Raw genomic sequence first — 57,671 nt, 5'->3', positions numbered from 1 at the left:
GACCCGTCGCCGTCGGCGGCCTCGATCGTCGGCTTCACCGGCGGCAGCTCGGGCACACCCCCGGGCGACTTCTTCTTGGCGCGCGCCTTGCCGACCGGCTGCTGACGCTGGCCACCGACCGGGCGGGCCTCCTCGATCCCGGGGATCCCACCCTCGTCGGTCAGCACCTCGCCGCGGGCAGCGGCCTTCTTCGCCTTGCGGGCCTTGAGCGCGAGCTCGGCCTGCGAGCCGGGGGCCGGCAGCCGGCGGATCGTGTAGAACTGCTGGCCCATCGTCCAGAGGTTGGTGGTGGTCCAGTAGATCAGCACACCGATCGGGAAGTTCACGCCGGAGAAGGCGAAGATCAGCGGGAAGACGTACATCAGCATCTTCTGCTGCTGCGCCATCGGGCCCTCGAGGGCGGCCGGCGGCATGTTCTTCATGGTCAGCTGGCGCTGGGTGGTGAAGGTGGTGGCCGACATCGCGACGATCAGGATGACGGTGACGATCCGGATGTGCATCGCCTGCGAGCCGTCGCCGAAGTTCGCGGCCTGCATGAACGTGCCGGACAGCGGGGCACCGAAGATGGTGGCCTGCTCGGCCTGGCCGGCGACCTCGGCGGTGAGCGGGCCGACGGCGTCGCGGCCGTAGGTCCCGGCGGCGATCTGCGGCAGCGAGTTGAGCACCCGGAACAGGGCGAAGAAGATCGGGGACTGCGCCAGGATCGGCAGGCAGGACGCGAACGGGTTGGTGCCGTGCTTGCGGTACAGCTCCATCGTCTCGCGGCTCATCGCCTCACGGGACGCGGGGTCGGTCTTCCCCTTGTACTTCTTCTGGATCTTCTGCATCTCCGGCTGCACGAGCTGCAGCCCGCGCTGTGCCTTGATCTGCCGGAAGAACAGCGGGATCAGGATGATCCGCATCACGATCACGAGGCCGACGATCGACAGGCCCCACGCCGCGCCACCGGCCGGGTCCAGGCCCAGGAACTCGAGCGCCTTGTGGAAGGCGTACATGATCCAGGCGACCACCACCATGATCGGGTACAGCAGGCCGTCGAACCAGCTCATGACAGGGCTTCTCCAGGGATCAGTGCGCGGCCGCGGCCGCGTCGTGCGAGTGTCGTCGGTGACCGACAGGTGGAACGTCGTCGACGCCGCCGGGGTTCCAGGGGTTGCAACGCAGCAGCCGCCAGGCGGCCATCCCGCCGCCGCGGATCACACCGTGCCGCTCGATCGCGGTGACCGCGTAGGACGAGCAGGACGGGTAGAACCGGCAGGTCGGCGGGGTCATCGGGGAGATGTACCGCTGGTACCCGCGCACCAGCAGGACCAGCAGGCGCCGGGGAGCCCGGAGCACACCGCGCAGGACGCCGCTCATGCCGCACTCCGCTCGGCGAGCCGCTTGCGGGCGGTGCGGAGCGCTCCGTCCAGGTCGCGGCCGAGGTCGGCGTAACCGGCTGCGGCGGCGGGTGCGAGAGCCCGGACCACCAGGTCCTGCTCCGGCCCGACCGCGTCCAGCCGGCCGGCCATCAGCGCGCGCAGCCGGCGCTTGACCCGGTTGCGGACCACGGCGTTGCCCACGGCCTTGGACACGACGAAACCGACCGCCGGACCAGGTCCGGGGTCGGTTCGCGTCATGAGGTGCACCACGAGCGTGTTCCGCCCGGCGCGTGCACCGGAGCGGACCGTCCGCTCGAACCGGACGGACTCACGCATCCGGTGCTCGGCGGGCAGCACCGCGAGGTGGTGTCAGGCCGACAGCTCGGAGCGGCCCTTACGGCGGCGCGCCGCGAGGATCGCGCGACCCGCACGGGTGCGCATCCGCAGACGGAAGCCGTGGGTCTTCGCCCGGCGCCGGTTGTTCGGCTGGAAGGTGCGCTTGCTCACGATGGTCTCCAGTTACTTCGCTGCATCGGCCGCGATCACGGCCAAAGTTCGGGTGCCTGTGCTCGACTGCTCCGTCCCCGCGTCACGCGAATGCACCGGCGTATGGGCGCGCCAGCAGGAGCCATCAGAAGGCTGGTCAACGCTACGTCCTCCGCGCGCGAGGGTCAAACCGTGATATCCGCGCAGGCCGCGCGATCACGCGGGACCGGGGCCCTTCCGCCCGGCCGGTCGACGGGTCTAGCGTCGCCTCTCACACCACGAGTACGCATCCTCCCCACCCGTGGACAGAGTCATCCAGACCTGTGGACAACGCCGGATCCCGAGGCCACGACGGCGCGGAACCAGCGGTGAAGGCCGTCACACACAGGTGTGGACAACTCTGTGGACACTGTCCGGGCGTGCGACACTCGACCAGCGCGGTGCCAGCCAGGATCCGCTCCGCATTCACGACAGCAGCGAGGACTCAGGTGCCATCCCAGGACGACCAGCTTCATCAGGTGTGGGCCACCGCGGTGGCCCAGCTCGAGGTCAGCCCGGACATCACCCCCCGGCAGCTGGCGTTCGTGCGGCTGGCCACTCCGCTGGGTCTGCTGGACGGCACGATGCTCCTGGCGGTCGGCAACGATCTGACCAAGGACTACCTGGAGACCCGGGTCCGCTCCGAGGTCACCGAGGCACTGAGCGCCGCGCTGGGCCGTGAGGGCCGGTTCGCGATCACGGTCGACCCGGCGCTGGAGACCGGCAAGGGCGACCACCTCACCTCGTCCACCGGAGCCGGCCCCGCACCGGAGCAGGACGCCGAGCCGCCGGCCCACGAGCCGGACCCGGAGCCGGTCGAGACGATCCAGCAGCCGTACCGCCGCCAGCCCGCCGGCCCCACCCCCAGTGCCGAGCCGGCCCGGCTGAACCCCAAGTACCTGTTCGAGACGTTCGTGATCGGGTCGTCCAACCGGTTCGCGCACGCCGCGGCGGTCGCGGTGGCCGAGGCGCCGGCGAAGGCGTACAACCCGCTGTTCATCTACGGCGACTCCGGGCTGGGCAAGACCCACCTGCTGCACGCGATCGGGCACTACGCCCGGAACCTGTACCCGTCCATCCGGGTCCGGTACGTGAACTCGGAGGAGTTCACCAACGACTTCATCAACTCGATCTCCGAGGGCAAGGCCGGTGCGTTCCAGCGCCGCTACCGCGAGGTCGACGTGCTCCTGATCGACGACATCCAGTTCCTGCAGGGCAAGGAACAGACGATGGAGGAGTTCTTCCACACCTTCAACACGCTGCACAACGCGAACAAGCAGGTCGTGATCACCTCCGACCTGCCGCCCAAGCAGTTGAACGGCTTCGAGGACCGGATGCGGTCGCGGTTCGAGTGGGGCCTGATCACCGACGTGCAGCCGCCGGACCTCGAGACCCGGATCGCGATCCTGCGCAAGAAGTCGGCCAACGACAATCTGTCCGCGCCGGACGACGTGCTGGAGTACATCGCCTCCAAGATCTCCACCAACATCCGCGAACTGGAGGGTGCCCTGATCCGGGTGACCGCCTTCGCGAACCTCAACCGCCAGCTGGTCGACATGTCGCTGGCCGAGATCGTGCTCAAGGACCTGATCACCGACGACGACCAGGCCGACATCACCGCCACCGCCGTGATCGGCCAGACCGCCGCCTACTTCGGGCTGAGCATCGAGGACCTGTGCGGCTCGTCGCGATCCCGGGTGCTGGTGACCGCGCGACAGATCGCGATGTACCTGTGCCGCGAGCTCACCGACCTGTCGCTGCCGAAGATCGGGCAGGCATTCGGCGGCCGGGACCACACCACGGTGATGCACGCGAACCGCAAGATCCGCGAGCTGATGGCCGAGCGCCGGTCGATCTTCAACCAGGTCACCGAGCTGACCAACCGGATCAAACAGGAGTCCCGCTCCTGAACCAGGGCCGTCGACCACCCCGGTCGGCGGCCCTTCCTGCTCTCACCCTCAACCACAGCCCGAAAGAGCGATGGGACGATTGCCCACACCTGTGGACGAAGCTGTGGATACCGGTGGATGACCCCCAGCGTTCGTGTGGACGGATCCTGCCGTTCCGGTGGACGGAGATTCGCGCTCCCCGCACTGTCCACGTGCCCCGGCGTTGTCCACCACAGCGTCCCCAGCCTCGACGCACATCCGAAACTCCGGCCTGACCTGCGACGAGACCGGTTCTCCACAGGATCCACAGACGCGATGACCACGACGACAGATTCCTCTAGAAGAAGATCCACAGACCGTCCAAGCCCTGCCGGGCCGATCCGGTCACCCGAACCGGGCTCACGATCCCGCCAGGCGAAGGAAATCGAGCCTCCGACCTCGTCCACAGGCCTCGATCCGGTACCCCGGCCAGCACCACTCGCGTAGTCTTCGGCCAGGAATCACACGCCTGGGATCACTGCATCCCACGACTGAGAGGGTGGGGCATGAAGTTCCGCGTCGAACGTGACGTCCTCGCTGAAGCCGTCACGTGGATCGCTCGCAGCCTGCCCACCCGCCCGCCGGTGCCGGTCCTGGCCGGGGTCCGCATCGAGGCCGAGGCCGACGGCGTGCTCCGGCTGGCCTCCTTCGACTACGAGGTCTCCGCGCGCTCCGAGATCCCGGCCGAGGTGACCGAACCCGGCAGCGTCCTGGTCTCCGGCCGCCTGCTCGCCGAGATCTCCCGCGCCCTGCCCGCCAAGCCGGTCGACGTCGTGCTGGACGGCACCAAGGTCTCGGTCACCTGTGGCGCCAGCCGCTTCACCCTGCTCACCATGCCGGTGGAGGACTACCCGCAGCTGCCGGCGATGCCCGGGCTGTCCGGCACCGTCGACGGCGACGAGCTGACCAAGGCGGTCGCCCAGGTCACCGTGGCCGCCAGCCGCGACGACACCCTGCCGCTGCTCACCGGCGTGCGGGTCGAGATCGAGGGCGAGAAGGTCACCCTGCTGGCGACCGACCGCTACCGCCTCGCGCTGCGCGAGCTGGTCTGGAAGCCCGCCGACCCGTCGATCTCCGAGGTCGCGCTGGTCCGGGCCCGCACGCTGAACGACGCCGCGAAGTCGCTCGGCGCCTCCGGCTCGGTGAACGTCGGCCTGGCCACCGGTCAGGGCGTGGACCTGATCGGCTTCGAGGCCGGCGGCCGGCACACCACGTCCCTGCTGGTCGACGGCGACTACCCGCCGGTGCGCCGGCTGTTCCCGGACGAGTCGCCGATCCACGCCGTGGTCAACACCCAGCTGCTGACCGATGCCGCCAAGCGCGTCGCCCTGGTCGCCGAGCGGAACACCCCGATCCGGCTGACCTTCTCCGAGGGTCAGGTGGTGCTGGACGCCGGTCAGGGTGACGACGCCCAGGCCTCCGAGGCGCTGGAGGCCACCCTGGTCGGCGACGACATCGCGGTGGCCTTCAACCCGCAGTTCCTGCTGGACGGGCTCGGCGCGCTGAACACCCCGTTCGTCCGGCTGGCCTTCACCCACCCGAACAAGCCGGTGGAGTTCACCGGCCAGGAGTCGCTGGAGGGCGAGGACCTGAAGGAGTACCGGTACCTGCTGGTGCCGATCCGGTTCGCCTCCTGACGGTGTGACCGGTCAGACGGCCGTTCCGGTCGTCATCCCCGGTCCGCCCGCAGGACAATGGCGACCGGCGGTGTCACCACGGGGTCGGCCCGTGCGCTGTCGGGCGAGAAAGGTGGAGACATGCGGATCGGCTTGGTGGGACTGGGCAGGATGGGCGCGAACATGCGGGAGCGCCTGCGCCGCGCGGACATCGAGGTCACCGGCTACGACCGGAACCCCGAGGTGTCCGACGTCGCCTCCCTGACCGAGCTGGTGCAGTCGCTGCCCGCCGGTGAGCGGATCATCTGGGTGATGGTCCCGGCCGGCGCGGTCACCCACGCGGTGATCGAGGAGCTCTCCGGTCTGCTCTCGGCCGGTGACCTGGTGATCGACGGCGGGAACTCGTATTACGGCGACGACCGCACCCACGCCGACTCGCTGGCCGCCAAGGACGTGCACTACCTGGACGTCGGCGTCTCCGGTGGCGTCTGGGGCCTGGAGAACGGCTACGGCCTGATGGTCGGCGGCGACGCCGCGGACGTCGAGCGGGCGATGCCGGTCTTCGACGCGCTGCGGCCGGAGGGCCCCCGGGACGAGGGCTTCGTGCACGCCGGGAAGGTCGGCGCCGGGCACTACGCGAAGATGGTGCACAACGGCATCGAGTACGGCCTGATGCAGGCCTACGCCGAGGGCTACGAGCTGCTCGAGGCCAAGGACATCGTCGAGGACGTCGCCGGCACCGTGAAGGCCTGGCAGCGCGGCACCGTGGTCCGGTCCTGGCTGCTGGAACTGCTGGTCAAGGCGCTGGAGGAGGACCAGGACTTCCACGAGATCGAGGGCTGGGTCGCCGACTCCGGCGAGGGCCGCTGGACCGTGGACGAGGCGATCGACGCCGCCGTGCCGCTGCCGGTGATCACCGCGGCGCTGTTCGCCCGGTTCCAGTCCCGCCAGGACACCTCCCCCGCCATGAAGGCCGTCGCCGCGCTGCGCCAGCAGTTCGGGGGCCACGCCGTGAAGTCCGCCGGTGGCGAGGTCGCCGGTGGGACGCCCGCGGGCGTGCGCTCGGAGGGCTGAGCGCCCACCGGCATGTACGTCTCCCACCTGTCCCTGACGGATTTCCGGTCCTACCACCAGGTCGACCTGACCTTCGAACCGGGGATCACGGCCTTCGTCGGGCCGAACGGGCAGGGGAAGACGAATCTGGTCGAGGCGATCGGCTACGTGTCGACGTTCAGCAGCCATCGCGTGCCGTCCGACGCCCCCCTGGTCCGTGCGGGGGCGTCGGCGGCCGTGGTGCGGTCCCGGATCGTGCGGGCGCAGGACGACGGCTCCGAACGGGCGCTGGTGCTGGACATCCAGCTCGGGTCCGGGCGGCACAACCGGGTCAAGCTGAACGGGGCGCCGTCCCGGTCACGGGACGTGATCGGCGCGCTGCGGTCGGTGCTGTTCGCGCCGGAGGACCTGTCGCTGGTCAAGGGTGATCCGGACGGCCGACGGCGGTTCGTGGACGCGCTGTGCGTGCAGATCACGCCGCGGCTGGCCGGGGTGTTCTCCGAGTACGACCGGGTGGTGCGCCAGCGGACCGCGCTGCTGAAGTCGGCGGCCGGGTTCCGCGGCTCCCGGTCGAATCTGGACCTGAGCACGCTGGACATCTGGGACGCCAAGCTGGCCGAGCTGGCGGCGCGGGTGATCGTGGCCCGGCACGCGGTGGTGGCGGCGCTGACCCCGTATGTGGCCGAGTCCTACCGCGAGGTCAGTGACGGCCAGGGCGCGGCGGAGCTGACCTACCGGTCGTCGATGGACGCCACCGACCCGGACGAGCTGGCCCCGGACGCCGGCCCGCGGTCGTTCGAGACGGTGCAGGCGGACATGCTGCGCGCCCTGGAGCGGGTGCGGCGCAAGGAGCTGGAGCGCGGGTTGTGCCTGGTCGGGCCGCACCGGGACGACCTGGTGCTCACCCTGGGCGGGCTGCCGGCCAAGGGCTACGCCAGCCACGGTGAGTCGTGGTCCTTCGCCCTGGCGCTACGGCTGGCGTCCTACCAGCTGCTGACCCACGGGCCGGTCGAGGGCACGATCAACGGCGAGGCGGATCTGTGGGTGGCCGACTCGGGTCCGGACGGCGAGCCGGTGCTGATGCTGGACGACGTCTTCGCCGAGCTGGATGCCAAGCGCCGGCAGCGGCTGGCGTCGATGGTCGCCGGTGCCCGGCAGGTGTTCGTGACCGCCGCGGTGCCCGGGGACGTGCCGGAGCAGCTGGCCGGCGCCCGGTTCGACGTGATGTCCGCCGAGGTCACCCGTGTCCGGTGACGGGTCCTTCGACCCGACCGTCCCGGTGTGCGAGCAACTGGACGGCCTGACCTCCGGCGCGCAGATGGCCCGGCTCGCCCTCGGCCGGTTCAAGGCGGTCGCCCGGTCGAAGGGCTACCGGCCCGGCCAGGAGGCTACGCGGCGTTCACCACTGAGCGCCGCCGATCGTGGTGGTCCGGGTCTGCACCCGCGGGACCCACAGACGGTGTCGGCGACCATGTCGATGCTGTTCCGGGACCGCGGCTGGGTGCCGGAGATCTCGATCGGCGGGGTGATCGGACGCTGGCGGGACGTGGTCGGGGACCAGATCGCCGACCACTGCACCCCGGAGACCTTCACCGACGGCGTCCTGGTGGTCCGGACCGACTCGACCGCCTGGGCGCAGCAGCTGAAGTTGCTGGCTCCGCAGCTGGTCAGCCGGATGGCGGAGGATGTCGGGCAGGGCGTGGTCACCGAGGTCCGGGTGCTCGGACCGGCCGGGCCGGGCTTCGGCCGGGGTAAACGATCGGTCAAGGGACGCGGCCCGCGGGACACCTGGGGCTGAGCCGCCGCGACCCCCGGGTCAGGGGAGGGGTACGCGCGCCCACCCCTCAAGCCGTCAGCGGCCCGTCTCGCACCGTTTCCACGCGGGTCCACCACGAATCTCCGGCCGCGAGAGGGTAGAATCGTGCAGTCATGCCCGGCGTGGATCCGCACCGGGTCGCCGATGCGCCGTCCGAAGCGTCGTGGAACGCCCGCCCCGTGGTCACGGGAGCGTCGTGTCCGCATGCCGGGAGTGCGCAGGACTGAGGAGCACCACTGACTGTGGCCGATCAGACACCCAAGCCGAACGGCGGCGACTACGGCGCCTCCGCGATCACCGTCCTCGAGGGGCTGGAGGCGGTCCGCAAGCGCCCGGGCATGTACATCGGCTCCACCGGCGCCCGTGGCCTGCACCACCTGGTCTACGAGGTGGTGGACAACTCGGTCGACGAGGCGCTGGCCGGCTACTGCGACACCATCGAGGTCACCCTGCTGGCCGACGGCGGGGTCCGGGTCGCGGACAACGGCCGTGGCATCCCGGTCGAGATGCACCCGACCGAGGGCAAGCCGACGCTTGAGGTCGTCATGACCATCCTGCACGCCGGCGGCAAGTTCGGCGGCGGCGGCTACGCGGTCTCCGGTGGTCTGCACGGCGTGGGCATCTCCGTGGTGAACGCGCTGTCCACCCGGGTGCACAGCGAGGTGAAGCGGGACGGCTACGCCTGGTGGATGGACTTCGCCAACGGCGGTCACCCGCAGGGCGACATCCAGCGCGGCGAGGCCACCGAGGAGACCGGCACCACCCAGACGTTCTGGGCCGACCCGGAGATCTTCGAGACCACCGACTACGACTTCGAGACCCTGCGGTCGCGGTTCCAGCAGATGGCCTTCCTGAACAAGGGCCTGCGGATCACGCTGACCGACGAGCGCCCCCAGGCCCGGGACGTGGACGACGAGGTCACCGGCGCCGAGTCCGCCTCCGGGCAGGGCCCGCGAACGGTGAGCTACAAGTACGACGGCGGCCTGGTCGACTACGTCACGCACCTGAACTCCACCAAGAAGGTCGAGCTGATCCACCCGGAGGTCATCGACTTCGAGTCCGAGGACACCGAGCGCAAGATCTCGCTGGAGATCGCCCTGCAGTGGACCAGCGCCTACTCGGAGTCGGTGTTCACCTACGCGAACACGATCGCCACCACCGAGGGCGGCACCCACGAGGAGGGCTTCCGGGCGGCGATGACCTCGCTGATCAACCGGTACGCCCGGGACAAGGGCATCCTCAAGGAGAAGGACGACAACCTCACCGGCGACGACATCCGCGAGGGCCTGACCGCGGTGATCTCGGTCAAGCTCGGCGAGCCGCAGTTCGAGGGCCAGACCAAGACCAAGCTGGGCAACACCGAGGCCAAGACCTTTGTCCAGCGGGTGGTCAACGAGCAGCTCGGCGACTGGCTGGACTCGCACCCGAACGAGGCCCGGGACGTGATCCGCAAGGCGATCCAGGCGTCCCAGGCCCGGATGGCGGCCCGCAAGGCGCGCGAGGCGACCCGGCGCAAGGGCCTGCTGGAGTCCAACTCGATGCCCGGCAAGCTGAAGGACTGCCAGTCCAACAACGCCGCCGAGTGCGAGATCTTCATCGTCGAGGGTGACTCGGCCGGCGGTTCGGCGGTCCGGGGGCGCAACCCGCGGACCCAGGCGATCCTCCCGCTGCGCGGCAAGATCCTGAACGTCGAGCGGGCCCGGCTGGACAAGGCCCTGGGCAACGCGGAGGTGCAGGCGCTGATCACGGCCTTCGGCACCGGGATCGGCGAGGACTTCGACGTCAGCAAGCTGCGGTACCACAAGATCGTGCTGATGGCCGACGCCGATGTGGACGGCCAGCACATCCGGACCCTGCTGCTCACCCTGCTGTACCGGTACATGCCGGACCTGATCATCCAGGGCCACGTGTACATGGCCCAGCCGCCGCTGTACCGGATCAAGTGGTCGAACTCCCCGCACGACTACGTGTACTCCGACCGGGAGCGGGACGCGGTGCTGGCGGACGGCCAGGCGAACGGCAAGCGGATCCCCAAGGAGAACGGCATCCAGCGCTACAAGGGCCTGGGTGAGATGGACTACTCCGAGCTGTGGGACACCACGATGGACCCGGAGCACCGCACCCTGCTCCAGGTCACGCTCGAGGAGGCCGCGGCGGTCGACAGCGTCTTCTCCACCCTGATGGGTGAGGACGTCGAGTCCCGCCGCACCTTCATCCAGCAGAACGCGCGCGACGTGCGCTTCCTGGACATCTGAGCCTCCCCGCACCTGACGAAGGATTGAGTTCGTGACCGAACTGACCGGCGACAACATCCAGCACGGCAACATCGAACAGGTCGACCTGCAGCTCGAGATGCAGCAGTCGTACCTGGACTACGCGATGGCCGTGATCGTGGGCCGCGCCCTGCCCGAGGTCCGGGACGGCCTCAAGCCCGTGCACCGCCGCGTGCTGTACGCGATGTACGACGGCGGCTACCGCCCGGACCGCCAGTTCTCCAAGTGCTCGCGCGTGGTCGGCGACGTGATGGGCAAGTACCACCCGCACGGTGACACCGCGATCTACGACGCCCTGGTCCGCCTGGTCCAGGACTGGTCGCTTCGCTACCCGCTGGTGGCCGGGCAGGGGAACTTCGGCTCCCCCGGCGACGACCCGGCGGCCGCCCCGCGGTACACCGAGTGCAAGATGGCGCCGCTGGCGATGGAGATGGTCCGGGACATCGACGAGGACACCGTCGACTTCCAGGACAACTACGACGGCCGGACCCAGGAGCCGTCGGTGCTGCCGTCGCGCTTCCCGAACCTGCTGGTCAACGGCTCGGCCGGCATCGCGGTCGGGATGGCCACCAACATCCCGCCGCACAACCTGCGCGAGGTGGCCGAGGGTGTCCGCTGGCACCTGGACCACCCGGAGGCCAGCCACGAGGAGCTGCTCGCCGCGCTGCTGACCCGGATCAAGGGCCCGGACTTCCCCACCGGCGCGACCATCCTCGGGCACAAGGGCATTGAGGAGGCCTACCGCACCGGCCGCGGCTCGATCACGATGCGCGCGGTGGTCGAGGTCGAGGAGATCCAGGGCCGGATCTGCCTGGTGGTCACCGAGCTGCCGTACCAGGTCAATCCGGACACCCTGGCCAAGAAGATCGCCGACCTGGTCCGGGACAACCGGGTGCAGGGCATCGCCGACATCCGGGACGAGACCTCCGGCCGCACCGGCCAGCGCCTGGTGATCGTGCTCAAGCGCGACGCGGTCGCCAAGGTCGTGCTGAACAACCTGTACAAGCACACCCAGCTGCAGGAGACCTTCGGCGCGAACATGCTCGCCCTGGTCGACGGGGTGCCGCGCACGCTGAGCGTGGACGCCTTCATCCGGCACTGGACCTCGCACCAGATCGACGTGATCCAGCGCCGGACCAGCTTCCGGCTGCGGAAGGCCGAGGAGGCCATCCACATCTTCCGCGGCTACCTCAAGGCGCTGGACGCGCTGGACGAGGTGATCGCGCTGATCCGCCGCTCCCCCGACGTCGACGAGGCCCGGGCCGGCCTGATGGCGCTGCTGGAGATCGACGAGATCCAGGCCAACGCGATCCTCACCCTGCAGCTGCGCCGGCTGGCCGCGCTCGAGCGGCAGAAGATCCTGGACGACTACGCCAAGCTCGAGGCCGAGATCACCGAGTACCGGGCGATCCTGGAGTCCGCCGACCGGCAGCGGTCCATCGTCCGCGAGGAGCTGGACGAGATCGTCGACCGGTACGGCGACGAGCGGCGGACCACGATCCTGCCCTACGACGGCGAGGTGTCGGTCGAGGACCTGATCGCCGAGGAGGACATCGTCGTCACCATCACCCGCAGCGGGTACGCCAAGCGCACCCGCACCGACGCCTACCGTGCTCAGAAGCGCGGCGGCAAGGGGGTGCGTGGCGCCACGCTGCGTGAGGACGACATCGTCGACCACTTCTCGGTCACCACCACGCACAACTGGCTGCTGTTCTTCACCAACTTCGGCCGGGTGTACCGGGCCAAGGCCTACGAGCTGCCCGAGGGCGGCCGGGACGCCAAGGGCCAGCACGTGGCGAACCTGCTGGCCTTCCAGCCCGGGGAGAAGATCGCCCAGGTGCTGGACATCCGCACCTACGACGCCGCCGAGTACCTGGTGCTGGCCACCCGGTCCGGCCTGGTGAAGAAGACCCGGTTGACCGAGTACGACACCAACCGGACCGGCGGCGTGATCGCGATCAACCTGCGCGAGGACGCCGACGGCCGCCCGGACGAGCTGGTGTCCGCCCGGATCGTCGACTCCGGCCAGGACCTGATCCTGGTGTCCCGCAAGGGCCAGTCGGTCCGGTTCACCGCCTCCGACGACACCCTGCGGCCGATGGGCCGGGCGACCTCCGGCGTCACCGGGATGAAGTTCCGCGGCGACGACGACCTGCTGGCCATGGACGTGGTCCGGGAGGACGCCTTCCTGTTCACCGTTACCGAGGGCGGCATCGCCAAGCGCACCGCCCTGACCGTGGACAACTACCGCCAGCAGGGCCGTGGCGGACTCGGCATCAAGGTGGCCAACCTGCCCGAGTCCAACGGTGACCTGGTCGGCGCGCTGGTGGTCGACACCGACGACGAGGTGATGGTCATCATGGAGCGGGGCAAGATCGTCCGCTCGGCGGTCAGCGAGGTCAATGCGACCGGCCGCACCACCCAGGGCGTCATCTTCGCCAAGCCGGACAAGAACGACCGGATCATCGCCGTGGCGCGCAACAGCGAACGTCAGGTCGAGGAGGATGCCGGTACCGTGGACGACGAACTGGGAGCACCGGCCACGGACGGCACCGCCCCCGCCAGCACAGCGCCGGACTCCCCGGTCGCTGACGACACCACCGAGGAGGCCGACGAGTGAGCAGTCCGAAGCCGCCGTCGATCCCGCCGCGCAAGAAGTCGGGCAGCGACGCGAGCAAGTCCACCGGATCCGCCCCGCGTTCCGGCGCGGCCGCCCGGGGTGCCGCGGTGAAGTCCAGCGGTCCGTCCGCCACGACCGCCACCAAGGCACCCGAGGCCCCGAGCACCCCGGCGACTTCCGCCCCGGCGACCCCGGCCGCCCAGGAGTCCACCGGGACCCCCGCGGTCACCCTGACCCCGGTGGCGGAGCGCCCGGCCAAGGACCGGCCCAGCAAGCCCGCGACCTCGGCCGCCGGCGATGCCGGTCCGCGCCGGGTGCGGCTCGCGGTGTCCCGGATCGACCCGTGGTCCGTGATGAAGCTGTCGTTCCTGGTGTCCTTCGCGATCGGCATCATGCTGGTCGTCGCGGTGAGCGCGATCTGGCTCGCCCTGAACGGCATGCACGTGTTCAGCAGCATCAACGACCTGGTCACCGAGATCCTGGCCGACTCCGAGTTCGACCTGCTCGACTACGTCGCCTACGACCGGGTCATCTCCGCCACCGCGCTGATCTCGATCATCAACGTCTTCCTGATCACCGCGCTCAGCACGATCGGCGCCTTCATCTACAACATCTCCGCGGCCCTGGTCGGTGGCGTGCACCTGACCATGACCGACGACTGACATCCCCGTCGTGGCCGGTCCCGTGTCTGCGGGACCGGCCACGGTTTGGGTGCACGGGCTGTGATCGGGTAACCTCATCCGGTCCGCACCGCGTGACACGGGCCTATAGCTCAGACGGTTAGAGCGCTTCCCTGATAAGGAAGAGGTCAGAGGTTCAAGTCCTCTTAGGCCCACTCCCGAGCCCACCTGGGGGATCCCATGAAGAAGCTCCTGCTCCTCGCGGCCGTCGCCGCCGTCGGCTACGTGGCCTACACGCGCTACGCCGCCGAGCGGGACGACCGGGACCTGTGGGCCGAGGTCACCGACTCGGTCGACTGACCACCCAGGGCTGCATCACCGGCCCGCACGGGGCCATGGCGCAATTGGTAGCGCACCTGCTTTGCAAGCAGGGGGTTAGGGGTTCGAGTCCCCTTGGCTCCACCCACACGAGACTCCGGCTGCCGGTCGGGGTCTCGTTCCGTTATGGCCGTCCCTTCCCCCACCTGGCCGGTCACGCTTGGATGGGCCGATGGAGCCTCGCGAGCTGCACCTGACCGCCGACACCCTCGATCACGCCCGGGACGTGGTGGCCCGGCACGTCCCCCGGTCCGCCGCCTACCGCTGGCCGCTGATCGAGGCCGCCACCGGCACCACGACCTGGATCAAGCACGAGAACCACAATCCGACCGGGGCGTTCAAGGTCCGGGGCGGGCTGACCTTCATGGCCCACCACGCCGACGAGCGACCGGGTGCCGGCGTGATCTCGGCCAGCCGCGGGAACCACTCGCAGTCGCTGGCCTTCGCCGGCGCCGCCGCCGGGGTGCCGGTGACGATCGTGGTGCCGGAGGGCAACTCCCCGGACAAGAACGCCGCGACCGAGGCCTTCGGGGCCGAGCTGATCGTGCACGGCCGGGACTTCCAGGCGGCGGTCGACCACTCCCGGGTGCTGGCGGACCAGCGCGGCCTGGTGCCGGTGCCGCCGGTGCACCCGTGGCTGGTCGAGGGTGTCGCCACCTATGCCGCCGAGCTGCACGAGGACGTGCCCGGGCTGGATGTGGTCTATGTGCCGGTCGGGATGGGCTCGGGGATCTGCGCGAACATCGCGGTGCGGGACCTGATCGGCTCCGGCGCGGAGGTCGTCGGCGTGGTCGCGGACCGGGCACCGGCCTATGCACTGTCCTTCGACCGGGGTGAGCCGGTGGCCACCGACGCCGCGGACACCCTGATCGACGGCGTGGCCTGCCGGATCCCGGACCCCGGCGCGGTGGCTGTCGTCGTCGCCGGTGCGTCCCGGATCGAGCGGGCCGCCGACCAGGAGGCGCTGGACGCGATGGCACTGCTGTACCGGGCCACGCACAACCTCGCCGAACCGGCCGGCGCGATCGCACTGGCCGCGGCCGTGCGGGACCGGGAGCTGAACCGGGGTCGCCGGGTCGCCGTGGTGCTCACCGGCGGCAACTGCGACCACCAGGTGCTGGCCCGGGCGTTCGGCGGCTGAACACGGGGCGCACCGCGAGTAGCCTCGGCGCCATGAGCCGGATCTTCCGCCAGAGCGTCGCGTCGGTGTACCCGGCGTACGTCGCCAAGGCCGAGCGCAAGGGCCGGACCGCCGCGGAGGTGGACGAGGTCATCCTCTGGCTGACCGGGTTCACCGACGAGCAATTCCGGGCGCACCTGGCGGCGGAGACCACCTTCGAGGACTTCTTCGCGGCGGCGCCGATGAACCCGCACACCGACCTGATCACCGGCGTGGTGTGCGGGGTGCGGGTGGAGAACGTCGAGGACCCGCTGATGCAGCAGATCCGCTGGCTGGACAAGCTGGTCGACGAGCTGGCCAAGGGCAAGCCGATGGCGAAGGTGCTGCGGGCGTGACATGACGACGGCCCAGCCCCCGTGCGGGGACCGGGCCGTCGTGTTCGGGTGGGTCAGGCCTGGTCGGCCTCGCCCTCCGGCTTCTTGGCCGGGCTGCGGCGCGGGGCGGCCTTCTTGGCGGCGTCCTGCACCTTCTCGGTCGCCTCGGCGACCTTCTCCTGCACGTCCTGGGCACGCTCGGTGGCTGCCTCACGGACCTCGGCGGCCTTCTCCGCGACCTTCTTGCCGGCCTCACGGCTCTTGGCGACCGCCTCACCGGCGGCCTCGCCCACGGCCTCCGCGGCGTCGCCGAGCTGGTCGTTCAGGTCCTCGCGGACGGCCTGGGCGCGGGCGCGCACCTGGTCGCCGGTCGGGGCCTCGGGCTCCCAGGGCTCGGCCCACGGGTCGTTCTGGGTCCGCGAGCGGCTCCAGGCGAACACCGCGGCACCGGCACCGACCACGGTCGCGACGATCAGGAACCGCTTGCCGGCCTTGCCCTTGGGCTTCTCGGCCTTCTCGATCGCCTTGGCGGCCTTCTTGCTGTCCTTGGTCAGCTTCGCCGGGGCGTCCTGCGCCCGGTCGGCGGCCTGGGCGACGGCGGTGCCGGCCCGGTCGGCGGCCTCGTTCACCGCGGCGACCAGCTTGGGCAGCAGATCGTCCACCAGCTTGTCGTGCGCAGTGTCGATCACCGGGCCGGCCTTCTCCGCGGCCTTCTCCACCCGGGGGGCGGCGGCCTTCACGCTCTCCTTGTAGAGGTGGTCGAGCCGGGGCAGCAGCCACTCGATGGCGGCCTCCACCCGGGGCTGGGTCCACTCCACGGCGTGACCGGCCGCCTCGCGGGCGGTCCCGGCCTTCTCCACCGCCTGTTCCTTGGCGACGACGGCGAGCTTCCCGGCCTGGTCAGCGGCCTTGGCCCGCACCTCGGCCAGGGCGGCACCCACGTCGGCGGTCTGGTCCTTCAGGCGCTCGGCCTGCAACTTGTCGGCGACGCGATCGAGCTTGCTCCGTCGGGTCAGAAAGGGCATGTCCACTCACTCCCGCTCCACGCTGGTCGAATGACCTCCCACTCTGCCACTGTGTCGGCCTTCGCGCAGGTGGCAGGCACCCCGGAACGGGCACACCGGCACAGGGTCTTCACTCGGCCGGTGGTCAGACCCCCGTGCGAAGATGACCGTATGTACGCGACTCTGCACACGAACCGGGGCGACATCCGCCTGGAGCTGTTCCCGAACCACGCACCCGTCACCGTGGAGAACTTCCGCGGGCTGGCCACGGGCGAGAAGACCTGGACCGACCCGGCGACCGGCGAGCAGAAGAACACCCCGCTCTACGACGGCGTCATCTTCCACCGGGTGATCGACGGCTTCATGATCCAGGGCGGCGACCCGCTCGGGCGTGGCACCGGCGGCCCGGGCTACTCCTTCGACGACGAGATCCACCCCGAGCTGCGGTTCTCCGAGCCGTACCTGCTCGCGATGGCGAACGCCGGTCTGCGCCGTGACCCGATCACCGGCAAGGTCGGCGGCACCAACGGCTCGCAGTTCTTCATCACGGTCACCGAGACCCCGCACCTGAACGGCAAGCACACCATCTTCGGCAAGGTCGCCGACGAGGACTCGAAGAAGGTCGTGGACGAGATCGCCACCACCCGCACCGGCCCGGGCGACCGGCCGTCGCAGGACGTGGTGATCGAGTCGGTGACCATCGAGGCCTGAGACACCGATGAGCTACCCGCAGCCGGGCGCTGCGCCCACTCCCCCGCCGCCGGTCTGCCCCCGGCACCCGGACCGCGTCTCGTACGTGCGGTGCCAGCGGTGCAACCGGCCGACCTGCCCGGAGTGCCAGCGCCCGGCCGCGGTCGGTGTCCAGTGCGTCGACTGCGTGCGCGAGGCCGCCGCCCGGACGCCGGCCAACCGCACGATCTTCGGCGGGGTGGCGCGCCAGGGCCGCCCGGTGGTCACGCTGACCCTGATCGGGTTGTGCGTGGTCAGCTACCTGCTGCAGCAGGTAGCTGATGGGTGGACGAATGCGCTCTACTTCGTGCCCTACTTCGGGGAGCAGGAGCCCTGGCGGTTCCTGACCGCGGCGTTCCTGCACGCGCCGAACCAGCCGTTCCACCTGCTGTTCAACATGGTCGCGCTGTACTCGGTGGGACCGTTCCTGGAGCAGGCGTTCGGGCGCTGGCGGTTCCTGGCGCTGTACCTGCTGAGCGCGCTGGCCGGGTCGGTCATGTTCATGGCGTTCGCCGCAGCCGACGGCGGCTGGTTCACCGGGCTGTATGGCGCCTCCGGCGCGGTGTTCGGGCTGTTCGGCGCGGTGCTGGTCGTGCTGCGCCGGGTCGGCCGGTCGGCGGGCGCGATCATCGGCGTAATCGCGATCAACGCGGTGCTCGGCTTCGTGCTGCCCGGGGTGGCCTGGCAGGCGCACCTCGGCGGCCTGATCGTCGGCGCCGCGCTCGGGGCGGTGTTCGCCTACACCCCACGGGCCCGGCAGCACCTGGCTGCGGTGGGCGCCAGCGCGATCACTCTGGTCGCGCTGGTCGCCGTCCCGGTGCTGCTGTACGCGCAGCACGGCTTCTTCGGCTGAGGCCCGGACGAGCCTCCCACCAGCAGGTTCTCGGCCCGCTGACCCCGTCCCCAGAGTTACTCACAGGTGTGGAATTACACCGGTGTAGTTATCCACAGGGCTGTCCACTGCTGGGGACAGTGGGGGCGTCAACACGGTGCAGACCGCATGGATCCGGGCCGAGGGGCCTGGGGACGCGCGGGGGTGTGTCTGGGGATGAACCGGCGGCGGCTGGGGAAACCGCGCGGGGCCGGCAAGGTCGAGTGCGGGCCGGGCGCAGGGGCCGGGCGTGGGATCGGCGAACGGTGAAGGGCTGGGGTCGCCGGGCGCGCCGGCGGCTGTGCCGGTGTTGGCAGGTCGAGGTTGCGCGAATGCACGCTTCCCGCGTGCTGAGGCGTGCATTCGTGCACTCTCGGCGCCGCGGGGCCGGGCGTGGGATCGGCGAACGGTGAAGGGCTGGGGTCGCCGGGCGCGCCTGCGGCTGTTCCGGTGTTGGCAGGTCGAGGTTGCGCGAATGCACGCTTCCCGCGTGCTGAGGCGTGCACTCGTGCACTCTCGCCCTCGCCGTGCTCACGGTGGTCGCGGCGCGGGTCTTGTCTGCCGTGGGAACCGGCACCCGGGGCGCGGACCCCGTCGGCCGGGATGCGCAGCCGGTGGCCGGCGCGCGCTCCGGGCCGGTCGTGCGGGTCAGGCCCGGCCGTGCGGATCAGGCCTGGTCGTGCGGGTCAGGCCCGGGTCACTGCCAGCGGGTCAGCATCCCGAGGCCGACCAGCGCGAAGCCGAAGCCGACCGCGAGGTTCCAGGCACCGATCGCCGGGATCGGGTAGTCGAAGCTGGTGAGGTAGGTGACCACGATCCAGGCCAGGGCCAGCACCAGCAGACCGATCACGACCGGCACGAACCACACGGGGTTGCCGACCTTCGGCGCCGCCTTCTGCTGGGGGGCGGTGTACTGCGCCTTCTTCCGCGTCCTCGACTTCGGCACGGGGATGCTCCTGACTTCATGGCCTCGACCGGATCCGACCGGGCGGGCCGCCGAGATGGCCGGACAATGTGACTAGCGTAGTGGCGTCGACCCCGAGGAGGGTGCGTGGCCGAGCAGACCGGTGACTCCGAGGCCCCGGACCAGGTGACGAACCGGTCCGGTCATGGGCCTGCCCCGGCACGCCCGGAACACCAGCAGCAGCACGCCGAACAGCCCCAGCAGCGCCCGGAACACCACCAGCACCGCGCCCGGCGCCGGCACGCCCTGCGCGGCACGATCAGCGTGGGCGTGGTGATGGCACTGGCCGGGACGCTGTTCACGGCGAACGCCCGGCTGTCCCGCGGCAGCGACGAGCGCCAGGCGGTCGACCTGCCGGGGTTGCAGGCCAACGAGGATGCCCGCCGGGAACGCCTGGCCGCGCAGGTGGAGGAGCTCCGCGGCGAGGTCGACCGGTTGACCGCGGAACAGAACGCGCAGTCCGGGATCGACTGGTCCTCGGCGGGGGTGGCGGCGGAGGTGGCGTCCGGGCAGGTGCCGGTGACCGGTGAGGGGCTGGTGGTCGAACTCGACGACGCCGATCCGAACGGTCCGCGGCCGGCCGGGGTGGGGGCGGACGACCTGGTGGTGCACCAGCAGGACCTGCAGGCGGTGATCAACGCGCTGTGGGCCGGTGGCGCCGAGGCGATGATGCTGATGGACCAGCGGGTGATCTCGACCAGTGCGTTCCAGTGCATCGGCAACGTGCTGTCCCTGCAGGGCCGCCGGTACTCGCCGGCCTACGTGGTCACGGCGATCGGGGACCCCGCGGCACTGATGGAGGCACTGGACTCGGACCCGGCGATCCGGGCGTACAAGAGCTGGGTGGCGGCGGTCGGTCTGGGCTGGTCGGTGCAGGAGCGCCAGGATCTCAGCTTGCCCGCTTACGATGGCCCCGCCGATCTGACCTATGCCAGTGTGCCGGCGGGGACCGAGATCCTGCCGGGGCTGGTCGCCGCCGCGGGCGGATCGGGCAATTCCGATCAGGAGGACTCCGCAGGATGAGCGGCACCGACCCGACCTGGCCCGGGTTCGACGAGGCGATCGCCGGACCCGCACCCGAGACCCGGCGCGCCCGGCGCTCCGACACCCGGCAGCGGCACGAGCGCCCCGCCGGTCGTCGTGGTGGGTTCGGCGGGTTCGTGCTCGGGTTCGTCGGGGTGGTCGGCGAGCTGCTGATCACCTGCGGGGTGCTGCTGCTGGCCTTCCTGGGCTGGCAGTTGTGGTGGACGGACGTCGAGGGCAACCGCGAGCAGGCAGCCGTGGTGGAGGCCGGCGGGTGGAACGACCCGATCGAGCAGGCCACCGGCATCGTCACCCCGCGGTACGACGACCCGCCGGTGATGGAGCAGCCCGAGTACCTGACCACGTTCGCCTCGATGCGGGTGCCGCGCTGGGACGGGGAACCGACCCGGACGATCACTCAGGGCACCGACCGGCCGAACGTGCTGAACCCGCTCGGTGTCGGGCACTACGACGGGGCGGCGATGCCCGGCGGGCTGGGCAACTTCGCGCTGGCCGCGCACCGCACCACCTACGGCAAGCCGTTCAACCGGATCGCGGAGCTGCAGCCCGGCGACCCGATCGTGGTCTGGACCCAGGACACCTGGTACGTCTACCGGGTGACCGGCTCGGACATCGTGATGCCGCAGGACGTGTGGACGATCGCCCCCGACCCGGAGGACCCCTCCGTCACCAACGAGACCGCGACCCGCCGCCTGATCACCCTGACCTCCTGCCACCCGATGTTCTCCGCCCGTGAGCGGTACATCGTGTGGGGCGAGTTCGAGTACTGGGCGCCCACCTCCGAGGGCATCCCCGCCGAGCTGGAAGGTGTTGAGCTCTGATGTACGGCTGGCTGTGGCGCCACCTTCCCGGACCCGCCGTGATCCGGGCCCTGATCCTGCTCATCCTGGCGGCCGGGGTGCTGGCCGCCTGCTTCCTCTGGGTGTTCCCGGAGATCGCCCCGTTCATGCCGTTCAACGACGCCACCGTCGGCGAGGAGTAGCCCTGTGGTCAGCCGCATCCTGGTCGTGGACAACTACGACTCCTTCGTCTACACCATCGTCGGGTACCTGAATCAGCTGGGTGCCGAGACCGTGGTGGTCCGGAACGATGCCGTGCCGCCGGCCGCCGAGCGCGAGGGCTTCGACGGCGTGCTGGTCTCACCCGGCCCCGGCACCCCCGCGGAGGCCGGCGCGTCGATGCAGGTGATCCGGGACTGTGCCGAGGCCGGGGTGCCGATGCTCGGGGTCTGCCTCGGGCACCAGGCGCTCGGTGAGGTCTTCGGCGGGACGGTGACCCATGCGCCGGAGCTGATGCACGGCAAGACCAGCCGGGTGGAGCACGACGGTGAGGGAGTGTTCGCCGGCCTGCCGACCCCGTTGACCGCGACCCGCTACCACTCGCTGGCGGTGGTGGACGACACGGTCTCCGACGAGCTGGTGGTCACCGCCCGGGCGAACGGCATCATCATGGGTCTGCAGCACCGGGAGCTGCCGCTGCACGGGGTGCAGTTCCACCCGGAGTCGGTGCTCACCGAGGGCGGCCACCGGATGCTGGCGAACTGGCTCGCCCTGACCGGGGACCCCGACGCCGTGGCCCGTTCCGCCGACCTGCGGCCGCTGGTGCGCGACTGACCCACCGGCAGTACCCGCTGGCCCATCGACGCCCGACCCTGCCCGGCACTTCGCGGGCCGGAACAGCACAGGACCCCGGCACCCTCAGGTGCCGGGGTCCTGTCGCGTCCGGGTCAGTTGCCTCCGGCGTTGTTGCCGTTCCCGCCACCGCCGCTGTTGTTGCTGGTCGGCGCCCCCTCGGACACCGTGATCGTCACCGTGCTGCCGATCGGGACCGAGCTACCGGCCGACGGCTGCACCGACATCACGTCGCCCTCCGGCACGGTCTCGGACTGGGCGCCGTCGGTGCGGACGGTCAGCCCGAGGTCCTGCAGCGCTGACGTCGCCTCTTCCGAGCTCATCCCGACGATGCCGTCCGGGATGGTCACCGTGGTGGGCGCGGCGGCGACGGTCAGCGTGATCGTCGACCCCTGCGGCACCGGCCCGGCGGCGCGGTCCTGGTTGATCACGGTGCCGGGTTCCGCATCGGCAGTCTCCTGCGTCTGGATCACCGCGGAGAGCTTGAGACCGCTCAGGGTGGCCTGGGCGTCCGCCTGGGCCTGGCCGACCAGATTCGGCAGGTCGACCTGGCCGGTGGAGACCACCAGGGTGATCTCGGACCCGGCATCGACGGCCTGGCCCTTGGCGGGCTCGGTGCGCAAGACCCGGTCGGCGGGCTGGTCGGGACTGTTCTCGGAGGTCACGTTGCCGACCTGGAAGCCGGCGGCCTCCAGCTGGTCACGTGCCTGCTCCTGGCTCATCCCGGTGACGTCGGGCACCGAGGCGGAGTCGGGGCCGGTGGAGACGTACAGCGAGACGGTCGAGCCCTCGTCCACCGAGGTGCCCTCGGCCGGGTCGGTCCTGGTGACCATGCCGGCGGCGACCGTGGCGGAGGGCTCGTCCACCCGGCGGACCTCCAGATTGAGGTCCTGCAGCTCGGTGGTGGCGTCGGCCTCGGCCTCCCCGGCGACCGCGGGGATGGTGACCTGTGGCGGCTGGTCGGACTCGTTGCCCTGCAGCAGCACCCAGATCAGCCCGGCGACCGCCAGCACGCCGACGATGCTGAGGGTGATCCAGAGCCACTTCTTGGACTTGCCCTCCTCCTCGTCCTCCGCGTCGGCGTCCGGGCCCGTCGGCTCGATCGCGGTCGGCGCCCAGGCGGGGGCGGTGCCGGGCATCACCTGGGTCGCCTCGGCGGTCTGTGGGGACATCACCTGGGTGGCGGCGGCCAGGCCGGCGGCGGCCAGTGCCGGGGCGGCGACGTGCCCACCGCGGGCGGCGGCCTCCAGGTCGGCACGGAACTCGGCGGCCGAGGCGTAGCGGTGGTCGCGCTCCTTGGCGAGCGCCTTGGCGCAGATCCGGTCCAGCACCTCGGGCACGTCGGAGGCGATCGAGCTGGGCGCCGGGGCGATCTCCCGGACGTGCTGGTAGGCCACCGCGACCGGCGAGTCGCCGATGAACGGCGGTCGGCCGGTCAGCAGCTCGAACAGCAGGCAGCCGGCGGAGTACAGGTCGGAGCGGGCATCGACGGTCTCGCCGCGGGCCTGCTCGGGCGACAGGTACTGCGCGGTGCCGATCACCGCCTGGGTCTGGGTCATGGTGGCGGCCGAGTCGGCCACCGCACGGGCGATGCCGAAGTCCATCACCTTGACCGCACCGGTCGGGGTCAGCATCACGTTCGCGGGCTTGATGTCGCGGTGCACGATGCCGGCGTGGTGCGAGTACTCCAGCGCGGACAGCACGCCGGAGGTGATCTCGATCGCCTCCTCGATCGGCACGGCCTGACCGTCCCGGAGGATGTCGCGGACGGTGTGGCCCTCGACGTACTCCATCACGATGAACGGCACGTGCGAGACGGCGCCGGTCGGGTCGGTGAAGGTGTCCTCGCCGGTGTCGTAGACCGCGACGATCGCCGGGTGGTTCAGTGCCGCGGCCGCCTGCGCCTCCCGGCGGAACCGCGCCAGGAACGACGGGTCGCGTGCCAGGTCGGAGCGCAGGATCTTGATCGCCACGGTGCGGCCCAGCCGGGTGTCGTGCCCGATGTGCACCTCGGCCATGCCGCCGCGGCCGATGAGCTCGCCGACCTCGTACCGTCCGGCGAGGATCCGGGATCCGTCGTCCACCACTAGGCGTCCTTCACTGTCGTCGTCAGGGCGTCCGGATCCACTCCGGTCGCACGCTCGCGCATCATGTCATTGTCCACTGCCGCCACGATGCGGCCCACACTCGTCGTGCCCGGATCGTGATCGACGCCGAACGGGTCGGCCGAGCCGATGATCCGGTCGGCCAGCGCGGCGCCGAGCAGCGCCACCACCAGCACCGCCAGCGCCAGCAGCGGCCAGCGGACCTGCATCCGGTCCAGTCGCCGGCCGGTGCGGGCGTGCGCCCGGGCCGGGGCACTGGGCCGCGCCGGGGTGCGGCCACCCACCGGTCGCCCGGTGCGGGGGTCGAAGGCCGGCGGCGGCGTCTGGTGCGCCGGCCGGGAGTCGGGTGCCTCGGCCTGGCCGCGGACCCGGGTCGCCCCGTCCGCCGACGGCCGCCGGTGTGCGCCGCCACGGGTGCGGCCGCCGACCGGGATCGATGCGGGCCGCACGGCAGGTGGCGGGGCGATCGACGGGGTGCCGGAGGCCGGGGTGCGGGGGACCAGGGCGTCCAGCAGGTCGGCCAGTTCCTCGGCGGTGCCGGGGCGCTCGACCGGGTCCTTGGCCAGCAGCCGCATGATCAGCCGGGCGAGCGCCGGGTCGACGTGCGCGGGCAGCGGCGGGACCGCCTGGTTCACGTGCGCGACCGCGATGTCGACCGCGGTGGCACCGGTGAACGGGCGCTTCCCGGCGGTGGCCTCGTAGGCGATGATCCCGAGCGCGTACATGTCGGAGGCGGCGCTGGCCGGGCCACCCACCGCCTGCTCGGGGGACAGGTACTGCGCGGTGCCCATCACCATGCCGGTGGCGGTCATCGGCACCTGGTTGCTGGCCATCGAGACGCCGAAGTCGGTCAGCTTCACCTTGCCGGTGGGCGTGATCATGATGTTGCCGGGCTTGACGTCCCGGTGCACCACACCGGCCTGGTGCGCGACGTGCAGCGCGCGGGCGGCCTGGGACAGGATCGGCAGCAGCTTGCGCGGCGCCATCACCGGTTCGGCGTCCAGCAGGTCGCTCATCGGGTCGCCGACGATCAACTCCATCGCCAGGAACGCGCTGCCCTGCTGCTCGCCGTAGTCGTAGAGCGCGGCGATGCCCGGGTGGGACAGCGATCCGGCATTGCGTGCCTCGGTGCGGAACCGGGCCAGGAAGCCGGCATCCCCGGCGAACTCCTCGCGCAGCACCTTGACCGCGACGTCCCGGGCCAGCGCCTCGTCGTGCGCGACCCAGACCTCACCCATCCCGCCGACCGCGATCCGGCGGGTCAGGCGGTAGCGGCCGCCCAGCACGACCCCGGTGTCCGGCCTCACTGGTTGATCACCGCCTCCATCACCGCGCGGGCGATCGGCGCGGCGACCCGGCCGCCGGTGGCCTCCGAGCCGGTGTCGCCACCGTTCAGCACGATCACGGCGACCGCGACCTGCGGGTCGTCGGCCGGGGCGAAGGCGGTGAACCAGGCGTGCGGGGACTGGCCCTCGATGCCGGTCTGCGCGGTGCCGCTCTTGCCGGCCACCTGGACGCCGCTGATCTGCGCGGCGGTGCCGGAGCCGGACTGCACGACGCCGAGCATCATGTCGGTCAGCTGCTGGGCGGTCTGCTCGGAGACCGCCTGGGAGTACCGGCTCGGCTCGGTCTGGCTGATCACGTCCAGGTCGGCGGTGCGCACGGTGTCGATCAGGTACGGCGTCATCAGCTCGCCGTCGTTCGCGATCGCGGAGGCGACCATCGCCATCTGCAACGGGGTCGAGCGCACCGACTCCTGGCCGATCGCGGTCAGCGCGGTCTGCGCGGCGTTCGGGTCCTCCGGGTAGGTCGAGGTGGCGACCGGCATCGGGACCGACAGCGAGTCGTCGCCGAAGCCGAACTTCTCGGCCTGCTCCCGGATCGCGTCGTCACCGAGGTCGACGCCCAGCGAGGCGAAGGCGGTGTTGCAGCTGATCCGCAGCGCGTTCGCCAGGGTGGTCTGGTCGTTCGCCCCGCAGGAGCCGCCGCCGAAGTTGGGCAGCGTGGTCCGGGTGCCCGGCAGGGTGTACTGCGTCGGCGCGGACAGCACGGACTCCGGGGTGTAGTCACCGGACTCCAGGGCGGCCGCCGCCGTGACCAGCTTGAACGTCGACCCGGGCGGGTAGTTCTCCTGGATGGTCTTGTTGCGCAGCGGGTTGCCGTCGGCGTTCAGCAGGTCCTGGTAGGCGGTGTTGGCCGCGGCGGTGTCGTGGGTGGCCAGCGCGTTCGGGTCGAAGCCCGGAGTGGACACCATCGCCAGGATCTTGCCGGTGGACGGCTCCAGTGCGACCACCGCGCCCTGCTGGCCGCCGAGCGCGTCGACGGCGGCCTGCTGGGCGGCCGGGTCCAGGGTCAGCTCCACCGAGGAACCCTGCGGCTGGCGGCCGGTGACCAGGTCCTGCACCCGCTGCCAGAACAGCGAATCCGCGGAACCGGTCAGCAGGTCGTTGGCCGCGCGCTCCAGGCCGGAGCCGCCGTTGACCACCGAGTAGAAGCCGGTGACCGTCGAGTACAGCTCCGGCTGCAGGTAGGTCCGCTGGTAGCCGTAGGGGTCGTCGACCGGGGTGGACTCGGCGATCACCTGGCCGTCGACGATGATCGGGCCACGCGGCTTGCCGTACTCCCGGTACAGGGTGCGGACGTTGCGCGGGTCGTTGTTCAGCGAGGACGCCTGCACGAACTGCACGTAGGTGGTGCCGCAGAGCAGGACCAGGAACATCACCATCGTGATGGTGGCCAGGCGGCGCAGGGCGGTGTTCACCGGTCACCTCCGTCGGTACGGCGCAGGGCCTGGGTCGGCTGGTCGTCGGTGGGGGCGACCGGCGTGGCGTCGGCCAGCGCCCGGGCCGGGGCCATCCCGATGTTCAGCCCGCCGGCGGGGGTGGCGATCAGCTCGCCGGTGATCACCGGGGCCGGGCGGCGGGCGTCGTCGGAGATCCGCAGCAGCAGCGCCACCACGATCCAGTTGGCCAGCAGGGAGGAACCGCCGTAGGCCAGGAACGGGGTGGTCAGGCCGGTCAGCGGGATGATCCGGGTGATGCCGCCGACCACGACGAAGCACTGGAACGCGATCACGAACGCCAGCCCGGCGGCCAGCAGCTTGCCGAAGCCGTCCCGGACGCCGATCGCGGTGCGCATGCCGCGCTGGCAGAGCACCAGGTACAGCGCCAGGATCGCCATCACCCCGGTCAGGCCCAGTTCCTCGCCGAGGGAGGCGACGATGAAGTCGGACTCGGCGAACGGCACCAGATCCGGCCGGCCCTGACCCCAGCCGGTGCCGAACAGCCCACCGCTGGCCAGCCCGAACAGCCCGCGGACCAGCTGGCCCGAACCACCCGGCGACCGGTTGAAGATGTCGCTGTCCAGTGCGTGCAGCCAGACGTCGAACCGCGCGGCGACGTGCCCGAAGGTGCTCGCGGCGATCGCCACCCCACCGGCGAACAGCAGCAGGCCGATGATGATCCAGCTCAGCCGCTCGGTGGCGACGTAGAGCATCGCCACGAACAGGCCGAACAGCAGCAGCGAGGTACCCAGGTCGCGTTCGAGCACCAGCACCGCGATCGACGCGCCCCAGACCACCAGGATCGGGCCCAGGTCACGCAGCCGCGGCAGTTGCAGGCCGAGGATCTTGGGACCGGCCAGCGCCAGGGTGTCCCGGTGCGTCACCAGGTACCCGGCGAAGAAGATGGCCAGCGCGATCTTGGCCAGCTCGGCCGGCTGCAGGGAGAAACCGAGCGCCCGGACCCAGATCCGCGCCCCGTTGATCTCGGTGCCGATCCCGGGGACCAGCGGCAGCGCGACCAGCGCGAGACCGGCGACCATCGCGGTGTAGGTGTACCGGCGCAGCGTGCGGTGGTCGCGCAGCAGGATCAGCACCACACAGGCCAGCACCACGGAGATCGCCGACCAGGCCAGCTGCTTGGAGGCGAACATGTTGGTCAGCCCGCGCACCTCACGGGCCAGGTCGATCCGGTAGATCATCGCCAGGCCGATGCCGTTCAGCGCGACCACCACCGGCACGATCACCGGGTCGGCGTAGGGCGCCCGCCAGCGGACCACCAGGTGCACCAGCAGGGCCAGACCGGTCATCCCGGCGCCGTAGCCGAGCACATCGGCGGGCAGCTCGTCGGTCGCGCCGAGGCCGACCAGGGCGTAGGACGCGATGGCGATGATCAGGGCGAGCAGGAGCAGACCGAGTTCGGTGCCCCGCCCGGCGCGCACCCGGTGCGCCTGGACGGTGGCCATCAGGTGCCTGCCGTCTGCTGGTCGGTGCTGTCGGTGGCGGAGCGGGTCACGCTGGGGGAGGGGGACGGGCTCGGCGACGGCTCTGGACCGGCCTCCTCGGCCAGCGCGAGCACGCGCTCACGGGCCTGGGCGAGGGAACCGGTGTGGATGGTCTGCTCCACCCGCTGCTGGACGTACTGCGGCAGGTCGTCCAGGTCGAGCTCGCTGACCTCGACCACGTCGGAGAACGTGATCGGTCCGAGCGTCTGCGGGATGCCCTGGTAGATCGCCACCCGGCCGTCGGACTCGCCGACGTAGAACTGGGTCTGGGTCCACCGGTAGAAGCCGAACCCGGCCCCGGCCAGCACGATCAGCGCGACCAGGGCGATCACCCAGCCGCGGGTCCGGCGGCGCCGGCGGGCCCGGCGCTCGTCGTCGTCGGTGTCCTCGTCCTCGATCTCCGGGGTCACCACCGGCACCCCACCGGTCGGGGTGTTCGCCTGCCGGGACAGCTCGGCGGCACGGGCGGCCGGGCCGTCCGAGGCCGCGGTGGGCATGTTGCGGGTGGTGGCGGCCGACCCGACCACCACCGCGTTGGTGGTCGGACCCGCGCCGTCCGGCAGCGTGTCCAGCTCGACCACGTCCGCCACCACGACCGTGACGTTGTCCCCGCCGCCGGCGCGCAGCGCGAGCTGGACCAGCCGCTCGGCACAGGTGTCGACGTCCTGGATCTCGTGCAGGGTGCGGGCGATCGTGTCCCCGCTGACGAAGCCGGACAGCCCGTCGGAGCACAGCAGCCAGCGGTCGCCGGAGCGCGCCTCCCGCACCGACAGGTCCGGGGCGATGTCCGAGTCGAAGTCGCCGAGCACCCGCATCACCACCGACCGCTGCGGGTGGTGCTCGGCCTCCTCCGGGGTGATCTTGCCGGTGTTCACCAGGTGCTGGACGAAGGTGTGGTCGGAGGTGACCTGGGTCAGCACCCCGTCGCGCAGCAGGTACCCGCGCGAGTCGCCCAGGTGCACCATGGCGAGCTTGTTGCCCGAGCGCAGGATCGCGGTCACCGTGGTGCCCATCCCGGCCAGCTCGGGATGCTCCTGGGACAGCGAGATGATCTCGTCCCGGGCACTGTCCAGCGCGCGCTCCAGCTCGTCCAGCGCGTCGTCCGGGCCGTGCGACTCCCCGTCCAGCGGGGCCAGCGCCGCGATCGCGACCGAGGACGCCACATCGCCGCCGGCGTGACCGCCCATCCCGTCGGCGACCACCAGCAGGTGGGGCCCGGCATAGGCGGAGTCCTGGTTGTTGGACCGGACCAGCCCCACGTCGGAGCGGGCGGCGTACCGCAGCGCGATGCTCATCGCGCTACCCCTGCAGCTCGATGACGCTCTGGCCGATCCGGATCGGCGTGCCGGGGCGGACCTCCACCGTGCCGGAGACCTTGCGGTCGTCGACGAAGGTGCCGTTGGTGGAACCCAGGTCCTCCACGTACCAGCGGTCGTCCTGGTGGAAGATCCGCGCGTGCTGGGAGGAGGAGTAGTCGTCGTCCAGCACCAGGGTGCAGGAAGGGGCGCGGCCGATCAGCACCGCGGAGCTGCCCAGCGGCAGGGTCGTCCCGCGCAGCGGGCCCTCGGTCACCACCAGCCGGGTCGGACCGGAACGGCGGCCACCGCTGCGGGCCGGCTTCGGTGCCGCGGCCGGGGTGGGGGCCGGTGCGGCGTTCGCATTGGCCTGGGTGGTGGCGCCTGCGCGCCGGCGATTGGTGATCCGGGTGCCGTACAGGTCACGGCGCAGCACCCCGATGGCGGAGAGCACGAGGGCCCAGAGCAGGACCAGGTACCCCAGGCGCAGCAGGGTGACCGTCAGTTCACTCATGAGTGCCGTTCACTCGCCCGGCTCCTGTTCGCCGTCGCCGTCGCCGGTCCAGAACATGATGCGGGTCCGGCCGATCGTCAGAGTGTTCCCGTCCAGGAGGGTGGCGGCCGGAACCTGGTGCCCCTCCACGTACAAACCATTGGTGGAACCCAGGTCCGAGGCGACCACACCCTGCGGCGTCACCCGGATCTCCAGGTGGCGGCGGGAGACCCCCGGGTCGTCCACCACGATGTCCGCCTCCGAGCCGCGGCCGATCACGGTCACCGGCCCGGTCAGCAGATACCGCTGCCCGTCGATGTCGATCAGCGGGTGCCGGGGACTGGGCGCTGCCGTCGTCGCCGGGGCTGCCGCACCCCGCACGGTCGCCGACTTCACCCGGAACCGGCCGGTCTCCAGATCCTCGTACTCGTGGAAGGCGACCGTCACCGGTCCCACGAAGGCATAGCGCTGACCGGTGGCGTGCTCGGTGACATTCGCCGCCAGCTCGTCCGCCAGCGCCTCCGCACCCCACGCCTCGACCTGGTCGTAGTCGCCCGGCGACAGCTCCACGATGAACTCGTTCGGCACCACGGTGCGGTCCCGGCCCACCACCGCCGCACGGTCGTCGACCTCCCGCCGCAACGCGCTGGCCAGCTCGACCGGCTTCACCTCACTGCGGAACGCCTTGGCGAAGGCCGTGTTCACGACGCGCTCGACCCCGTGTTCGAACCGGTCGAGGATGCCCATGTGCACCACCTCTCTCGCCGAGCACGGCTGATCGTCCGGTCACGCCGTCCGCAGAGCGCGCACGGCGACAGTCTCGGTAGATGGTAGCGACGGGACGCTCCGGATCGCGTCATCGGACCGGCGGCGCGCGGGGCGGTCTCGTGCACGGATGTGGAGGTCGCGTGGTCGCGGACGTTCCGGGAGGGTGGTTCGGGCCGCTCGGGGGCGATGTGCAAGGGCACCCCCGGATCGTGTTAATGTTCTCCAGCGCGCGAGTGGCGGAACGGCAGACGCGCTGGCTTCAGGTGCCAGTGTCCGAAAGGGCGTGGGGGTTCAAATCCCCCCTCGCGCACAGTGGGTTGTTCGTCTAGGACGGCCGAAGTTGTTCAGGTAACCCCTGGTCGGAGTGATCCGGCCGGGGGTTTTCTGTTTCTGCGGTGTGACCTGCGGTTTCGTCAGCACGTTGGTGTGCTGGAGTCGCCGGCCAGGGGCGCTCGAGGGGCTCGTGGGTGCACGCCACGGTGCCCGCTGACCGGGTGGGTCAGCGGGTTGTGCGAGTGGTGCTGTTGAGTTCGTGTGGGTGGGGTCGCCCGCCTGTGCGTCTAGCCGGGCTGTTGCGGCGGGGGATGTCACCGGTGGTGAGTCGCATGCGCAGGGCCATGCCGCGGGGCTTGTCGTGAGCCGGGTGGAGACGGCCACGATCGGGCGTGGCGGGGTCAGATCAGTCGGTCTCGTGCGTGAGGGATCGACGTTCTTCGTCTGTGGGGCGCGGGTTGGCTCGGAGCCATCGTCCTACAGAACGATCGCCCAGATCAGTGCCGATAGGGCTGCCCATGGGATCGCGGCGAGCGCGAGATCGATGTCCCTGGGCTGCGAGGCCGGATCGGGGACGAACGGGCCTGTCTCTGCCCGGCGCCACGCCCGGATCGATCGGGTCCCGCGGACCGCTCGGAGAGCCCAGACGAGGGACAGCCCAAGGAGCGGCAGTGCGCTCACGCTCAGCGCTAGGGCGAGAAGACGCACGCCCAGAGCGTGGTCGACGGCAGCTGCGAGTGCGATGCACGGCAGGCCGACCGCGGTACCGAGAGCGGCCCCCGCGAACGTGAGGAACTGGGAGAGAGCCACGGCCATGCTCTCACGCACGTCCGGGTCGGGTGATGGCCCCCAAGCCCGGTCGATCACGGCGATAGCTGTCTGCTTGCCTGAGCCACCCTCGCCGCGGCGGAGAGCACGGTAGAAGATGGTCAGAAGCGTCGACATGATCGCCAGCGTCAACGGGCTCTCGCTGATGGGTCGGTACTTAGTGCGCTGCGCCAGTGCCACAGAGCACCTCCCCGCCCATCTGCAGCGCGGACCAGGCGTCTGCTACCAGTGATGTCCTGTCCGCAGCGGCACGCGCAGCAGAGCCCGGCGTTCGCTGGAGCGTACCTGAAGCCGCGGCTGCGGCTGTTTTTGTCCGCAGCGTCGAACGCTCATCTCTCGAGCAGGCAAGGTTAGTTGTCACTGTCTGCTCGGGGGCGCGCGCGGCAGAGCCGGTCATCCGCGTGAGCGTACCTGCGGCGCTCTTGGCCGCGGCACCCTGCGAACGTCGTAGAACTTTGGCTATCTCGCAGTATTCGTGAAAGCCCAGAACACTCCAAGTCCCAGAATGACTATCGATGCGGCCAGGAGTATCAGTCGGGCCGCTGATCGCATGTCATTGTTGGCGGCGGCGCGCCGCGCTCGCTGGGGTGACTCTATTCCTGGCTTTGGTCGGGTCCAGTGTGCGATCAGGGACAGGACTGCGGCAAGACCGCATACTAACTTGCTCGGCCACCACGGCAGAAGTGTCATGGCCAAGCATGCGGCGACGAGCGCAACGGCAGGGGCCCATCGCCATCTGCGCTCGCGCACGGAGGTTGCAGCTCGGGCGGGGACTACAACCGCCCCCGTTGTCACCATGGAAACCAGTACGGCAAAGATGAAGAATGCCAGCGAGACGGCGGTCCGCAGGTCCAGGCTCATGTGGTCACTTTTCTGCGCAACTACCGGGGAATCGTGTCGGGTGAATTGTTTTCATGTTCACATTGCCCAGTGCATCCCACAATGCCCATTCGCGCCCCGCGGTGATCCGGGAAGCGTCGTAGGTCGCGGCTCGGCGACCGTGGCCTGGCTGGTCCGGGCGCCGGGTTTGTCGAGCCGCCAGATCCTACAGCGCTCTCACCCGAGGGCTGCAGAGACCACCAGCACGCAGATCCCGACGCCTAGGGAAGTCAACTGCCGTCGCCACGCAGCCGAGTCGCGGATCGGCACCCGGACAGTCGCACGCAGTCGCAATAGCCAACCGGGCACCCAGAGCGCATCAGCCCGCTTGGGTCGCCATTGGTAGCACAGCGCCGCTGCGAGCACAGCGAGGGTACCCACGCCCAGCGCTACAAGCGGGGCCGCGCGGACGGTCCACGCTGAGATGAGACCACCTATGGTGACGAGTGCCGGGGCCACCCACCATGTCGCATCCGATACCCGGCGTAGCGTCGTTTCGCTAGGCACGGGTGAGATCGACCTCACGATGCCGCCGGTGCAGACGCTCACCAGAAGCGCGCCCAGGAGGATCGTCAGGACCCAGACGAAACCTCCGCCTGAGGAACTCATGAGCACTCCGAGTGGGCCAGTGCGCCGAGTTCGAACACCCCGGCCGTCACGCGTGCTCCGATTCTCGACGACAATTGCACATGAGACGCACTGTACATAGTGCCGCCGAGGCCGATTCCCTCGCGAGCGATCGCGGAACCCAGGCCCAAAGTGGCCAGACCCACAGCTGCGTTGACCGCGGATCCGACGCAACTCGACCCAGCGTCGTGGACACCACAGCTCTTATGGTCTCGCCAACGGACGCGGCTGTGGCGATAACGGTTGCAGAGGATCTTCCCACTGGCACCGCAGAGTTCAGAGGCGCGTTCGGCTGATGCGTGATGGCGGACGCGCCGCCGCGCAGTTCGTGCGGGCGAAGTTGCTAGGGCATCACCGGGGTGCCCGCCGACTCCTTCGGCCTCGAACGCACCTCGCCGAGCGGCACACCGTCCGGGGCCGACCGGGCCGCTAAGTCCTGCGGGGGTGCAGCCGAGGCAGGCGCTTGCCGAACTACAGCACGCGTGCGGATCCGCAGAGAAGACAGGAGAAGGGTGCGACGGTGTCGTGCAGAACTTTGGCGGGCTCTTGTGTGTGGCAGGGCGGCGCGATCGTCACCATGTCGGCTCGACATAGGGGGTTTACGCCGTCACACGGAAGCGAACAGCGCGGCGATCGCGATCGGGGCCGCGTATGCCAGGTCGTACGGCTGCGGGAGTGAGCCCTTCGGTGCGATCCCGTCGTGCCAGGAGCGTCGTGCGAGCGACCACCTCACTGCCCAGCCAAGTCCGACCGCGGTCAGTGGAGCGGTGAACACGATCAGGAACAGCCGCGTGAGCAGGCTCGCTGATGTGCTGTCGGTCGCGGCGAGCAGAGCGATGCCCAGGGCGGGGCCGAGCATGCCCAGCAGACGTCGTGAACGGACCCGACGTAGTCACCACCGTGACCGGTGGGTGGGTGGGAACGTTCGTCAAGCCGGTGGGTTCAGTCGGCGGCGTCCAGACCCGCCTCGTGCGCCAGGATCGCGACCTGGGTCCGGTTCTCCGCCCCGATTTTGGTCATGGCGCTGGCTACGTAGGACTTGACCGTGGTGGGCGCCAGGAACAGGGCCGCGGCGATCTGGGCGTTCGACAGGCCCCCGGCGAGGGCCGCGGCGACGGCGCGTTCCTGCGGGGTGAGCGTGCGCAGCCGGTGGCGGGCTGCGGCACGTCGGCCCTGGGGGTCGCCGCCGGCAGAGGCCAGTAGGAGGCGGCCGACGGCGGGGGAGAGGGTGATCGTCCCGGCTGCGGCGGCGCGGATGCCGTCGTGCAGCTCGTGCGGGGTGGAGTCCTTGAGCAGGTAGCCGGAGGCGCCGGCCCGGAGCGCGGGCAGGATGTAGTCGTCGGTGAGGAAGCTGGTCAGGACGACGATGGTGGTATCCGGGCAGGCGGTGCGGATGCCGTCGATCGCGTCCAGGCCGTCCATCACCGGCATCTGCATGTCGAGCAGGACGACGTCCGGGTGCAGGGCGGTCGCCTGTTCGACGGCTTCCAGGCCGTTGGCGGCTTGGCCGATCACCCGCAGGTCGGGGGCGGTGGCGACCAGGGCGGCGATGCCGGAGCGGAGCAGTTCCTCGTCGTCGACGACCAGCACGTCGATCACCTGGCCGGTGCCGGTATCCATGCGTCCACCTCCCAGCCGCCCTCGTGCGGTCCTGCGTGCAGCGTGCCGCCGAGCAGCTCGATCCGCCTGCGGAGGGCGTCCAGGCCGTGACCGCCGCCGGTCAGGCCGGTGTCCGGTCGCGGGGCGGGGCCGTTGGTCACCCGCACCTGGATGCCGCCGTCCCGGTCGGCCAGGCGCAGGGTGGTGGCGGCGCCGGGGGCGTGCCGGGCCGCGTTGGTCAGGGCCTCGGCGACCAGGCGCAGGGCGGTGGTCCCGGCGAGGCCGTCCAGGCGCAGGCCGGGGGAGAGGTCGGCGCGCACCGGTTGGCCGAGGTCGCGGGCGCGCTGGAGCAGGGCGTCGAGGCCGGTGGGTGCGGCCGGGGCGGGGGAGGCGGACAGCAGGCCGATCAGGGTGCGCAGTTCGGCCAGGGCGGTGCGACCGCTGTCGGCGACCCGGCCGGCCATCGCGGCGACCTCCGGCTGGGCGGTGCTGGTGCCGATCAGGTTCGCCTGGATCACCACGTCGCTGAGCCGCTGGGCGACGGCGTCGTGCAGCTCGCCGGCCAGCCGGGCGCGCTCCTGGCCGATCGCGGCCTGTTCGCGCAGCTCGGCCTCGTGCGCGCGGGTGCGCTGGAGGTGACCGGCGAGGTGGGCGACGACCAGCAGGACGCAGGCGATCCAGATCGTGCCGGCGGTCGGTGCACCGGAGCTGACCGCCAGCGCGGGGAAGGCGGCCAGCACGGTGGCGGTGGTCGCCAGCGCGGCGCGGCGGTGGGACGGGAGCTGGGCGGCGACCGCGAACACCGCCACCAGGGTCGCGGGGGCGGGCGAAACGAAGGAGGTGGCGGCGCACACCGTGAGGGCGAGCAGCGGGGAGCGCCTGCGGCCGACGATCGCCGCGGCGGCCAGCAGCTGGGCGGCGGCCTCGGCGGGCACGGGCGCCCAGCCGACGCGCTCCAGCGCCCGCAACCACACCAGGATCAGGCCGACCGTGGCGCACACGGCACCGACGATCAGGTCGTGGCGGGTGATCCGCATCCGACGACGGTAGCCAGGCGCCGGACGGTCCGCCTCACCCGCGAAGGAGGGCCGTCCCGGGTGGGACGACCCTCCTGGTGGAGCGGGCGACGCTCCGGGTGGACCGGTGCGCTCAGCGGGTGGCGCGGCGGCGGAGCACCAGGCCGGTGGCCCCTGCGGCGACCAGCAGGAAGGACACGCCGATCAGGGTGCCGGCCTCCCCGCCGGTGGTGGCCAGTGCCACGGTGCCGATGCCGGCCGGGTCGGCGGCCGCCGGGATGTCGCTGGACAGCGGGGCGACGATCGGGTCCACCGCGGCGGCCGGGGTGACGGTGGCCGGATCGACGGTGGTCGGGCCGACCGCGGGGTCGGTGCCGGGGTCGGTGGCCGGGTCGGTCCCCGGGTCGTCGGTGGGGTCGTCGCTCGGGTCGTCGGTGGGGTCGTCGTCGCCGCCGGGCTCCAGGCTGGACAGGTCGACGGCGATCCAATCCCGGCCGACGGTGGGCTGGTCCAGCGAACCCAGGCCGATCAGGTGGTGGATCGCGGACGGTCCCTCCAGCCACTGCTGGGTCTCCTCGTCCCAGTAGCCGCGATGGCTGTGGTCGTCGCCGGTGAAGTAGTCCGGCGTGCCCTGCTGGGTGCCGACCGCCGATCCCCACACCTGGAACGCGGGCAGGGTGGACACGTCCACTCCGGCGGGGACCCGGACGTACACCAGGTCACCGGGGTGCACGGTGGTGACCGGGTTGCCGTGGCCGTCGACCAGGATCACTCCGGCCGGAACCGGGCTGCCGTCGGCGGTGCGCAGCTCGACGTCCACGGTGCCCGCGCCGCCGACCAGGGTGACCGCGAAGCCGTACCGGGTGGACCCGTCGGCGTCCGTGGTGGCACCCGCCGCTACGAAGCCGGGCTGCGGGGCGACCACGTGGGTGGCGAGCGCGTTCTCGATCAGCCAGGCGGCCGTCGTCATGGTCTCCATCCGGCCCTGGGAGTACTCGCCCCAGTTCCGGGTCCAGTCGCTGCCGTCGGAGCTATCCGGCACGAACTGCTGCAGCGCCTTGTCGGTCAGGGTGACGTGGCCGGCGTCGTCGACCTGGAAGAACAGGCCCATCACGTCGTGGCCGGTGGAGAAGTACCAGACGGCGAACTGGGTCGCCTCGTAGGCGGCGCGCGTCACCTGGTAGTCGTTCGTGTCCCGCTCCATCGCGTCGATCTGCTCGTCGGTGTAGCCGTAGCCGAGCAGGGACGCGCGCTGCTCGGCGGTGTAGGCGAACGGGCGGTAGTCGACGCCGGCCCGCTCGAACAGCGCCCGGGCGTCGGCCCGCTTGGCCGCGTCGTCGGCGCCACCCTTGTACCCGTTGAACACCACGGTCTGCTGCGCCGGGCCGTTCTCCCAGTGCATGCCGTCGATGTCCTGGCCGACGGTGGGCTGCGGGACCCAGGTGCCGGTGCCGTCGTCCACCCACTCGGTGCGCGGGTGGTACCAGGAGTCCTGGATGTCCCGGTCGTAGACGATCCGGTTCTGGCCCTCGGCGTCCTGGATCTCGTGGAACAGGAAGTGGATCTGCGGCTGGCCGGACCAGCCCTCCCACGCCCGGCCCGACTCGGCGCCGGCGGTCTCCAGGAAGTACCAGTAGTCGCAGCCGTTGTCGATCCACAGGTGGTCGTAGGCGGTGGCCGGGATGTCGGCGGCGGTGGCGGAGGCCCGCAGCGACGGGGCGGCAGCGAGGGCGGTGGCGGCGCTCGCGGGCGTGGCGAGGGCGTCGGTGGCCGGGTCGGTGACGTCGGCTGCGTCGGCGGGCTCGGTGACGTCGGCGTCGGTGGGGTCGGTGGGCTCGGTGGAGGCGGCGGAGGCTTCGTCGGTGGCCGGGGCCGGGTCGTCGACGGGTGCGGCGTCCACCGGCGCGGCGTCGTCGGAGGAATCGGCCTCGGGTGCGTCGGCCGGTGCCGGGTTGGTCGCCGCCTGGCCGGTCCCATCGGTGGCCGGGTCCTCGGGCAGCGGGGCGACCAGCGCATCCTGCGGCGCGGCGTCCGGCTGGGCGGCGACCGGACCAGCGGCGGCTCCCGACCCCCTGGCGGAACCCGAGCCGTCCGGCTCGGCGGCGGCGTTCGAGTCGATGGCGGAACCGGCGCCCGGCTCGGCGACGGAACTCGCGATCCCCGGGTCGTCCACCGCGACGGCCGGGATCTCCGGCGACTCGGCGGCCTGGGCGGCACCCCCGGCGAACACCCCGGTGACGGCGAGGGCGAGGACGGTGGCGACGGTGGTGGTGGCGGTGCGGCGGATGGTCATGGTGGCTCCCCTGGGTGGTGTGCTTGTGAACACATCCACAATCTCCGCGGCGCCGGATGGTGCAGTACGGCCGAAGGGAGTGAGCACCACCGCCGAACGGAGGTATTACGCCTCCCACCCGGCGATCGCCGCCGACGCCGCACCAGCGTCCCCGAGCAGTCGGCACAGCGGGAACGGTGCACGCTCCCGGTGCCCGGACCAGGTCGGGTGCACCAGCGCGTAGCCACCGTCGTCGAGCCGGACCACCAGGTCGTCGCTCGCCTCGAACCGCGCCTCGACCCGGTCGATCCGCCGGCGCAACGGGTGGCCGCGACCGATCTCCCGGTTCAGCTCGGCCCGGAGCGCCGCGTCGTCGTCGGGTCGCCACCAGCGGTCCGGCAGTGTGAGTCCGGTCATGTGTCCAGGATGACAGCTGGATCCAGATACCCCCAGGGGTATAGTCGCCGGCATGAGCAACACACGACGCCTGGTGATCGTCGGCGGGGTGGCGGCCGGGATGAGCGCCGCCGCGCGGGCCCGGCGACTGGACGAACACGCCGAGATCGTGGTGCTGGAGCAGTCCGACTACGTCTCCTTCGCCAACTGCGGTCTGCCGTACCACCTGTCCGGTGAGATCGAGCGGCGCGAGGACCTGCTGCTGCACACCCCGGAGTCGCTGCGCGCGGCGCTGGCGCTGGACGTGCGGACCGGCAGCCGGGTCACCGCGATCGACCGGGACGCCCGGGAGGTCACCGTCGCTACCGCGGACGGGGAGTACCGGCTGGGCTACGACGCCCTGCTGCTGGCGCCCGGGGCGGTGGCGGTGCGCCCGCCGATCGACGGGCTGGACGACCCCGCGGTGCACACCCTGCGGACGGTGCCGGATGTCGACGCGCTGCTGGCCCGGGTCGGCGAGCGGCCCGGCCGGGCGGTGGTGATCGGCGCCGGGTTCATCGGGCTGGAAGCGGTGGAGGCGCTGGCCGGTCGCGGGGTGGAGGTCGCGCTGGTAGAGCTGGCCGACCATGTGCTGCCGCCGCTGGACGTGGAACTGGCGCCCCTGCTCGCGGACGAGCTGCGCGCGCACGGGGTGACCCTGCACCTGGGGCTGTCCGCCCGGGCGGTGACCACCGGCGACGACGGCACGGTGGTGACACTGTCGGACGGCAGCCGGTTGCCCGCCGACCTGGTGGTGCTCAGCGTGGGCGTGCGGCCGGCGAGCGACCTGGCGCGGGACGCCGGGCTGGCACTCGGCGACCGGGGCGGGATCCGGGTGGACGGCGACCAGCGGACCTCCGACCCACACATCTGGGCGGCCGGGGACGTGGTGGAGGTGACCTCGGCGGTGACCGGGGCGACCGGGCCGGTGCCGCTGGCCGGGCCCGCCAACCGCCAGGGTCGCCGCGCGGCCGAGTCGATGCTCGGCCACCGCACCACCCCGCAGGCGCCGGTGCTCGGCACCGCGATCGTGCGGGTGTTCGGCCAGACCGCGGCGGTGACCGGGGCGAGCCCGGCGACGCTGGACCGGGCCGGGATCCCGCACGAGACGGTGCGGGTGCACGGCGGCCACCACGCCGGGTACTTCCCGGGCGCCGAGCAGGTGCACCTGGTGGCGAGTTTCGCCCCGGACGGCCGGCTGCTCGGGGCGCAGGCGGTGGGCCGGGCCGGGGTGGACAAGCGGATCGACGTGCTGGCCACCGCGCTGCGGGCCGGGATGACCGCCGACGACCTGGCCGAGCTCGAACTCGCCTACGCCCCGCCGTACGGCTCGGCGAAGGACCCGGTCAACATGCTCGGATTCGTCGCCCAGAACGTCCTGGACGGCACGATGCCGCAGTGGCACGCCGCCGACGCCGACCGGGTGCTCGCCGACAGCCTGGTGCTGGACGTGCGCTCGCGGGCGGAGTACGACCGTGGGCATCTGCCGGGTGCGCTGCTGATCCCGCACACCGAGCTGCGCGGGCGGATCGAGCAGGTGCGCGCCGCCGCGGCCGGCCGCCCGGTCGCCGTGCACTGCGCCAGCGGGGTTCGCTCGCACATCGCCACCCGGGTGTTGATCCAGCACGGTCTGGACGCCCGGAACCTGTCCGGTGGCTGGCTCAGCCTGGATCTGGCCCGCCCCGATCTCACCCGTCGCCACTCCGGCGACTGAACGAAGGAGAATCCCATGTGTAGTCCCGCTCGTTGTGCCACCTGCGGCAAGGTCACCTGGACCGGCTGCGGCCAGCACGTCGACCAGGTGATGGCGAACGTGCCGCCGAGCGAGCAGTGCACCTGCCGTTGAAGGAGAACTCGATGGAGCTCGACCCGCAGGAGATGACCAAGGTCCGCAATCGGCTCAAGCGCGCGCAGGGGCAGCTCGCCGCGGTGGTCCGGATGATCGAGGAGGGCGACGACTGCGAGGACGTGGTCACCCAGCTGTCCGCGGTCTCCCGGGCGCTGGACCGGGCCGGGTTCGCAATCATCGCCTCCGGGATGAAGCAGTGCCTGACCCGGCCGGAGACGCCGGGGGAGGAGCCGGCCCTGGACGTGGCGAAGCTGGAGAAGCTGTTCCTGTCCTTGGCCTGAGCGCCTACCCAGAGTGGCCGGGTTCCGCCGCACGGTACTCAGGTGCGCGGAACTCGGCCCCGGCGCCCGATCGCCGGTCCACTCAGGCGCCCGCAAGGGCCCACGCAATGGTGACACCTAGACCTGTCCAATGGCAGGCATGTCCTCTGTTTCCCGTGTTTCCGCGGTACTCCTCACGACGTGCGTCGCCGTCGTGGGTGGTGGTGCGCTGCCCGCGTTGGCCGCGCCCGCCGTTGATTACGCCGGGCTCGATGCGATCTTCGATGCCCCGCAGTCCGTGAACGGTGTCGTCCAGCTCGACGCCGACCTCACCCAGGACCTGTCCGACGGCGACACCACCGACCGGCTCGACCTGGCGGCCGGTTCCACGCTCACGCTGGACCTGAACGGGTACGACCTGAACACCGGCTCGGTTGTGCTGGGTGCCGGATCGCAGTTGACGATCACCGACACCAGCACCGGCACCCCCGGCACGTTCACCGCCCTCCCGATCGACAGCAACGACCCCGTGTTCGACCAGGCGGCGGGCAGGCTCGCCGCGATCGACACCGCCGAGGCCGCCCTGATCATCGAGGGCCGGGCACGGGTGCATGCCGACTCCGGCCTCAACGGCACCCCGGCCATCGGCGGCACCGGCCTGGTCGACAGCGGCACGATCACGATTCGTGGCTATGCCGACGTCTATGCCGACGGCTTCACCGGCATCGGCAGCTCCTGGGGTGTGCCCGAGACCGACACCCCGCTGAGCACCGACCCGATCGTCATTGCCGAGAACGCCACGGTCACCGCGATCGGCGACGACGGAGCGGCGATCGGTGGCGGCGTCTACCGGGACAGCGGTGACATCACGATCACCGACAACGCCGTGGTCAACGCCAGCACCAAGCCCCACCCCGGCTCGGCCGTGGCCCCGGACGGCGTCGGCCCCGGCATCGGCGGTGGCTACTGGGGTGGCAGCAATGCCGGCACCATCCGGATCGACAAGAACGCGAAGGTCACCGCGACCGGTGGCTTCGGTGCCGGCATCGGGGGTGGCACGTCGTACACCACCGACAAGGGCGGCAACGGCGGCATCATCGAGATCGCCGACAACGCGAACGTCACCGCGACCAGCCTGACCTACGGTGCCGGGATCGGTGGCGGTGCGGGTGGCGATGGTGGCGAGATCACCATCTCCGGCAACCCGACCGTGGTCGCCACCTCCGTCGGCCCGGCTGCGGGCATCGGCGGTGGCGTGAAGGGCGACGGCGGCAACGTCCAGCTGCTCGGCGGCACGATCACCGCGATCAACGGCGCCGACACCACGAACACCTCCTCCGCGGTGGGCAACGGCCGTTCGGTGACCCCGTTCGGTTCGCTGCACATCGCCGACCCGGCAACCCTGATCATCCCGGACCCGGCGATCATGCGGATTCCGGCCGACGTGACCGTGACCGGCGACGGCGAGCTGCGCGGTGGCACGACCGCCGGCACCGTGATCAACAACGGTGCGGTCCAGCTGGCCACCGAGGATGTGGACTGGTCGACCCTGGGGCTGCAGCCGAACAACTACCTGGTCACCCGGCACGCGAACACCGGTACCCCGGACCAGGAGGTGCGGGTGTTCGCCACCACCTTGGCCGCCGGTGCGCGTGCGGTTCCGGCCGAGCCGACCAAGGCCGACCACACCCTGTCCGGGTGGAACCTGACCCAGGACGGCACGGGTGAGGCGGTGGACCTGGCGCTGGACACCCCGATCACCGCGGACGTGACGCACTTCGCGCAGTGGTCGCAGAACCCGCCGGCCCCGGTCGAGGAGCCCGAGGACCCGACCACCCCGACCACCCCGGTCACGCCGACCACTCCGGCTCCGGGTGTCACCACGATCACCGCCCCGACCCGATCCGGGAACCTGGCCACCACCGGGTCGGACCTGGCCCTGTGGGGCGCGATCGCCGGTGGCCTGGTGCTCGCCGGTGGGCTGACCGTGCTGGTCGTCCGCCGCCGGTCGCAGCAGCACTGATCCCCTGACCGAGGGCCCCGTCCGGACTGATCCGGACGGGGCCCCGCTGCGTCCAGGGGTCACCACCCACCCGGGGGCCGTCCGGGTGAGGATCCAGCACATAGATCCGCCTACCCAGACCCGCCGGTTCGGGCCGTGGGGTACCCAGACACCACTGACCCACCAGGACGTTCGCGGGGCCGGATACCCAGAAGCTGGGCGGTCCCTGCCGGTGCGCATCAACCGGCTGCTGTCATCGGCTTCATGCGTACCCTCCCCCGTGCTTCCGCGATTCTGCTGACGGCGTGCGTCGCCGTCGTCGGCGGTGCGGCGTTGCCAGCGCTGGCCGCACCCACCGATGACTACACCGCGCTCGACAACGCCTTCGCTGACCCGAGCACCGTGGGTGGTCGGGCCGAGCTGGGCGCCGATCTGGCCCAGGACCTGACCAACGGCGAGCAGATCACTCGGCTGGATCTGGCGGCCGGGCAGTCGCTGGTCCTGGACCTCAACGGCCACGATCTGGCCACGGCCTCGATCACCCTCGGTGCGGGGTCGACCCTGACGATCACCGACACCAGCACCGGTGCCCCCGGCGTGCTCACCGCGACCGCGCTGGTGGGCAACCACCTGGACCCGCTGGACAACCGGCCCGCGATCGAGAGCACCGGCGCCACCCTGGTGATCGAGGGACGCGCGACGGTGGTCGCCACCGCCGGCTCGTCCGGCGCGGCCGCCATCGGTGGCGCCGACGAGGGCGACGGCGGCACGATCCAGATCGGCGGCCAGGCGAATGTCACCGCCACCGCCGCCCAGTTCGGCGCGGCAATCGGCTCCGGCGACGGCGACGAGTACCTGGTCTCGGCACTCGGCACCGGCCCGATCACCATCTCCGGGAGTGCCCATGTCACGGCGATCGCCGAGGACGGCGCCGGCATCGGCGGCGGGGTCTTCACCGACTCCGGAAACATCACCATCACCGACGACGCGGTGGTCAGCGCCACCAGTGAGGCCGGCGCCGCGATCGGCGGTGGCTACTTCGGCGGCAGCAACGCGGGTGTGATCCGGATCGACGGCAACGCGACCGTCGACGCCACCACCCGCCGCGGTGCGGGCATCGGCGGCGGCACCCAGAACACCACCTACGACTTCGGTGCGAACGGCGGCACGATCGAGATCGGCGGCACCGCGCACGTCACCGCGACCAGCACCTCCCAGGCGGCCGGCATCGGCGGCGGCCCGTACGGCGACGGCGGCACGATCACCATCTCCGGCAACCCCACGGTCACCGCGACCGCCCAGGGTCTCGGCGCGGGCATCGGCGGCGGCAACCGCGGCATCGGCGGGGACGTCCGGCTGCTCGGCGGCACGATCACCGCGATCAACGGCGGCGACACCACCGGGACGTCCTCGGCGGTCGGCAATGGATCGAACAACGCCACCTTCGGGTCGCTGCACATCGCCGACCCGGCGACGCTGATCATCCCGGACCCGGCGGTGCTGCGGGTGCCTGCGGATGTCACGGTGACCGGTGACGGTCAGCTGCGCGGTGGTGCGACCCCCGGGACCGTGGTGAACAACGGTGCGGTGCAGCTGGCGACCGAGGATGTGGACTGGTCGACCCTGGGGCTGGCGCCGAACAACTTCCTGGTGACCCGGAATGCGAACACGGGGACGTCCGACCAGGAGGTGCGGGTGTTCGCGACCACGCTGGCCGCGGGTGCACGCCAGATCCCGGCCGTACCGACCAAGGCCGACCACACGCTGAGCGGGTGGAACCTGACCCAGGACGGCACCGGTGAGGCGGTGGACCTGGCGCTGGACACCCCGATCTCGGCGGACGTGACCCACTTCGCCCAGTGGAGCCAGAACCCGCCCGCCCCGGTCGACCCGGAGCCGGAGCCGGTGGACCCGGTGACCCCGGTGGACCCGACCACCCCGACCACCCCGGACCCGGCCCCGGGTGTCACCACGATCACGGCTCCGGCGCAGTCCGGGAACCTGGCCACCACCGGTGCTCCGAACGTCGGCCTGTGGGCGGCGATCGCCGGGGGCCTGGTGCTCGCCGGTGGGCTGACCGTGCTGGGCGTCCGGCGCCGGACCCAGCACTGATCCGACACCACTGAGCGAGGCCCCGTCCGGAGTGATCCGGGCGGGGCCTCGGCATGGATCGGCCCGGCATGTCACGTGCGGTCGTCGACAGGCCGTCGTGGCTGCGACACCCAGGACACCTACTCGATCGCGCGACGTCCGCCCGCCGCCCACTCAGACGACTGCCGCTCGGTGGCCGGGCTGCTGTACCGGGTACCCAGGTTCGCCGGAGTCCTGCCTGGGGGTCGCTGCCCGGCTGTTGTCATCGATTCATGCGTTTGTTCCCCAGGATCTCTGCGACTGTGCTGACGGCGTGCGTGGCCGCCGTCGCCGGTGGCGCGTTGCCGGCGATGGCGGCGACCACCAATGACTACTCCGCACTGGACGCGATCTTCGACGACCCGGCGTCCGTGGGTGGCACCGTGCAGCTCGGCGCCGACCTGACCCAGGTCATCTCCACCGACGACCGGCTGAACCGGCTGGTGCTGGCGGACGGCTCGTCCTTGGTGCTGGACCTGAACGGTCACGACCTGTCCACGGCCGCGATCGTGCTCGGCCAGGGCTCGACCCTGACGGTCACCGACACCAGCGCCGGGCAGCCCGGCACGCTGGCCGCCCACGCACTGTCCCGCGGGCAGGCGTCGGACCCGGGCAAGGAGGACCGGGCCGGGATCGAGACCACCGGCGCCACCCTGATCATCGAGGGCCGGGCCGTGGTCGACGCCAGCAGCCCGGCCACCATGTCCGCCGGGATCGGCGGCGGGGCGCACGGCGACGGCGGCACGATCATCATCCGTGGCGACGCGGACGTGACGGCCGAGGGCGCCCAGTTCGGCGCGGGGATCGGTTCCGGTGACGGCGACTCGGCTGCCGACCCGCGCCTGCAGGCCGGTGACATCACCATCGGCGGGAACGCCCGGGTCACCGCGATCGCGGAGGACGGGGCCGGCATCGGCGGTGGGGTGTACACCGACTCCGGCGACGTCACCATCACCGACCACGCGGTGGTGACGGCCACCAGCGAGGGCGGCGCGGGCATCGGTGGCGGTTACGCCGGTGGCAGCAACGGCGGCACGATCCGGATCGACGGCGACGCGGTGGTGGACGCCACCGGCGGTTGGGGCGCAGGCATCGGCGGCGGATACCCCTCCACCTCCCGCGGGGGCGCGAACGGCGGCATCATCGAGATCGCCGGCAACGCCAACGTGATCGCGGCCAGCACCACGTACGGGGCGGGCATCGGCTCCGGTCCGCGCGGCGACGCCGGTTCGATCACCATCTCCGGCAACCCGGTGGTCACCGCCACCGGCATCGGTGGTGGCGCGGGCATCGGCGGTGGCATCCAGGCCAGCGGCGGCGACGTGCGGCTGCTCGGCGGCACGATCACCGCGATCAACGGTGCCGACATCACGAACACCTCCTCCGCGGTGGGCAGCGGCCGTTCGGGGACCACGTTCGGTTCGCTGCACATCGCCGACCCGGCAACCCTGATCATCCCGGACCCGGCCGTACTGCGAATCCCGGCGGATGTGACGGTGACCGGTGAGGGGCAGCTGCGGGGCGGTGCGACCCCGGGCGACGTGGTGAACAACGGTGCGGTGCAGCTGGCGACCGAGGACGTGGACTGGTCGACGCTGGGGCTTTACCCGAACAACTACCTGGTCACCCGGCACGCGAACGGCGGCACCTCCGACCAGGAGGTGCGGGTGTTCGCCACGACGCTGGCCGCCGGTGCGCGCCAGATCCCGGCGGAGCCGACCAAGGCTGACCACACCCTGACCGGGTGGAACCTGGCCCAGGACGGCACCGGCGACCCGGTGACGCTGGCGCTGGACACCCCGATCTCGGCGAATGTCACGCACTTCGCGCAGTGGGCGCAGAACCCGCCGGCCCCGGTGGAGGAGCCCGAGGACCCGACCGGCCCGGTCACCCCCGCGGCCCCGAACACGCCGACCACTCCGGCTCCGGGTGTCACCACGATCACCGCGCCGGCCCGGTCCGGGAACCTGGCCACCACCGGCTCGGACCTGGCCCTGTGGGGCGCGATCGCCGGTGGCCTGGTGCTCGCCGGTGGGCTGACCGTGCTGGTCGTCCGCCGCCGGGCGCAGCAGCACTGATCCCCTGACCGTACGAGGGCCCCGTCCGATCCGGGCGGGGCCCTCGTGCCGTGCTCAGTAGATCGGCCGCCCAGTCCGGTCCGGCACCCCGGACTTGCGCAGGAAGTAGCTGCGGATCTGGTCCCGCCACTCGATCGCGCTACGCCGCTGCTCGGCCAGCCGCTCGCGCACCCGGTGGTCCACGGCGGCGGGCAGGTCGGTGCCGACCAGGTCGCGCAGCGAGTCCCAGGCCACCTCGACCCCGTCCAACTGCTCGACCGCATCGGCCCGGGAGTCGTAGATGTGCTGGATCACGGTGCTGCCGGAGTGCAGGACGTGCTGGTAGGGCACGTGGTGGAAGAACAGCAGCAGCTCGTCCGGGCAGGTGTCCACCGACTCGTAGATCTCGCGCCAGGGTGACGGGTACTGGCCGGTGTAGCCGGTGCCGGTGCTGCGGGTGCGGTCGACACCGATCCCGTCCCGGTCGGCGAAGTGGTACGTGCCCCACGGGGTGTACTCGTAGCCGTCGACGTCCGGGTGGCCGTGGGTGCCCGGCCGGACCATGAAGCCGACGCCGAGCGGGGCGGTGTAGCCCTCGTACCGCCGCCAGGAGTCGTCCAGCATGGTGTGCAGCGCGGCGGCGATCCGGCGCAGGCCGTCGGCTCCGGCCCCGGCGAAGGTGAGCGCGATCCACTCGTCCAGGATCCGCTCGGGGGTCAGGGTGGAGTCCCAGGCCAGTCGCCCGAAGGCGTAGAGGTTGGCCTGCGCCAGCGGGTGCCCGGTCCAGAACGGGTCGTCGCCGACGTTGGACACCCCGGTGACGCCGGCGACGGTGTCCGCGACCGGGTGCGTGCCGTCCAGCGGGTGCCGCAGGTACTCCCGCCAGGCCGGCGCGAGGTAGCACAGGTGCCGCTGCTGGCCGGTGTACTCCTGGGTGACCTGCAGCTCGATGGCCAGCCGGGTATGCGGCATGGCGGCCAGCACCGAGGACAGCGGCTCGCGCACCTGGAAGTCCATCGGGCCGTGTTTGACCTGGAGCACCACGTTCTCGGCGAAGTCGCCGTCCAGCGGGGCGAAGTGGTCGTGCGCGGCGCGGGCGCGGTCGGTGCTGCGGTCCCGCCAGTCCTGCCGGTGGTCGTAGACGAAGGCCCGCCAGAGCACCGTGCCGCCGTGCGGTCGCAGCGCCGCGGCGAGCAGGTTGGCGCCGTCGGCGTGGCTGCGGCCGTAGGCGAACGGCCCGGGCTGTCCCTCCGAGTCGGCCTTGACCAGGTAGCCGCCGAAGTCGGGGATCGCGGCGTAGACCCGGTCGGTGGCCGTCCGCCACCAGTCCGCGACTGCCGGGTCGAGCGGGTCGGCGGTGTCCGCGCCACCGAGCAGGACCGGTGCGGCGAAGGACACCGACAGGAAGGTCCGGATGCCGTGGTCCCGGAACTCCGCGGCGATCCGGGCGACGTCGTCCAACCCGTCGGTCAGCAGCCGGGCCTCGCGGGCGTGCACGTTGACGTTGTTGATCGCCACCGCGTTGATCCCGGTCGCGGCGAGCAGCCGGGCGTAGTCGCGCACCCGGCCCAGGTCGGCGCGCACCTGTCCGTCGGCGTAGAAGATCGACCCGCCGGAGTAGCCGCGTTCGACCTGGCCCATCACCGGGTGCACGTCGATGTTGTCCCAGTGGTCCAGCATCCGCAGCGGCTGTCCGGGCGCGTGCACGGTGAGCGGTGGTTCATTGCCGGTCAGGGCCTGGACGGCCAGGTCGCGGGCCAGGGCGTAGACGCCGCGCAGCGCGCACGCCTCGTCGTCGCCGATCACCAGCAGTCGCTCCCCGTCCCGGACAAGCGCGTACCCACCGGCAGGGATCGGGGGGAGGCCGGGCAGCGCCGGCTCGGCGGCGGTGGCGACCACCAGCGTCGCCCGGTCGAGCGGGACCTGTGGGCCCAGTTCCGCGCGGGCGGTCCGGGCGCAGGGGCCGGACCCGAGCACGGTGCACGGGCGGGTGCGCAGCGGGGCGAGTGCGGCGTCGGGCAGCCAGGCGGGATGGACGTCGTCGTCGTGGGTCATGGCTCCGGGTGGGGTCGGGGATCAGGGCGCTGCGAGGTCGGCGACCTGCGGCGGGACGAGCAGGGTGCGCAGCTCCGGGTGCCAGAGCGGCGCGGTGTGCCAGCGGGCGTCCAGGGTGCCCGCGGCGGTGCGGGTGAGCAGGACGCGGTGCGGGGAGCTGGTCAGGGCCAGGTGTGCGCGCACGGTGCCGTCCGGCAGTCGTTCGGCGCGGGCGGCGACCGGCAGCACCCCCGGTTCGCCGGGCAGCGTCAGGATGCCGGTGGACCAGCGGTCCGGGTACAGCAGCAGCGCACCGCCCGGGGTGGCGAGCAGTCGGCCGCCGTCGGTGGTGTCGGTCAGGGTCCAGCCGGTCAGGTCCGGCCCCGGGCCGCCCGCCGGGGTGAGCCGGTCGCGGGCGGTCCAGGAGTCCAGGCCGGCGACCCGCTCCCGCCACCGGGCGGTCACGGCAGGGTCGGCGGCCGGCAGCGGGTCGGCGGCGACCGACTCCACCAGGCGCCAGAGCACGTCCAGGGTGCGCTGGGTGTCGGTGGTGGCGCCCTGGTACGCGACCACCAGGCCGGTGTCCGGCAGCACCAGGGTGAACTGCCCGTAGGCGCCGTCCATCCGGAACCCGTGCCGCCCGGCCCACACGCCATAGCCGTACCCGCGCGACCAGTCCGGGATCCCCGGGTCGGGCTCATGCCCAGGATCCGCCCCGCTCTCCGCTCCCGCACTGCTCACGAACTCCCCGCCGATCACCTCCCGCACCCCGCGGGGCACCACGCCGAGAGTGCACGAATGCACGTCTCCCGGGCCGTGAGAGCTGCATTCGTGCACTCTCGGCGGGGGCACGCGGCCCGGCGGGGCATCGGGCAGCAGGGCGGTGCCGAGCCGGGCCTGGTCCTCGACCGTGAGGTGCAGGCCGGAGAAGCCCTGGTCGATGCCGTCCTGCCGGCGCCACCAGCGCGGGCCGATGCCGAGCGGGTCGAACAGCCGGGGGCGCAGGTACGCACCCGGCTGCTCCCCGCTCACCGCGGCGACCACCCGGGCCAGGGTCGCGGTGGCCGGCGAGTTGTACGCGAACCGGCTGCCGACCGGGTACGCGGGCGGTGTGGCCAGCAGCACCCGGGGATCGGTCGGCATCGCCAGGGTCTGCTCCCGGCTGTGCCCGGTGGTCATCGTCAGCAGTCGGCGCAGGGTGAGCCGGTGCGGGTTCGGCAGGTCGAGGTGCCGGTCCACCGGGTCGTCCAGGCCGATCCGGCCCTCGTCAGCGAGCAGGAGCACGGCCAGCGCGGTCACCGACTTCGACACCGAGTACACCAGGGTCGCCCGGTCGGTCCGGTAGGGCGCCCAGGCGGCCCGGGCGAGCACGGTGCCGTGCCGGGCGACCACCAGGGCGTGCGGGTCCTGGCCGTCCAGGTCGTCGATCAGGGCCAGCAGTGCCGCGGTGGGCAGCCCGTGCTCCTCCGGCGCCGGGGTCATGGTGCCGGGGGTGCGGTGGAGGCGCGGATCACCAGCTCGGTGACCAGTTCCACCCGCATCGACGGCGGTTCGCCCCCGGCGGCCAGGGTGAGCAGCATCCGGGTGGCCAGCCCGGCCATCTCACGCAGCGGCTGGTGCACGGTGGTCAGGCCGGGATCGATCCACTGGCTGATCGGCAGATCGTCGTAGCCGACGATGGACAGGTCCTCGGGCACCCGCAGTCCGAGCTGCCGGGCGGCCCGCAGCACCCCGAGTGCCTGGTAGTCGGACCCGGCGAAGATCGCGGTCGGACGGTCGGGGCGGTCCAGCAGTTCCAGGCCGTACCGGTAGCCGCTGTCGGCATCGAACCCGCCCCAGCGGATCAGCGCCGGGTCCCAGGGCACGCCGAGCTCGTCGTGGGCGCTGCGGAAGCCGTCGACCCGGGCGCGGGAGCACAGCATGTCGTCCGGCCCGGAGATCGCGGCGATCCGCCGGTGGCCGAGGCTGAGCAGGTGCCGGGTGCCGGACAGCCCGCCGTTCCAGTTGTTGGAGCCCACCGTCGGCACGCCGGCCGGCGGTTCGCCCTGGGTGTCGACCACGGCGAACGGGATGGCGCGGGAGGCGAGCTGGTGGCGCTGCTTGGCGTCCAGGTCGGACATCACCAGCAGCACGCCGAGTGGCCGGCGGGCCATCACGTCGTCGATCCACTCCTGCGGCGGCCGGTGGGACCCACCCAGCTCGGAGAGCACCACGCCGACCCGCTCCGGGCCGCAGACCTGCTCGACGCCCTTGATGATCTCCTGCGCCCAGAGGTTGTCCGCGGCGTGGAACACCAGGTCGAGCAGGCGGACACCGTTGCCGGGGCCGCGGGTGGCGACCGGCTTGCGGTAGTCGTGACGTTCCAGGGCGGCCTCGACCCGGGCACGGGTCGCCTCGGCGACGTCCGTGCGGCCGTTCAGCACCTTCGACACGGTGGGGACGGAGACGCCCACCTCGCTGGCGATGTCGGCGATCCGGGTGCGACTTCTCGGCATGGCTTCCCTTCGAAAGTGTCGCTCAGCAGCAGCCGCTGGCCACTGTAGCGCAGTCCCCAGAACCCATGGCGATCCTTGACGATCCGGGTGTCCACCCCTAGGGTCCTGAACGCCAACTATCGGAAACGATGTCGATAGTTTCGACCACGGTCTCCCACAGCGAGGTGGATGTCCCATGAGTGTGAGCACCTCCCGCCCGGCGCGACCAGCGCGCCGCCGGGCCGCCGACGGCCGGGTGCCCTGGCGGACCGCCCTGCGGCGGGACTGGCAGCTGTACTCGCTGGCCGTGCTGCCGCTGCTGTTCTTCGCGGTGTTCCGCTACGTGCCGATGCTCGGCAACGTGATCGCGTTCCGGAAGTTCCGGGCCGGCGGGAACATCTTCGGCGAGGAGTGGGTGGGCTTCCGCTATGTGGAGATGTTCCTCAACGACCCCACGTTCTGGATGGTCTTCCGCAACACCCTGGTCATCGGGGCGCTGACCCTGCTGTTCTGCTTCCCGCTGCCGATCGTCCTGGCGCTGCTGCTGAACGAGCTGCGCTCGCGGGTGTTCAAGCGGTTCGTGCAGTCGGTGTCCTACCTGCCGCACTTCCTGTCGATCGTGATCATCGCCGGGATGCTGTTCCAGCTGCTGTCGCTGGAGGGCACGGTCAACCAGATCGTCACCGCGCTCGGCGGGGATGCGGTGCCGTTCCTGCAACAACCCGAGTGGTTCCGGGCGATCTACGTGTCCTCGGAGGTCTGGCAGACCGTCGGCTGGGGCACGATCCTCTACCTGGCCGCGCTGACCACGGTGGACGAGTCGCTGTACGAGGCGGCCCGGATCGACGGTGCCAACCGGTGGAAGCAGACCTGGCACGTCACGCTGCCGGGCATCCGGCCGACGATGGTCACGCTGCTGATCCTGCAGATCGGCACCTTCATGGCGGTCGGGTTCGAGAAGATCCTGCTGCTCTACAACCCGCTGACCTACCCCACGGCCGACGTCATCTCGACCTACCTGTACCGGGTCGGCCTGGTGTCCAACAACTTCTCGTACGCGGCGGCCATCGGGCTGTTCGAGTCGATCATCGGCCTGACGTTGATCCTCTCCGCGAATGCGATCTCCAAGCGAGCGGTGGGAGCGAGCCTGTGGTGACGACGACCGAGACCACCGAGACGACCCCGGCCCCGGTGGCCACCCCTCCGGTGCGACCGGGACATTCCCTGAAGGACACCCGCGGCTACCGGGTGTTCCGGGTGTTCAACGTGATCGTGCTGCTCGGCGTGGTGGCGGCGACCCTCTACCCGTTCCTGATGATCGTCGCCCAGTCGTTCAGTTCGGACACCGCGATCCGGTCCGGGAAGGTGAACATCTGGCCGGTTGGGTTCAACCTCACCACCTACCAGCTGGTGATGGGCGACTCGATGTTCTGGACCAACTACCGGAACACCGTGGTCTACACCGTGGTGGCCACGGCGATCGCCCTGGTGCTGACCACCTGCTACGCCTACGTGATCTCCAAGCACCACCTGCGCGGGCGCAGCGTGCTGATCGGGATTGCGGTGTTCACGATGTTCTTCAACGGCGGCCTGATCCCGAACTACGTGCTGATCACCAGCCTGGGGCTGAAGAACACCATCTGGGCGATCGTGCTGCCCAATGCGATCAGCGTGTTCAACCTGCTGGTGATGAAGGCGTTCTTCGAGAATCTGCCGCCCGACCTGGAGGAAGCGGCGCAGATCGACGGGCTCGGCACCTACCGGATCCTGTGGAAGATCGTCATCCCACTGTCCAAGGCGGTGATCGCCACCATGCTGCTGTTCTACGCGGTCACCTTCTGGAACTCGTGGTTCGCGGCGTTCCTGTACATGGACCGGTCCGAGCTGTTCCCGGTGACCGTCTACCTGCGGAACCTGATCGCCGGGTCGTCCACCGCCCAGTCCACCGGGGCGGTCGGCGCCGCGGACATCGCCCAGGTGTCGTCGAACATCCAGGCCGTGACGATGCTGCTCACGGTGCTGCCGATCCTGTGCGTCTACCCCTTCGTCCAGCGCTACTTCGTCTCGGGGGTGATGCTCGGCTCCGTCAAGGGCTGACTCCCGCGCCCCCGGTTCGCCGACGACTGCGCCCCCCACCTCCTGCTCGACCGACAACGACGTTCGTCACGAAAGGAAACCCCCATGTCCCAGCGCACACGGGCGCGTGGCATCGCCGCCATCGCGGCCCTGGCCCTGGCCCTGACCGCCTGCTCCGGCGGCTCCGGCTCGGACGAGGAGTCCACCGGCCTCGACAACCGCACCGGTGCGATGGAGGACTACGCCGTCGGCGACCAGTTCACCGCCACCGAACCGCTCACCTTCTCCATCCTGTACTCCGACCACCCGAACTACCCGTCGCAGAGCGACTGGCTGCTGTGGTCCGAGATCACCGAGCGCACGAATGTGACCCTGGAACCGACGCTGGTCCCGCTGAGCGACTACGAGCAGAAGCGCAGCCTGCTGATCGGCGCCGGCGACGCCCCGTCGATCATCGCCAAGACCTACGGCGGCCAGGAGGACCCGTTCGTCGCCTCCGGCGCGATCCTGCCGGTCTCGGACTACCTCGACCTGATGCCGAACCTGCAGGCCAAGATCGAGGAGTGGGGGCTGGAGGACAACCTCGACCAGCGCCGGCAGGAGGACGGCAAGTTCTACCTGCTGCCCGGTGTGCACGAGGCGCCGTGGCAGGACTACACGATCGCGATGCGCACCGATGTGCTGGACGAGCTCGGACTGGCCACGCCGACCACCTGGGACGAGTTCCGCACCGCGCTGGAGGCGATCAAGGAGGCCCGGCCGGGCGAGTACCCGTTCTCCGACCGGTACTCCGAGACCGACCCGGGCGGCGCCCTGCTGAACGTGGCCTCCCTCGGCTTCGGCACTTCCGGCGGATGGGGCTACAACAACGAGACCTGGGACCCGGACGCCGGGGAGTTCGTGGTCACCGCCGCGATGCCGGAGTACCGGGAGATGATCGAGTACTTCCACGGCCTGGTCGCCGACGGCCTGATGGACCCGGAGAGCTTCACCCAGGACGACGACGCGGCGATCCAGAAGTTCGTCACCGGCCGCAGCGCCGCGATCAGCGCCAACGCGCAGGCGATCGTCAACGACTACGAGCCGGGCCTGAAGGAGAACGTCCCGGGGGCGACCGTGGCGAAGATCCCGGTGCCGTGCGGTGACGCCGGGTGCATGCTCAACCCGGTCTCCCAACTGGAGAACGGCCTGATGATCTCCGCCTCGGCCGCCGACTCGCCGGACTTCGTGGCGATGATGCAGTTCATCGACTGGCTGTTCTACTCGGACGAGGGCCAAGAGTTCACCAAGTGGGGCGTCGAGGGCACCACCTACGAGAAGGCCGCCGACGGCACCCGCACCCTGGCGGCGGATGTCGACTACGTCGGGATGAACCCGGACGCCCCGCTGCACCTGCAGAAGGACTTCGGCTTCTCCGGCGGCAACTTCGCCTACGGCGGCAGCACCGAGCTGCTCTGGTCGACCTTCTCCGACGCCGAGGTCGCGTTCCAGGAGTCGATCGCCGACTACGAGATGATGGAACTGGCCCCGCCGGCGCCGCTGAACGAGTCGGAGAACGAGCAGCTCGCGCTGCTGGACAGCTCGCTGAAGGACGCGGTCTTCCAGGGGTCGATCCAGTTCATCCTCGGCCAGCGTGACCTCTCCGAGTGGGATTCCTTCCTGGCCGAGGTGGAGGGCAAGGGCGCGTCCCAGTACGTCGACGTGATCAACGGCGCCCGCGAGCGCTACCAGGCCGAGAACGGCTGATCGATCACCATCCCGGTGGGCGGGCGCCGGTGCGCGCCCGCCCACCCCGGCCCCGGAGGGCAGTCATGACCCGCACACCCGTTCCCGTCGTCGTCCCCACCGCGCCCGTGGCGACGCTGTCCACCGCCTGGCGCGCCTGTGTCGGCACCGGCCGGACCCGGGAGGTGCTGCACGCCGACTACCGGGACTCCCTGGCGGTGGTGCAGGAGGAGATCGGCTTCGGGGCGACCCGGGCGCACGGGATCCTGCACGACGACATGGGCCTGGTCCGGCCCTACGACCACGGCGGACGGGCCGGGACCCGGTACGGCTTCGCCTACGTCGACCTGGTGATCGACACCTGGCTGGGCGCCGGGATGGCGCCGTTCCTGGAACTCGGGTTCATGCCGGCCGCGCTCGCCTCCGGTGACCAGACCCAGTTCTGGTGGCGCGGCAACGTGACCCCGCCGCGGGACCACGACGCCTGGGCGGACCTGGTCCGGGCACTGCTGGGCCACCTGGTGCAGCGGTACGGCATCGACCAGGTGCGCGGCTGGCCGGTCGAGGTCTGGAACGAACCGAATCTGCCGGTGTTCTGGCAGGACGCCGACGAGGACGCCTACCACCGGCTCTACGCCGTCACCGCCCGCGCCGTGAAGGACATCGACCCGCAGATCGCGGTCGGCGGGCCTGCCGTGTCGCCCGGTGCCGACGACTGGCTGCCCCGGTTCGCCGAGTACGTCGAGCGCGCCGGCGTGCCCTGCGACTTCGTCAGCAAGCACGCCTACACCTCCGGCCCGGCGCAGCACGTGCCGTTCGGGACCTACCAGACCCTGCGCCCGCCGCAGGACCTGCTGACCCAGTTCGGCACCCCGCGGAGCCTGCTGGCGGAGACCGGCCTGGCCGGCCTGCCGGTGCACATCACCGAGTTCTCCAGCTCCTACCGGCCGGACAACCCGGTCCACGACACCGCCTACCAGGCCGCCTACCTGGCCCCGGTGCTGGCCCACGGTGGCGACCTGGTCGACTCGTTCTCCTACTGGACGCTGTGCGACGTCTTCGAGGAGGAGGGCGTGCCGACCGCACCGCTGCACGGCGGCTTCGGCCTGCTCGGGCACCGCCAGCTGCGCAAGCCGGTGTTCCACCTGTACGCCTTCATGGCCCGGCTGGGCGCCGACATCCTGGCCCGGGGCGCCGACCACCTGGTCACCCGGCACCCGGACGGCCGGATCAGCGCCCTGCTCTGGCAGCCCGTCGACGGCGCCACCGTCGCCGAGGACGGCCACCGGGTGCGGCTGGACCTGCCCGGCGAGGGCGACGCGGTGGTCACCGAGCGGCACGTGGACGCGCTGCGCGGGAATGCCCGGGCCGCTTGGCAGGTGATGGGCTCGCCGCTCGCCCCGGACCACCGGGCGATGGCCGACCTGCACGACGCCGCGACCCCCGCGATCACCGTCCGCCGGGTGCCCGCGCAGGGCGGTCGCCACCGGCTGGACGTCGACCTGGGCCGGCACGGCATCGCCCTGGTGGAGGTGACCGGCGCCCCGGACCGGACCCCGCCCTGGCTGGACGAGCGCCGGCTGCTCGGCGCCGGGGAACCGCGATGAACGCCCGGACCTGGACCGACGAGGAGGTCGGCCCCGGCGTGCTGTCCCGGGCGGCGGCCGGGGTCTACCGGTGCCTGGTGCTCGAACTGCTGCTGGTGCTGACCACGCTGCCCACCGCGGCGGCCTTGGTGGTGCTGGAACGCGACCCGTCCAACCTGCCGCTGTACCTGCTGGCACTGCTGCCGGCCGGACCGGCGGTGGTCGCCGGGCTGGCCGCGGCGCGCTCCTGGGAGGTCGACCGGGATCTGTCCCCGGCCCGCGGGTTCTGGCGGGCCTATCGGCGGGATGCGCTCGGCACCCTGAGCTGGTGGGCCCCGCTGCTGCTCGTCGCCACGGTGCCGGCGCTCAACATCGCCTATGCCGACGCGGTGCCCGGCGGTGCGGCGCTGCGCCCGGTCAGCCTGGTGATCGCCGCGCTGCTGGTGGTGCTGGCCGCGCACCTGGCCGTGATCCAGGCCCGGTTCACCTTCCGGCTGCGCGACGCGGTGCGGATCGCGCTGATCGAGGTGCTGCCGCAGTGGCGGTTCAGCCTGGGCGTGCTGAGCCTGCTCCTGATCGGCGCGACCATCACCGTCCTGGCCTTCGACGTGGTGGCCGCGCTGCTCGCCTGGGCCGCCGTGCTGCTGCTGCACGCGATGGCCCGCCCCCTGGTCACC

49 protein-coding genes and 3 tRNA genes (2 of these 52 only partly in view) are annotated in these 57,671 nt (G+C 71.4%); 30 read left to right on the top strand and 22 right to left on the bottom strand.

Annotation, left to right across the window (positions count from 1 at the left end; translation table 11 throughout):
- The 4 genes in view from yidC to rpmH are tightly spaced (at most 33 nt apart) and all read right to left on the bottom strand, a layout consistent with a single transcriptional unit that may run on beyond the window.
- Positions 1 to 1,049, bottom strand: the 5' portion of a protein-coding gene (gene yidC / locus HGA03_RS16655; RefSeq protein ID WP_168631422.1) for a membrane protein insertase YidC. It extends 370 nt beyond the left edge of the window; 1,049 of the gene's 1,419 nt are visible here — the first part of the coding sequence; its start codon is at positions 1,047 to 1,049; the stop codon falls past the left edge of the window.
- A gap of 19 nt (positions 1,050 to 1,068) precedes the next feature.
- On the bottom strand, positions 1,069 to 1,359 hold the full coding sequence (yidD, locus tag HGA03_RS16650) for a membrane protein insertion efficiency factor YidD (protein ID WP_168631421.1): 291 nt from the start codon (positions 1,357 to 1,359) through the stop codon (positions 1,069 to 1,071).
- Positions 1,356 to 1,697, bottom strand: a complete 342-nt coding sequence (gene rnpA, locus HGA03_RS16645) for a ribonuclease P protein component (protein WP_210732612.1) — start codon at positions 1,695 to 1,697, stop codon at positions 1,356 to 1,358. The genes yidD and rnpA overlap by 4 nt, the downstream gene beginning before the upstream one ends.
- Positions 1,698 to 1,730: 33 nt before the next feature.
- A complete protein-coding gene (rpmH, locus tag HGA03_RS16640; protein ID WP_013885212.1) occupies positions 1,731 to 1,868 on the bottom strand; it encodes a 50S ribosomal protein L34 in 138 nt (45 codons plus the stop codon).
- 467 nt (positions 1,869 to 2,335) lie between these two features.
- Between rpmH and dnaA the strand changes: the two genes are divergently transcribed.
- The 13 genes from dnaA (at position 2,336) to HGA03_RS16580 (ending at position 15,705) form a co-directional block, all read left to right on the top strand.
- Positions 2,336 to 3,796: a chromosomal replication initiator protein DnaA gene (dnaA, locus tag HGA03_RS16635; protein WP_168631419.1), complete on the top strand. Its 1,461-nt coding sequence runs from the start codon at positions 2,336 to 2,338 to the stop codon at positions 3,794 to 3,796.
- A gap of 524 nt (positions 3,797 to 4,320) precedes the next feature.
- Entirely contained in the window at positions 4,321 to 5,451 is a 1,131-nt protein-coding gene (dnaN, locus tag HGA03_RS16630; RefSeq protein ID WP_168631418.1) for a DNA polymerase III subunit beta, read from the top strand.
- Positions 5,452 to 5,508: 57 nt separating this feature from the next.
- On the top strand, positions 5,509 to 6,504 hold the full coding sequence (gene gnd, locus HGA03_RS16625; protein WP_168631417.1) for a phosphogluconate dehydrogenase (NAD(+)-dependent, decarboxylating): 996 nt from the start codon (positions 5,509 to 5,511) through the stop codon (positions 6,502 to 6,504).
- 12 nt (positions 6,505 to 6,516) lie between these two features.
- A complete protein-coding gene (recF, locus tag HGA03_RS16620; RefSeq protein ID WP_168631416.1) occupies positions 6,517 to 7,737 on the top strand; it encodes a DNA replication/repair protein RecF in 1,221 nt (406 codons plus the stop codon).
- Positions 7,727 to 8,281 carry a DciA family protein gene (locus tag HGA03_RS16615; RefSeq protein ID WP_239073714.1) on the top strand — a complete coding sequence of 185 codons (555 nt, stop codon included), beginning with the start codon at positions 7,727 to 7,729 and terminating at the stop codon, positions 8,279 to 8,281. The genes recF and HGA03_RS16615 overlap by 11 nt, the downstream gene beginning before the upstream one ends.
- A gap of 260 nt (positions 8,282 to 8,541) precedes the next feature.
- Complete coding sequence (gene gyrB, locus HGA03_RS16610) at positions 8,542 to 10,554, top strand: DNA topoisomerase (ATP-hydrolyzing) subunit B (RefSeq protein ID WP_168631415.1); 2,013 nt, start codon at positions 8,542 to 8,544, stop codon at positions 10,552 to 10,554.
- 31 nt (positions 10,555 to 10,585) lie between these two features.
- Complete coding sequence (gene gyrA, locus HGA03_RS16605) at positions 10,586 to 13,192, top strand: DNA gyrase subunit A (RefSeq protein WP_168631414.1); 2,607 nt, start codon at positions 10,586 to 10,588, stop codon at positions 13,190 to 13,192.
- Positions 13,189 to 13,854: a DUF3566 domain-containing protein gene (locus HGA03_RS19655; protein WP_168631413.1), complete on the top strand. Its 666-nt coding sequence runs from the start codon at positions 13,189 to 13,191 to the stop codon at positions 13,852 to 13,854. Before gyrA ends, HGA03_RS19655 begins: the two co-directional genes overlap by 4 nt.
- 99 nt (positions 13,855 to 13,953) lie before the next feature.
- Positions 13,954 to 14,027: transfer RNA gene (locus HGA03_RS16595), tRNA-Ile, on the top strand.
- Positions 14,028 to 14,052: 25 nt separating this feature from the next.
- Positions 14,053 to 14,172: a DLW-39 family protein gene (locus HGA03_RS18520; RefSeq protein ID WP_210732611.1), complete on the top strand. Its 120-nt coding sequence runs from the start codon at positions 14,053 to 14,055 to the stop codon at positions 14,170 to 14,172.
- A gap of 29 nt (positions 14,173 to 14,201) precedes the next feature.
- A tRNA-Ala gene (locus HGA03_RS16590) sits at positions 14,202 to 14,274 on the top strand.
- 88 nt (positions 14,275 to 14,362) lie between these two features.
- Positions 14,363 to 15,331 (top strand): threonine dehydratase, encoded by a 969-nt coding sequence (locus HGA03_RS16585; protein ID WP_168631412.1) that lies wholly within the window; start codon positions 14,363 to 14,365, stop codon positions 15,329 to 15,331.
- A gap of 32 nt (positions 15,332 to 15,363) precedes the next feature.
- Positions 15,364 to 15,705, top strand: a complete 342-nt coding sequence (locus HGA03_RS16580) for a DUF2200 domain-containing protein (RefSeq protein ID WP_168631411.1) — start codon at positions 15,364 to 15,366, stop codon at positions 15,703 to 15,705.
- A 53-nt stretch (positions 15,706 to 15,758) separates the two neighbouring features.
- On the opposite strand, the gene HGA03_RS16575 is transcribed toward HGA03_RS16580, so the two are convergent.
- Complete coding sequence (locus HGA03_RS16575; protein WP_168631410.1) at positions 15,759 to 16,709, bottom strand: hypothetical protein; 951 nt, start codon at positions 16,707 to 16,709, stop codon at positions 15,759 to 15,761.
- Between the two features lie 150 nt (positions 16,710 to 16,859).
- On the opposite strand from HGA03_RS16575, the gene HGA03_RS16570 reads away from it, so the two are divergent.
- The gene (locus HGA03_RS16570) at positions 16,860 to 17,399 is read left to right on the top strand and encodes a peptidylprolyl isomerase (RefSeq protein WP_168631409.1); all 540 of its coding nucleotides are present in this window, start codon (positions 16,860 to 16,862) and stop codon (positions 17,397 to 17,399) included.
- Between the two features lie 166 nt (positions 17,400 to 17,565).
- A complete protein-coding gene (locus HGA03_RS16565) occupies positions 17,566 to 18,270 on the top strand; it encodes a rhomboid family intramembrane serine protease (protein WP_308439774.1) in 705 nt (234 codons plus the stop codon).
- A gap of 715 nt (positions 18,271 to 18,985) precedes the next feature.
- Here the strand turns inward: HGA03_RS16565 and HGA03_RS16560 are convergent.
- Positions 18,986 to 19,234, bottom strand: coding sequence for a cell division protein CrgA (locus HGA03_RS16560; RefSeq protein WP_168631407.1), 249 nt, complete (start codon positions 19,232 to 19,234; stop codon positions 18,986 to 18,988).
- 105 nt (positions 19,235 to 19,339) lie between these two features.
- Here HGA03_RS16560 and HGA03_RS16555 point away from each other — a divergent pair, with 105 nt between their 5' ends.
- Genes HGA03_RS16555 through HGA03_RS16540 form a run of 4 tightly spaced genes read left to right on the top strand, consistent with a single transcriptional unit; the run spans position 19,340 to position 21,909 of the window.
- The gene (locus HGA03_RS16555) at positions 19,340 to 20,275 is read left to right on the top strand and encodes a DUF881 domain-containing protein (RefSeq protein WP_239073713.1); all 936 of its coding nucleotides are present in this window, start codon (positions 19,340 to 19,342) and stop codon (positions 20,273 to 20,275) included.
- The gene (locus HGA03_RS16550; RefSeq protein ID WP_168631406.1) at positions 20,272 to 21,117 is read left to right on the top strand and encodes a class E sortase; all 846 of its coding nucleotides are present in this window, start codon (positions 20,272 to 20,274) and stop codon (positions 21,115 to 21,117) included. Before HGA03_RS16555 ends, HGA03_RS16550 begins: the two co-directional genes overlap by 4 nt.
- Positions 21,117 to 21,278 carry a hypothetical protein gene (locus HGA03_RS16545; protein WP_168631405.1) on the top strand — a complete coding sequence of 54 codons (162 nt, stop codon included), beginning with the start codon at positions 21,117 to 21,119 and terminating at the stop codon, positions 21,276 to 21,278. Before HGA03_RS16550 ends, HGA03_RS16545 begins: the two co-directional genes overlap by 1 nt.
- Before the next feature lie 4 nt (positions 21,279 to 21,282).
- Positions 21,283 to 21,909: an aminodeoxychorismate/anthranilate synthase component II gene (locus tag HGA03_RS16540; protein ID WP_168631404.1), complete on the top strand. Its 627-nt coding sequence runs from the start codon at positions 21,283 to 21,285 to the stop codon at positions 21,907 to 21,909.
- A gap of 113 nt (positions 21,910 to 22,022) precedes the next feature.
- Here the strand turns inward: HGA03_RS16540 and pknB are convergent, their stop codons facing one another.
- From pknB to HGA03_RS16505, 7 genes are read right to left on the bottom strand one after another with little or no spacing between them, the layout of a single operon-like run.
- Positions 22,023 to 24,014, bottom strand: coding sequence for a Stk1 family PASTA domain-containing Ser/Thr kinase (gene pknB / locus HGA03_RS16535; RefSeq protein WP_168631403.1), 1,992 nt, complete (start codon positions 24,012 to 24,014; stop codon positions 22,023 to 22,025).
- On the bottom strand, positions 24,014 to 25,339 hold the full coding sequence (locus HGA03_RS16530) for a serine/threonine-protein kinase (RefSeq protein ID WP_168631402.1): 1,326 nt from the start codon (positions 25,337 to 25,339) through the stop codon (positions 24,014 to 24,016). Before HGA03_RS16530 ends, pknB begins: the two co-directional genes overlap by 1 nt.
- Positions 25,336 to 26,793, bottom strand: coding sequence for a peptidoglycan D,D-transpeptidase FtsI family protein (locus HGA03_RS16525; RefSeq protein ID WP_168631401.1), 1,458 nt, complete (start codon positions 26,791 to 26,793; stop codon positions 25,336 to 25,338). Before HGA03_RS16525 ends, HGA03_RS16530 begins: the two co-directional genes overlap by 4 nt.
- The gene (locus tag HGA03_RS16520; protein WP_168631400.1) at positions 26,790 to 28,277 is read right to left on the bottom strand and encodes an FtsW/RodA/SpoVE family cell cycle protein; all 1,488 of its coding nucleotides are present in this window, start codon (positions 28,275 to 28,277) and stop codon (positions 26,790 to 26,792) included. Before HGA03_RS16520 ends, HGA03_RS16525 begins: the two co-directional genes overlap by 4 nt.
- Positions 28,277 to 29,611: a Stp1/IreP family PP2C-type Ser/Thr phosphatase gene (locus tag HGA03_RS16515; RefSeq protein ID WP_168631399.1), complete on the bottom strand. Its 1,335-nt coding sequence runs from the start codon at positions 29,609 to 29,611 to the stop codon at positions 28,277 to 28,279. The genes HGA03_RS16520 and HGA03_RS16515 overlap by 1 nt, the downstream gene beginning before the upstream one ends.
- Positions 29,612 to 29,615: 4 nt before the next feature.
- Positions 29,616 to 30,125: an FHA domain-containing protein FhaB/FipA gene (locus tag HGA03_RS16510; RefSeq protein WP_168631398.1), complete on the bottom strand. Its 510-nt coding sequence runs from the start codon at positions 30,123 to 30,125 to the stop codon at positions 29,616 to 29,618.
- Positions 30,126 to 30,134: 9 nt separating this feature from the next.
- Entirely contained in the window at positions 30,135 to 30,851 is a 717-nt protein-coding gene (locus tag HGA03_RS16505) for an FHA domain-containing protein (protein WP_168631397.1), read from the bottom strand.
- Positions 30,852 to 31,099: 248 nt separating this feature from the next.
- On the opposite strand from HGA03_RS16505, the gene HGA03_RS16500 reads away from it, so the two are divergent.
- Positions 31,100 to 31,182: transfer RNA gene (locus tag HGA03_RS16500), tRNA-Leu, on the top strand.
- A 440-nt stretch (positions 31,183 to 31,622) separates the two neighbouring features.
- On the opposite strand, the gene HGA03_RS16495 is transcribed toward HGA03_RS16500, so the two are convergent.
- The 6 genes from HGA03_RS16495 to HGA03_RS16470 form a co-directional block, all read right to left on the bottom strand.
- Entirely contained in the window at positions 31,623 to 32,090 is a 468-nt protein-coding gene (locus HGA03_RS16495; RefSeq protein ID WP_168631396.1) for a hypothetical protein, read from the bottom strand.
- 1,996 nt (positions 32,091 to 34,086) lie between these two features.
- Positions 34,087 to 34,338, bottom strand: a complete 252-nt coding sequence (locus HGA03_RS16490; RefSeq protein ID WP_168631395.1) for a hypothetical protein — start codon at positions 34,336 to 34,338, stop codon at positions 34,087 to 34,089.
- Between the two features lie 83 nt (positions 34,339 to 34,421).
- Complete coding sequence (locus HGA03_RS16485) at positions 34,422 to 35,099, bottom strand: response regulator (protein ID WP_168631394.1); 678 nt, start codon at positions 35,097 to 35,099, stop codon at positions 34,422 to 34,424.
- Positions 35,075 to 36,115 (bottom strand): sensor histidine kinase, encoded by a 1,041-nt coding sequence (locus HGA03_RS16480; protein WP_168631393.1) that lies wholly within the window; start codon positions 36,113 to 36,115, stop codon positions 35,075 to 35,077. Before HGA03_RS16480 ends, HGA03_RS16485 begins: the two co-directional genes overlap by 25 nt.
- A gap of 112 nt (positions 36,116 to 36,227) precedes the next feature.
- A complete protein-coding gene (locus HGA03_RS19475; protein WP_168631392.1) occupies positions 36,228 to 38,387 on the bottom strand; it encodes a hypothetical protein in 2,160 nt (719 codons plus the stop codon).
- Positions 38,388 to 38,492: 105 nt separating this feature from the next.
- Positions 38,493 to 38,783 (bottom strand): hypothetical protein, encoded by a 291-nt coding sequence (locus HGA03_RS16470; protein ID WP_168631391.1) that lies wholly within the window; start codon positions 38,781 to 38,783, stop codon positions 38,493 to 38,495.
- A 52-nt stretch (positions 38,784 to 38,835) separates the two neighbouring features.
- Here HGA03_RS16470 and HGA03_RS16465 point away from each other — a divergent pair, with 52 nt between their 5' ends.
- The 5 genes from HGA03_RS16465 (at position 38,836) to HGA03_RS16445 (ending at position 47,120) form a co-directional block, all read left to right on the top strand.
- The gene (locus tag HGA03_RS16465; protein ID WP_168631390.1) at positions 38,836 to 40,515 is read left to right on the top strand and encodes an FAD-dependent oxidoreductase; all 1,680 of its coding nucleotides are present in this window, start codon (positions 38,836 to 38,838) and stop codon (positions 40,513 to 40,515) included.
- Between the two features lie 143 nt (positions 40,516 to 40,658).
- Positions 40,659 to 40,931: a metal-sensitive transcriptional regulator gene (locus HGA03_RS16460; RefSeq protein WP_168631389.1), complete on the top strand. Its 273-nt coding sequence runs from the start codon at positions 40,659 to 40,661 to the stop codon at positions 40,929 to 40,931.
- 217 nt (positions 40,932 to 41,148) lie between these two features.
- Positions 41,149 to 42,933, top strand: a complete 1,785-nt coding sequence (locus tag HGA03_RS16455; RefSeq protein WP_168631388.1) for an InlB B-repeat-containing protein — start codon at positions 41,149 to 41,151, stop codon at positions 42,931 to 42,933.
- A gap of 243 nt (positions 42,934 to 43,176) precedes the next feature.
- Positions 43,177 to 45,024 (top strand): InlB B-repeat-containing protein, encoded by a 1,848-nt coding sequence (locus HGA03_RS16450; RefSeq protein WP_168631387.1) that lies wholly within the window; start codon positions 43,177 to 43,179, stop codon positions 45,022 to 45,024.
- A 296-nt stretch (positions 45,025 to 45,320) separates the two neighbouring features.
- A complete protein-coding gene (locus tag HGA03_RS16445; protein ID WP_168631386.1) occupies positions 45,321 to 47,120 on the top strand; it encodes an InlB B-repeat-containing protein in 1,800 nt (599 codons plus the stop codon).
- Positions 47,121 to 47,174: 54 nt separating this feature from the next.
- Here the strand turns inward: HGA03_RS16445 and HGA03_RS16440 are convergent, their stop codons facing one another.
- From HGA03_RS16440 to HGA03_RS16430, 3 genes are read right to left on the bottom strand one after another with little or no spacing between them, the layout of a single operon-like run.
- Positions 47,175 to 49,154: an alpha-glucuronidase gene (locus HGA03_RS16440; protein ID WP_168631385.1), complete on the bottom strand. Its 1,980-nt coding sequence runs from the start codon at positions 49,152 to 49,154 to the stop codon at positions 47,175 to 47,177.
- A 21-nt stretch (positions 49,155 to 49,175) separates the two neighbouring features.
- Positions 49,176 to 50,615, bottom strand: a complete 1,440-nt coding sequence (locus tag HGA03_RS16435) for a serine hydrolase domain-containing protein (RefSeq protein ID WP_168631384.1) — start codon at positions 50,613 to 50,615, stop codon at positions 49,176 to 49,178.
- The gene (locus HGA03_RS16430; RefSeq protein WP_168631383.1) at positions 50,612 to 51,628 is read right to left on the bottom strand and encodes a LacI family DNA-binding transcriptional regulator; all 1,017 of its coding nucleotides are present in this window, start codon (positions 51,626 to 51,628) and stop codon (positions 50,612 to 50,614) included. The genes HGA03_RS16435 and HGA03_RS16430 overlap by 4 nt, the downstream gene beginning before the upstream one ends.
- Before the next feature lie 175 nt (positions 51,629 to 51,803).
- On the opposite strand from HGA03_RS16430, the gene HGA03_RS16425 reads away from it, so the two are divergent.
- The 5 genes from HGA03_RS16425 to HGA03_RS16405 form a co-directional block, all read left to right on the top strand.
- A complete protein-coding gene (locus HGA03_RS16425) occupies positions 51,804 to 52,763 on the top strand; it encodes an ABC transporter permease (protein WP_168631382.1) in 960 nt (319 codons plus the stop codon).
- A complete protein-coding gene (locus HGA03_RS16420) occupies positions 52,760 to 53,704 on the top strand; it encodes a carbohydrate ABC transporter permease (RefSeq protein WP_203767669.1) in 945 nt (314 codons plus the stop codon). Before HGA03_RS16425 ends, HGA03_RS16420 begins: the two co-directional genes overlap by 4 nt.
- Positions 53,705 to 53,788: 84 nt before the next feature.
- Positions 53,789 to 55,429 carry an ABC transporter substrate-binding protein gene (locus HGA03_RS16415; RefSeq protein WP_168631381.1) on the top strand — a complete coding sequence of 547 codons (1,641 nt, stop codon included), beginning with the start codon at positions 53,789 to 53,791 and terminating at the stop codon, positions 55,427 to 55,429.
- A 65-nt stretch (positions 55,430 to 55,494) separates the two neighbouring features.
- Positions 55,495 to 57,015 (top strand): GH39 family glycosyl hydrolase, encoded by a 1,521-nt coding sequence (locus HGA03_RS16410; RefSeq protein ID WP_168631380.1) that lies wholly within the window; start codon positions 55,495 to 55,497, stop codon positions 57,013 to 57,015.
- Positions 57,012 to 57,671 carry the 5' portion of a YesL family protein gene (locus tag HGA03_RS16405; protein WP_168631379.1) on the top strand. It continues 33 nt past the right edge of the window, so only the first 660 of its 693 coding nucleotides appear in the window; it begins with the start codon at positions 57,012 to 57,014; its stop codon lies off the right edge, out of view. Before HGA03_RS16410 ends, HGA03_RS16405 begins: the two co-directional genes overlap by 4 nt.

It is taken from the genome of Cellulomonas denverensis, assembly GCF_012396125.1.
Taxonomy (GTDB): domain Bacteria; phylum Actinomycetota; class Actinomycetes; order Actinomycetales; family Cellulomonadaceae; genus Cellulomonas; species Cellulomonas denverensis.
Note: the sequence above shows the minus strand (reverse complement) of the source record. Positions and strands in the feature narration are given on the sequence as shown.

Excerpts from the sequence above, each read along its gene's own strand:
- yidD (WP_168631421.1), bottom strand. The coding sequence starts at position 1,359 with ATGAGCGGCGTCCTGCGCGGTGTGCTCCGGGCTCCCCGGCGCCTGCTG.
- rnpA (WP_210732612.1), bottom strand. The coding sequence starts at position 1,697 with ATGCGTGAGTCCGTCCGGTTCGAGCGGACGGTCCGCTCCGGTGCACGC.
- dnaN (WP_168631418.1), top strand. The coding sequence starts at position 4,321 with ATGAAGTTCCGCGTCGAACGTGACGTCCTCGCTGAAGCCGTCACGTGG.
- gnd (WP_168631417.1), top strand. The coding sequence starts at position 5,509 with ATGGCGACCGGCGGTGTCACCACGGGGTCGGCCCGTGCGCTGTCGGGC.
- recF (WP_168631416.1), top strand. The coding sequence starts at position 6,517 with ATGTACGTCTCCCACCTGTCCCTGACGGATTTCCGGTCCTACCACCAG.
- HGA03_RS18520 (WP_210732611.1), top strand. The coding sequence starts at position 14,053 with ATGAAGAAGCTCCTGCTCCTCGCGGCCGTCGCCGCCGTCGGCTACGTG.
- HGA03_RS16585 (WP_168631412.1), top strand. The coding sequence starts at position 14,363 with ATGGAGCCTCGCGAGCTGCACCTGACCGCCGACACCCTCGATCACGCC.
- HGA03_RS16580 (WP_168631411.1), top strand. The coding sequence starts at position 15,364 with ATGAGCCGGATCTTCCGCCAGAGCGTCGCGTCGGTGTACCCGGCGTAC.
- HGA03_RS16575 (WP_168631410.1), bottom strand. The coding sequence starts at position 16,709 with ATGCCCTTTCTGACCCGACGGAGCAAGCTCGATCGCGTCGCCGACAAG.
- HGA03_RS16570 (WP_168631409.1), top strand. The coding sequence starts at position 16,860 with ATGTACGCGACTCTGCACACGAACCGGGGCGACATCCGCCTGGAGCTG.
- HGA03_RS16550 (WP_168631406.1), top strand. The coding sequence starts at position 20,272 with ATGAGCGGCACCGACCCGACCTGGCCCGGGTTCGACGAGGCGATCGCC.
- HGA03_RS16545 (WP_168631405.1), top strand. The coding sequence starts at position 21,117 with ATGTACGGCTGGCTGTGGCGCCACCTTCCCGGACCCGCCGTGATCCGG.
- HGA03_RS16520 (WP_168631400.1), bottom strand. The coding sequence starts at position 28,277 with ATGGCCACCGTCCAGGCGCACCGGGTGCGCGCCGGGCGGGGCACCGAA.
- HGA03_RS16515 (WP_168631399.1), bottom strand. The coding sequence starts at position 29,611 with ATGAGCATCGCGCTGCGGTACGCCGCCCGCTCCGACGTGGGGCTGGTC.
- HGA03_RS16510 (WP_168631398.1), bottom strand. The coding sequence starts at position 30,125 with ATGAGTGAACTGACGGTCACCCTGCTGCGCCTGGGGTACCTGGTCCTG.
- HGA03_RS16505 (WP_168631397.1), bottom strand. The coding sequence starts at position 30,851 with ATGGGCATCCTCGACCGGTTCGAACACGGGGTCGAGCGCGTCGTGAAC.
- HGA03_RS16495 (WP_168631396.1), bottom strand. The coding sequence starts at position 32,090 with ATGTCGACGCTTCTGACCATCTTCTACCGTGCTCTCCGCCGCGGCGAG.
- HGA03_RS16490 (WP_168631395.1), bottom strand. The coding sequence starts at position 34,338 with ATGCTCGGCCCCGCCCTGGGCATCGCTCTGCTCGCCGCGACCGACAGC.
- HGA03_RS16485 (WP_168631394.1), bottom strand. The coding sequence starts at position 35,099 with ATGGATACCGGCACCGGCCAGGTGATCGACGTGCTGGTCGTCGACGAC.
- HGA03_RS16480 (WP_168631393.1), bottom strand. The coding sequence starts at position 36,115 with ATGCGGATCACCCGCCACGACCTGATCGTCGGTGCCGTGTGCGCCACG.
- HGA03_RS19475 (WP_168631392.1), bottom strand. The coding sequence starts at position 38,387 with ATGACCATCCGCCGCACCGCCACCACCACCGTCGCCACCGTCCTCGCC.
- HGA03_RS16470 (WP_168631391.1), bottom strand. The coding sequence starts at position 38,783 with ATGACCGGACTCACACTGCCGGACCGCTGGTGGCGACCCGACGACGAC.
- HGA03_RS16465 (WP_168631390.1), top strand. The coding sequence starts at position 38,836 with ATGAGCAACACACGACGCCTGGTGATCGTCGGCGGGGTGGCGGCCGGG.
- HGA03_RS16460 (WP_168631389.1), top strand. The coding sequence starts at position 40,659 with ATGGAGCTCGACCCGCAGGAGATGACCAAGGTCCGCAATCGGCTCAAG.
- HGA03_RS16450 (WP_168631387.1), top strand. The coding sequence starts at position 43,177 with ATGCGTACCCTCCCCCGTGCTTCCGCGATTCTGCTGACGGCGTGCGTC.
- HGA03_RS16440 (WP_168631385.1), bottom strand. The coding sequence starts at position 49,154 with ATGACCCACGACGACGACGTCCATCCCGCCTGGCTGCCCGACGCCGCA.
- HGA03_RS16435 (WP_168631384.1), bottom strand. The coding sequence starts at position 50,615 with ATGACCCCGGCGCCGGAGGAGCACGGGCTGCCCACCGCGGCACTGCTG.
- HGA03_RS16430 (WP_168631383.1), bottom strand. The coding sequence starts at position 51,628 with ATGCCGAGAAGTCGCACCCGGATCGCCGACATCGCCAGCGAGGTGGGC.
- HGA03_RS16425 (WP_168631382.1), top strand. The coding sequence starts at position 51,804 with ATGAGTGTGAGCACCTCCCGCCCGGCGCGACCAGCGCGCCGCCGGGCC.
- HGA03_RS16415 (WP_168631381.1), top strand. The coding sequence starts at position 53,789 with ATGTCCCAGCGCACACGGGCGCGTGGCATCGCCGCCATCGCGGCCCTG.
- HGA03_RS16410 (WP_168631380.1), top strand. The coding sequence starts at position 55,495 with ATGACCCGCACACCCGTTCCCGTCGTCGTCCCCACCGCGCCCGTGGCG.